Source organism: Streptomyces sp. GL_141 (genome assembly GCF_057834385.1).
In genome coordinates, this window is the sequence record NZ_CM174402.1 from 5,444,242 (window position 1) to 5,500,275 (window position 56,034).

Consider the following 56,034-nt stretch of genomic DNA (forward strand, 5'->3'; position numbering starts at 1 on the left):
CAGGTCGAAGAGCTCCACGGGATACCCCGGCCGGAACCGTTCGTAGGCTTCCGCCATCGCTCCGAAGCTCAGCGCGCGATCAGGCATACCGGAGATCCTGGCACGAGGGGGCGCTGCGCGGGGCCGGGAACGGCGGCGGGTGCGGGGCGCGTACGGGACCCGCCGGGGCCGGGTCCCCGGCGGGTCCCGTACGCGATCTGCCTGGCACCCGTACGCGATCCGGCCGGAACCCGTACGGGACCCTGTACGCGACCCGGTACGGGAGTCAGCCCCGGTCGGCGACCGCCCAGGACGCGGCGGCCACCACGCCCGCGGCGCCGATGACCGCCGGCCACGCGCCGACCTTCTTCGCCAGCGGGTGCGCACCGGCGAACCCGGCGAGGTACAGCGCACCGAGCCCGGCCGCGGCGGGGACGCCGCCGCGCCGGTGCCACTCCCGCCCGGCGACGACCCCCGCGGCGCCGAGCACGACACCACCGAGCGGCCGCTTCTTGGTCCACCGCGCGACGGCGTAACCCCCGACCAGACCGGCGGCCGCCACCACGGAACTAGGCACCTGTGCCATGCTGTCCAACTCCCTTACCTCATCGGTTCATCAGTTCGTATGCGCACGCCTACTCGCCCCCGAGGCTAACTCGACCCTTTGACCACGCGTCGGGCCCCCACCGCGCCCAACACCAGTACGGCCCCGCCGATCACCGGATCCGGCACCGTGTCCCGTACGCCGCGCGGCAGCATCGCCACCACGCCCAACACGAGCAGAAACGCGAGCCCGGCCCCGCCGGCGGCCCGAAGCAGTCTGTCCACGTGCTGCTCAACGCGGCCGCCCGGCCGCCCGACACGGACCGCGCCGAGGGGATTTGTCGCACACTCGCCGGATCCGCGCGATGTCTGCTGAGGGAACCTGATGGGCATAAATTCAATCTCCCACCCAAAGGGGCAAACCACCTCGCCCCCTCTCGCCCCTGCCACCCCACTCACATCACCCACATCAGGAGCCAGGACATCGTGATCTGCTACGGACAGGCCGTCCTCGACCTCGCGGACGAACTGGTCGACGCCTACGCCGACGTCTTCTCCGCCCCGCCGTGGAACGAAGACGAAGAAACCATTCGCCAGTTCGCGGCCCGCCTCCCGGCCGACGCCCGGCGCCGTGGCTTCCGTACGGCCTTCATCCAGTCCGCCACGGGCATCGACGGCTTCGCGACGGGCTGGATCACCCCGGCGGCCTTCCCGAAGAACCGGGCGTACGCCCAGGTCGCGGCGCAGCTCGGGTCGGCCCGGGTGAAGGAACTCCTCACCGGGGCTCTGGAGATAGACGAACTCGCGGTACGCCCCTACGCACGCGGCCGCGGCACCGCCCGGGACCTCCTCACCGAGATCACCACCGATGCCCCGGACCGGCGTGCCTGGCTGCTGACCAGCCGCCTGGCCAGGAACACCGTGGCCACGTACCGCCGCCTGGGCTGGCACGAGGTCGCACCGCTGCCCGGCACGGAGACGGGCGTCATCGTCTTCCTGTCCCCGGACCACCCGAACCGGTCGGCATAACGGGGCAGCCCCTCCCGTACCCCGCCCGCCCGGAGCGGCACTCCCATCCGGACGGCGACGGCCGAGAGCCGTCCCCTGCCTCCGCGGAGCGCTCGAACCCGTCCGAAGAAGAAACGCGCGCCGTTCCCTTACGTCTGCCCGCCCACCCCCCCGCCCGCCCCGGGGAGGCGCGGGCCTCGGCCGAGGTCCTCCGGCGGGACTGAGCCCGTCCGCCAAGACAGCGGCAGGCCCCGCCGCGCGCTGCGAAGCCGGCGCAGGTTACAAGGCGAGGACGCCCAGCGGCAGCCACAAAACATCACCCATCGGGGCATCCGATCCACCAGGGCGGGGCATACCGCGCCCATGAACCCCACCCCACGCACCACCCGCCCCACCCACACGACAACCGCCACACACCCGGCACACCCGACGCGCGCGGGTCGGACCACCCGTCCCGGTCAGACCACCCGTCCCGGACGGGCCGCCGGGGCCGCACCCACCACCCGAGCCGTGCCTGCCGTCCAGGCCACGCCTGACGCTCGAACCACACCCGCCACCCAGACCACACCCACCACCCGTCCCGGTCAGGCCACCGGTACCGCACCAGCCACTCAAGCCCCGCTCACCCGACCCGTCCCGCAGTCCACCCGGACCCGCACCACAACCCCCACCCCGGCCCCCGCCTCCACCCCGGCCCCCGCCTCCACCGCGGCCCCCGCCTCCACCCCGGCCCCCGCCTCCACCGCCCGACGCCAGCTCAATCTCGCCACGCGCCACCAACTCACCACCACTGCCGGCGTCCCACCCGGCACGATCACCTCCCGCACCCGCCCCGGCGGGCCCTGGCAGCGGCTGCTGCCCCGGGTCTACCTCCTCCAGACCGGCCCCCCGGACCAGCGCCAACGCGCCCTGGCCGCCGTCCTCTACGCCGCCGAGCCCGGCTCCGACCCGCTCTCCGGCGATACCGCCGCCCTCACCGGCGGCGCGGCCCTCGCCCTGCTCGGGATCCGCGAAGCCCCGTACACGCCGGCCGACGTCCTGATCCGCGCCCCGCGCAAGCTCGCCGGGTTCCCGGACGTACGCCCGTACCCAACCGCCCGCTGGCCCCGCACCATCACCGTCTCGGGTATCCCGAGCACCCGCCCGGTGCGCGCGGCCGCCGACTTCGCGGCCCGGACCGACGAGCCGGCGGACCGGATCCGCTCGGTCCTCGCCCAGGTAGTCCAGTCCGGCTGGTGCCACCCGCAGGACCTGCACGCCGAACTCCGCGCCGCCCGCCTCCTGACCCGCCCCGCGATCCGCGCGGCGGCCGCGGAACTCCTCGCCGGAGTCCGCTCGGTCGCCGAGGCCCAGGCCCGCGACACCCTCTCGGCCACGGACCTCCCGACCCCCCTGTGGAACGCCCGCCTGCAGACCCCGGACGGCACGTTCCTGGCGAGCCCGGACGCCTACTGGCCCGACGAGGGCGTGGCCCTGGAGATCGACTCGGCGGAGTACCACTACAACCGCGACTCCTGGCACGCCACCCTCCACCGCCGCCTCCGCCTGGAGTCCCACGGCATTCTGGTGGTCAGCGCCACCCCCTCGATGATGCGAGACACCCCGAGGGAGGTGATCGCAGCCCTCCGCACCCTCCTCACCCTGACCACCACCCGCCCCACCCCACCCACAGCCCTGGCCCGCGGCCATGTCCAACTGGAGCTCCCGGTGCCATGACAATGACGTGGTGGAAGCCCTTGAGAGCACTCCAGGCGACCGTGCTCGTATGAGCCGGCAGAAGAGCAAGGACACCGGGATCGAAATGGCCCTGAGGCGTGCCTTGCACGCGACGGGCTTGCGTTACCGAGTCCATCGTCGACCGGCGAAGGGAATACGACGCGAAGCCGACATCGTCTTCGGTCCCGCACGGGTCGCCGTCTTCGTCGACGGCTGCTTCTGGCACGGATGTCCCGAGCACGTCACGTGGCCCCGCCGAAATGCCGAGTTCTGGCGATCAAAGATCGAGGGCAACCGGGCGCGCGACCGCGACACCGACGCGCGCCTCACCGAGTCCGGCTGGCTCTCGCTCCGAGTGTGGGAACACGAGAGCCCGGACGAAGCCGCCGTACGCATCGCCGAGGCGGTCGCGGAACGGCGGCCCGTCCCAGGCCCCGCGCGGCGAGTTGATCAGTTGAGTTGATCAGCCCGCTCCGTGGCACTCCCCGTAAGGCCTGCCCGACGTGCACCAGCAGGGGGTGGTGGGGGTGGGGGGCCAGGGGGTGGCTTTGCCTCGGGCGGCCAGGGTGGTGGCGTATTCCGCCAGGAGGGACGGGGAGGACGGGGAGGTCTTCTCCGAGGCGGCGAAGGCTTCGTAGGACGGGACGCTGGCCGTGACGATGCCGAGGTTCGTCGTGCCCGAGGCGGCCAGGGTGCGGAGCGAGGCTTCGACCTGGGCCAGGTGGGCGTCGTGGGAGGGGTACTCCGCCGAGAGGGTGGGGTACGAGGTGAGGAGCTCCGCCAGTTCGCGGGCCGGCCAGTGGAGGATGGCCACCGGGAAGGGGCGGGAGAGCGCGGCGCGGCGGTCGCCCAGTTCGGCGCGCAGGCGGGCGATCTCGGCGCGGAGTTCGGCGGGGTCGTCGGAGCCGAGGGCCCAGATGCGCTTGGGGTCGTGGAGCTCGTCCAGCGGGATCGGGCCGATGTGGCGGGTGTCCGCGACCATGTCCCAGTCGTCGTGGGGGAGTCCGAGGAGGCGGCGTACGCGGTGACGGCCCGTGAGGAGCGCGGTCGTGGCCGGGGTGAGGGGGGCGTTGTCCGGGGCCAGAAGGGTGGCCGCCTCCGTGAAGCACTCGTGGGAGGCCTCGAGTTCGTCGTGGGCTTCGAGGGCCTCGGCGATGACCTCCCAGGGGGCCGGGTCCGAGGGGGCTGCCGCACGGATGCCCTGGATGAGGGCGCGGGCCTCGGGCTCGTGGCCGTACTCCCAGAGGTTGGCCGCCTGGAGGGCCTTGATGAGGGAGGGGTCCTCGACCGTCTCGCCGGCGAGGAGTTGGTCGTACAGGGCGCTCGCCCGTTCGCGTTCGTCGGCCAGTTCGAGGTGGGCCGCGGCCTGGAGGAGCAACGGCTCCTGGTCCTCGGGGTAGCGGGTCGCCGTGCGGATGAGGCGCTCGGCTTCGGCGATGTGCTCGGCAGGCGTGTCGGGGCGCATGGTTTGCAGCGTACTGCCGCTGGTCAGTTGAGGGGGGAGGACTTAGGGTGCCGCCCGTGCGAGATCGCGTGCGGGTCGTGGTGCAGGGGAAGGGCCGGCGGTCGCGCCGGGCCGGTATCGCGGGCGCGTTGTGGGTGGCGGGTGAACTGGCCGTCACCGTGGGCGTGGTGGTGATGTTGCTGGTGGTGCACCAGGTGTGGTGGACCAACCGGCAGGCGCTGGCCGCCGCTCACGAGGTGGTGAGAGAGCTGGAGGAGGGCGGGTGGGCCCCCGTGCCGGAGGGCGAGGGGGAGGGCGAGGGTGACGGGGAGGCGGATCCCGCCGCCTCCGTGGAGCCGTCCGACGACGAGCCGGACGGTGAGGCGTCCTCGGGCGGTGTGTCCGCCGGAAGCTCCGGGCCGCGCACCGCCAAGCCGCCGCCGCGGGAGTCCGCGTACGGCGTCCTGCGCATTCCGCGCCTCGGCGTCGCCGTGCCCGTCGCGCAGGGCGTGGACAAGCGGTCCGTGCTCGACAAGGGGTACGCCGGGCACTACGCCGGGACCGCGCAGCCCGGGGCCGAGGGGAACTTCGCGCTCGCCGGACACCGCAACACGCACGGGGAGCCCTTCCGTTACATCAACCGGCTCAGGGCCGGGGACGAGCTGATCGTGGACGTGCGGGGCAAGCGGTACGTGTACCTGGTCGGGCAGACGCTGGCGGAGACGACCGAGCGCGACACCGGGGTGATCGCGCCCGTTCCGCGCAGCACCGTCACGCCGGGGGCCGGGTACAGCGAACCCGGCGCGTACATCACGCTGACCACCTGCACGCCCGAGTACAGCTCCAAGTACCGGCTCGTGGTGTGGGGGACCCTCAAGCGCTGACGGGTGGAGGGGCCGTAGGACCGTAGTGTGGGGCGGTGCGTCGGAAAAGGGTGAAACGTCCGCAGTTGGTGTGGCTCGCCGTGCCGTTCGTGTTGTTCATCGGAGCGCTGCCGCTCGCGAACCGGGTGGAGCCGGCGCCGGGCGGCGTACCGTTCCTGCTCCTCTGGTTCATCGGGGCGACCCTGCTGACCCCGCTCGCGGTCTGGCTGACCTGGCGCGGTGATCACCGGTGAGCCACGCGGCCGTCGCAACCACCGTCTTCGGCGTGTTCATGGTGGCCACCGTCGCGCTCGGACTGCTCGCGGTGCGCGGGCGCGGCGGGGGCGGCGGCGGGCTCGCCGAATGGTCGGTGGGCGGGCGCTCGCTCGGCACCGTGTTCATCTGGGTGCTGATGGCGGGCGAGGGTTACACGAGCTTCAGTTACCTCGGCGCGGCCGGCTGGGGCTACAACTACGGCGCCCCCGTGATGTACGTGGTCGCGTACATGTCCTGCGGCTACGCGGTCGGTTACGTCGTCGGGCCCCTGCTGTGGGACTACGCGCGCCGCCACGGCCTCGTCGGCATCACCGACATGGTGAGCCACCGGTACGGGCGCCCCTGGCTCGGCGCCGCGGTCGCGGTGCTCGCGACCGTCTTCCTGCTCCCCTACGTCCAGCTCCAGATCACCGGAATGGGCGTGGTGGTCTCGACGGTCACCTACGGGGCGGTGTCCCTGGAATGGGCCTACTTCATCGCCTTCGCCGTCACCACCGGCTTCGTCGTGGTGAGTGGGCTGCGCGGCAGCGCGTGGGTGTCCGTACTGAAGGACGTGCTGGTCATCGGCACTCTCGGGTTCCTCGCCGGCTACGTGCCCCTGCATTACTTCGGCGGCTACGGGGAGCTCTTCGACCGGCTCACCGCCGAACGCCCGCAGTGGCTGACGCTCCCCGGCGCCGGGAGCGGCGCGGGCGGCCGGGGCGAGCTCGGGATGGGGTGGTTCGCCTCCACCACCGTGCTGAACGCGCTGACCGTCGTCATCTTCCCGACCACGGTGGCGGGGTACCTGGGCGCGCGGAGCGCCGACGCGCTGCGCCGCAACGCCATCCTGCTGCCCGCGTACAACGTGCTGCTCTTCGTGCCGATGCTGCTGGGCATGGCGGCGCTGTTCGTCGTACCGGGGCTGACGGGGACAGAGTCCAACCTCGCGCTGTTCAAGCTGGTCGTGGACTCCCTGCCGGCGTGGGCGGTCGGGGTGATCGGGGTGGCGGCGGCGCTGTCGTCGATCGTGCCGATGGCGGTGTTCATGCTGGTCATCGGCACGATGTGGGGGCGCAGCGTGCTCTCGCTCGTGCCGCGCTGGAGCTCGGGCGAGCGACAGAAGCTCGCCTCGCAGGTGGTCGTGGTGGCGGCCGGGACGATCGCGCTGGTGATGACGTACACGGCGCCGAACACGCTGGTCAGGCTCTCGCTCGTGTCCTACGAGGGCATGGCGCAACTGGTGCCCATGCTGCTGCTGGGTCTGGTGTGGCGCAGGCTCACGACGGCGGCCGCGGTGTGCGGGCTGGCCGCGGGGGTCGCGGTGGTCTGCGGGCTGGTCTTCACGGGCAACGACCCGGTGTGGGGCGTGAACGCGGGCATGGTCGCCCTCGCGGTGAACCTGGCGGTCGCGCTGACGGTTGCCTGGCTCGGCCCCCGGGAGGGGGCGGGGAGCGGGGCGGGGGACCCCCGGCCGGACGAGGAGGTGCTGGCGCGTGATCCGCTGCCCGGGACCGGGGATCAAAACGATGTCCCGTCCGTTGTCAGTGCGCGCGGTTAGTATCGATCGCGAGTACGAGTACGAGTACGGGCACCAGTGCGCGTGCCAGTCCGGTGCGGGTGTGAGTCGCGGATCTCCTACGGGAGTTCGCGGGCGGGAGCGGGAGGGGGCGGTTCGCATGGCAGAGCACAGCGGGCTTCGCCCCGTGCGGTTCCCGGCGCCGTCCGCGCGACTCGTGGCACTGCTGGCCTCGCTCCTGCTGCTCGGCGGCTTCCTCGGGCTGTTCGCCGGGGAGGGCGGGCTCGGCGCGGTCGTGGTGGCCCTCGCGGCGACCTTCGCCGTGGGCGCCTCGGCCCTGGCCGCCCGGCTGGTCCGGCCGGTGCCGCCACACCGCATACGCACCGCGATCCGTGATCGCGAGCAGCGCACGGCGTTCCTGCCGCAGCGCGATCCCGACGCCTCGGGCCGGTCGCGGCCCAGGGCACCGGGCCGTCTCCTTCCGACGGCCGCGTAGGGGCGCGCAGCTCCTTCCTCCTGATCACTTCTGATCGCCACACCTTGCCGCCCCTCGCGGGTCGTCACGCCGAAACGCATCTCTTTCGACGTTCGACGAATCCCTCCGGAGGGCCCACGTGTCCGTTCTCATCGATCTTGTTGCTGTGCTGGGCCGGCTCCTGGAGCCGGTGCTGGCCGACTCCGCGACCGCTGCCGCGATCGTGCTGTTCACCGTGCTCGTGCGGCTCGCGCTGCACCCGCTGAGCCGGGCCGCCTTCCGCGGGGCGACCCCGGTGGCGGGCATCCTGCCGGTGCTGCTCCAGCTGCCGGTGTTCTTCCTGATGTACCGGGCGTTCTCCTCGGCGGAGATCGGCGGGGCCGCGAACGAGCTGCTCGGCCACCGGCTGTTCGCCGCGCCGCTCGGGGACCGGTGGGGCGAGGCCCTCGGGGAGGGCGGCCTCTTCGGCGCCTCGGGGCTGGTGTTCCTCGGGCTGTTCGCGGTCGTCGCGGTGGTGGCCGCGTGGAGCGCGGTGCGCGGACGCAAGGCGGCGGCGGTCATGGCCGCCACCGCCGCGGCGGCGGCTGCCGGGATGAAGGGCGGCGCCGCGAAGGGCGCCAAGGCGAAGGCCGCCCCCGCGAAGGGCTCCGGAGCCAAGGCCGGCCAGGTCTCGCGAGCCGGTGGAGCCCGTGCGGCCGGTGCCGTTGCCGGTGTGACCCCCGAGCAGCAGGAGCTCATGCGCAAGGTGGGCGGCGTACTGCCCCTGCTGTCCTTCGGAACGCTGATCACGGCCGCCCTCGTACCGCTGGCGGCCGGGTTGTACCTGGTCACGACCACCGCCTGGTCGGTCGCCGAGCGCGCCTGGCTCCAGTACCGGAAGGACCGGGCGGAGCGTGCGGAGCAGGCGGTCAGCGGAGCAGAGCGTTCCGCCATGTGAACAGGGTCTTGCGGATGGGGCCGGCATCTTGGAGGATCGACCAATCCTCCGATGGCCGCAACCCATCGTCCGGCCCGGGGCATGCCCATGGGTCGACCACCCTCGACCACGGGAGAATGCCCATGAAGCTGCTGCGTGTAGGACCCGTCGGGTCGGAGCGCCCCGCGCTGCTCGACCAGGACGGGACCCTGCGGGACCTGTCCGGCCTGATCACGGATGTGGACGGCGCACTGCTCGCCGACGACTCCGTGCTGTCCCGAGTGCGGGACGCGGCCGGATCCGGTGAGCTCCCGGTGCTGGACGCCGAGGGTCTGCGGATCGGGTCCGCCGTCGGCCGCATAGGCAAGGTCGTGGGCATCGGCCTGAACTACCACGGGCACGCGGCCGAGGTGGGCGCCGAGGCGCCGGCCGAGCCGATCGTGTTCCTCAAGGCCCCGGACACCGTGGTCGGTCCCGACGACACCGTGCTGATCCCGCGCACCAGCGTCAAGACCGACTGGGAGGCCGAGCTCGGCGTCGTCATCGGTGCCACCGCCCGCTACCTGGCCTCCCCCGAGGAGGGCCTCGCGCACGTCGGCGGGTACGTGCTGGTCAACGACGTGACCGAGCGCGCGTTCCAGAACGAGCGCGGCGGCACTTGGGACAAGGGCAAGAACTGCGAGACCTTCACCCCGCTCGGCCCCTGGCTGGTCACCGCGGACGAGATCCCGGACCCGCAGGCGCTGGACGTCAAGCTGTGGGTCAACGGTGAGCTCAAGCAGGACGGCAACACGTCCGACCAGATCTTCCCGGTCGGCGAGGTCGTGCGGTACGTGAGCCAGTTCATGACCCTGTACCCGGGCGACGTCATCGTCACCGGCACCCCGGCCGGTGTGGCCGCGGGCCAGCCGGAGCCGAAGCCGTTCCTGCGGGCGGGCGACGTGGTGGAGCTGGAGATCGACGGACTCGGCCGCCAGCGCCAGGAGTTCAAGAACGCGTAGTCGCGCAGGAAGGGGCGGTGCCGTCGTCGACGGCGCCGCCCCTTTTCCCGTTCTCGGGTGCCCCGTTCGCCCGTCGGCGCGCGGACGGCATCCGGCTCACTGGGTCACACGTCCACGGTCCGCCCGTCCGCCGACGACCTGCGGGCCGCCTCCAGGACGTCCAGGCAGTGCGCCGCCTCCAGGGCCGTGACGGGGGCCGGGCCGCCGTCGCGCAGGGCCGCCGCCACGGCCGCGTAGTACGCCGGGTAGTCGCCCGGCGCCGTGCGGACCGGCGTGCCCCCGCCGGTCAGCGGTGATTCCCCGGAGCCCAGCCGGCCCCACAGGTGCTCGGGCTCCTCGCCCCAGGTCCGCTCGGGGTCGCCGGGGCGCAGGCCCTCGCGCAGGGCCCCCTCCTGCGGGTCCAGGCCGTACTTGACGTAGCCGGCGCGGGAGCCCAGGACGCGGAAGCGCGGGCCCAGCTGGGCCGTGGTCGCGCTGACGTAGAGGTGGGAGCGGACCCCGCTCGCGTGGGTGAGGGCGATGAAGGTGTCGTCGTCCGCCTCGGCGCCCGGGCGGCGCACGTCGGTCTCCGCGTAGACCCGTACGACGGGGCCGAACAGCACCAGCGCCTGGTCCACCACGTGGCTGCCGAGGTCGTACAGCAGCCCGCCGATCTCCTCGGGGGCGCCGGACTCCCGCCAGCCGCCCTTGAGCTGCGGGCGCCAGCGCTCGAAGCGGGACTCGAAGCGCTGCACCTCACCCAGCTCTCCGTCGGCGATGAGGCTGCTCAGGGTGAGGAAGTCGTTGTCCCAGCGGCGGTTCTGGAAGACAGACAGGAAGGTCCCGGTCCGCTCGGCGAGCGCGGCCAGCTCGCGGGCCTCGGCGGCGGTGGCGGCGAGCGGCTTGTCCACGACCACCGGGATGCCGGCCGTGAGGGCGGCCGTGGCGAGCGGGACGTGCGTCTTGTTCGGGGAGGCGATGACGATCAGGTCGGGGGCGGGGCTCTGGGCGAGCAGCTCGGCGGCGGTGGCGGCGATCCGGACGTCCGGGTAGGCCTCGCGGGCCTGGGCGGCGCGGCCCGGGTCGGAGGTGACGACGGTGTCCAGGACCAGGCCCTCGGTCGCGGAGACGAGCGGGGCGTGGAAGACCGAACCGGCCAGGCCGTAGCCGACGATTCCGACGCGGAGGGGGGCGGGGGAGGGGGAGGAGGCGGGGGCGGTGACGTTCATGGTGACCACTTTGACAACAGTGTTGCTTAAGTGCAAGGAGGGTGGACAATGGGCAGGTGGACAGCAGGGGTGGCAGGGGCGACACGAGTGGCGGCGGCGTGAATCTTCCGGTGCTGCGCGGACACAACGACGCGCTCGTACTGGATCTCCTGCGCGGAGCCGGCCCCGCCGGCCTCGGCCGCGGTGACCTCGCCGCGCGTACGGGGCTCACCCCGCAGGCGGTCAGCAAGATCGCGGCGCGGCTCCGGGGCGAGGGGCTGGTGGCCGACGCCGGACGCGAGGCGTCCACGGGCGGCAAGCCGCGCACGCTGCTGCGGCTGGTTCCGGAGGCCCGGCACGCGGTCGGGCTGCACCTGGACCGTGACGAGCTCACGGCGGTACGGGTCGACCTGGCGGGCCGCGTCGTCGCCGACGGCCGTGTCCCGCTGGACTTCGGGGCCGGTCCGGAGGCGGTGGTCGAGGAGGCCGTGCGGGCGCTGGCGCGGGTGCGCGGCGACCGGCCGCTCCTCGGCGTCGGCGTGGCCGCGCCGGGGCCGCTGGACTGGCGGACCGGGGTACTGGGGCGGGTGACGGGGTTCCCGGAATGGGAGGGGTTCCCCTTGCGGGAGGTGCTGGAGGGGCGGTTCGGCGTTCCGGTGCGGGTGGACAAGGACACCAACGCGGGGGTCGCGGCGGGGGCCGGCTTCGGAGGGGCCGCATCCGGGGAGGCCGTGGCGTACGTACACGTCGGCACCGGACTGGGTGCGGGGCTCCGGCTGGCCGGCGGCGGAGAGGTCTACCGGGGGCGGCGCTCGGCGGCGGGGGAGTTCGGGCACCAGGTGCTGCGGCTGGACGGGCCGGCCTGTCGCTGCGGGGGGCGCGGGTGCGCGGAGGTGCTGTGCCTGGACGCGGTGGCGGGGGGCCGGCTGGAGGAAGCGGCGCGGATCGTGGGGGAGGCGGCGGCGAACCTGGTCGCGCTGCTGGATGTGGACCGGGTGCTGCTCGGGGGGCGGGTGGTGGCGGCCGCGCCGGGGGTGTTCCTGGCGGGCGTGCGGAAGGTCGTGGGGGCGCGGGCGTTCGTGGGGGGCGCGGTGGGGGTCGAACTCGCCGAGGGGGGTGTGGCGCAGGGGGCGGCGGAGCTGGTGCTCGGCCCGTTGTTCGGGCGTGGGGAGTAAGGGGCTTGCGGCCCGACCCCTCCTCGGCGGTGTCCGCCGAATGGGGGTAAATGGGGAGAAGTTGGGCGTGGTGCTGGACATGGGGTCGGGCGCGCGTGGGAAGGTGCGGACAAGGCCGGGGTGATTGTCGGCTTGTCCGGCAATCGTTTAATGAACCGTCCGGTTGGTTCTGAGTTCTGGGTCCTCGGTCCTCGGTTCTTCGTTCTCGGTTCTCGGTTCTTGGTTTTTCGTTGTTTCGGCGTCGGCGAGTAGGGGTTCTCCATGCGACTGCGCAAAGCCCTTGCCCTTGCAGCCGTCTTCGTAGCCACGACCGCCCCCACCGCGTCCGCCGACATCGGCAACGGCGGCGGAGCCCGCCCCGCGCCAGCGCTGCCCTCGCGGGTGGAAGCCACCTGCGGTGACGGGAACAGCACGCAGTTCCCCATCGGCGCCCGGATCCGCGGCGGACCGGCCGTGTACCGGACCGGCGGCGAGGCGCAGACCTGGTACCTCGACCTCACCAACACCACCACCACCGAGTGCACGGCCATCCACCCCGTCGTGGTCTTCACCGACCAGGCCCATGCCCTGCGCCCCGCCCATTTCCGGATGGAGTTCGACGCCCCCGGCGCAGCCGCCCCCGGTCACGCCCTCCCCGTCAGCCTGGAGCGCACCGACCGCGACGAGATCGTCGCCGTCTTCGACGGCGGCGACGCCTTCTCCGGCTTCGCCGTCGGCCCCGGCGGCTCCGTGACCGTCGCCGTCCGGCTCGCCTTCGCCTCCGGCGCCCCGCGCGGCGAGGCCGTCGCCGACGCCGCGCTGGTCCAGCGCAAGGGCGACGACGGCGACTGGATCGGCGAGGCGGGCGGCTACCGGTTCGAGATCCAGGGCCCCGACACGGAGAGCGGCGAGGCCGGAGCGCTGGCCGACACCGGCCGCGCCCCGGTGGCCTGGGCGTACGGCGCGGGCGCCGCGGCCGCCCTGGCCGGCGGCGGCGGACTCCTCCTCGGAGCCCGCCGGCTGCGCAAGGGGCCGGGCCGCACGCAGTCCGCGTAGGGGCGGGCCGCACGCAGTCCGCGTCGGGCCGGTCCACGTAGAGTCCGAGGGTGGAAGAACCGACCGCGTACGCGCACCACCACCAGCCCGGCCTGCCCGTCCGCTCCGGCATCCCCGAGCACGGCCGCATCCCCAAGTACTACGCCGTCAAGGCTCGCATCGCCGGGCTGCTCGACGAGCTCGGGGAGGGGGGACTCCTCCCCACCGAGCGCGATCTCGCCGAGCAGTACGAGGTCTCCCGCGAGACCGTCCGCCAGGCCCTGCGCGAGCTGCTGCTGGAGGGCCGGCTGCGCCGCTCCGGCCGCGGCACCGTCGCCGCCGGGCCGAAGCTCGAACAGCCCCTGTCGCTGGCGAGTTACACCGAGGGGGTGCGCCGTCAGGGGCGGACGCCCGGCCGTCACCTCATCGGCCTGGAACGCTTCCCCTGCCCGGCCTCCGTGGCCCCCGGCATCGGTGCGGAGCCCGGGGAGCCGGTCTGGCACCTGGAGCGGGTGCTGCTCGCCGACGAGGAGCGGGTCGGACTGGAGAGCACGTACGTCCGGGTGGCCCGCGCCCCCCGCCTCGACATCGATTTCCAGCCGGACTCCTCCTTCTACGGGTACCTCCACGACAGCCTCGGCATCGCCTTCGGCGACGCCGACGAGAAGCTGGAAACGGTCCTCGCCACCCCCCGCGAAGCCCTGTTGATCGGCACCCCGCCCGCGCTGCCGATGCTGCTCATCCACCGTTTCTCCCGGGACCGGGACGGCAGGCCGCTGGAGCGGGTGCGTTCTCTCTACCGTGGTGACCGGTTCAGCTTCACGACGCACCTGCGGCCCGAATAGTCCCGCCCGAAGCCCCCCGTAGGACCAGAAAGAGGACGAATTCGCATCACGGAATGGTAACGGGTCTAGTCCAAGCGTTGGAGGCTGTTCACCGGAGCGTCGCCCGGGGGATCCTCCCGGGTCACGGGCCGCCGTCACCTTGGAGCACGTGAGAGTCATAGTCGTCGGAGGCGGCGTGGTAGGCACCATGCACGCCTGGCAAGCAGTGGAACGCGGCCACGAGGTCGTCCAGATCGAGCGAGAAGCGGAGGCCCGCGGCGCGTCCTTGCGCAATTTCGGCCAGATCTGGGTCAGTGGCCGGGCCGGGGGCGAGGAGCTCGACACCGCCCTGCGGGCCCGCGAGCTCTGGGAGGCGATCGGTGAGCGGGTGCCCGGCCTGGGCTTCCGCGCCATCGGCTCCCTGACCCCGGTGCGCAATTCCCGCGAGCACGCCGTCGCCGAGGCCGCCGTGGCCCGCGCCGACGCCGCCGCCCGCGGCTACAAGCTGGTCACCGCCGAGGAGGCCAGGGCGATCAACCCCGCCCTGCGCGGCGCGTTCGAGGCCGCCCTGTGGTGCGAGCGGGACGCGGCCGTGGAACCGCGCACCGCCCAGCTCCACCTGCGCGAAGCCCTCAAGGCGTCCGGCCGCTACACCTTCCTCCCCGGACGGGAGGTGCGCGAGGTCGTCGGGAACGGAGCCGTCCGCGACGACCACGGCGACGTCCACCGGGGCGACGCCGTGATCCTGGCCACCGGAGCCTGGCTGTCCGGCCTGGTCCGCGAACTGGTCCCCGACCTGCCCGTGCGCCGGGTCCGGCTGCAGATGATGCAGACCGCCCCGCTCGGCGAGACCCTGACGACCTCGGTCGCCGACGCCGACAGCTTCCGCTACTACCCCGCCTACAAGAGCGAAGCCCTCGACGAGCTCAACGCCGAGCAGGCCCAGGCGCCGATCGCCGCCGCGCACAAGATGCAGCTCCTGATGGTGCAGCGGCAGGACGGCGGACTGACCATCGGCGACACCCACGAGTACGAGCACCCCTTCGCGTTCGACACCCTCGAAGACCCCTACGCGCACCTCACCGAGGTCGTCGAGTCCTTCCTGGGCCGCCCGCTGCCGCAGATCAGGCACCGCTGGGCGGGCGTGTACGCGCAGTGCACCGACACCACCCGCGTCGTCCACCGCCAGCAGGTGGCCGACGGCGTCTGGCTGGTGACCGGGCCCGGCGGCCGTGGCATGACCTGCTCGCCCGCCATAGCCGAAACCACCGCGAACGAACTGGGCTGGTAAGCACCATGACCGACACCAACACCCCCCACACCCCCCTGCGCACCCGCCGCCTGGTCGTCCTCGACATGGCCGGCACCACCGTCGCCGACGGCGGCCTCGTCGAGCGCGCCTTCGAGCGGGCCGCCGAGCGCCTCGGCGTCGAGCCGGGCAGCGCCGACCACGCAGCGAAGCTCCAGTACGTCCGCGACACCATGGGCGAGTCGAAGATCTCCGTCTTCCGCCACCTCTTCGGCGCCGAGGACCTCGCCCAGCGGGCCAACTCCGCCTTCGAGCAGGCCTACGGGGAACTCGTCGACGGCGGCCTCATCGCCCCGATCCCCGGCGCCCGCGAGGCCGTCGAGAAGCTCCGCGCCGACGGCCGCACCGTGGTCCTCACCACCGGCTTCGCCCGCGTCACCCAGGACGCCATCCTCGGCGCCCTCGGCTGGCAGGACCTGGCCGACCTCACCCTGTGCCCCGCCGACGCGGGCGGCCGCGGCCGGCCCTACCCGGACATGGTGCTGGCCGCCTTCCTGCGCACCGGCGCCGTGGCCGACGTACGCGACACCGTGGTCGCCGGCGACACGGCGTACGACATGCTCAGCGGTGTCCGCGCCGGCGCCGGGATCGTGGCGGGCGTCCTCACCGGCGCCCACGACCGCGCCGCCCTGACCGGGCACGGCGCCACCCACGTCCTGGCCTCCGTCGCCGACCTGCCCGCACTGCTGGAGCACGCCGACCAGGAGCGGGAGCCCGGCGCGTGAGCGGCATCCGCTTCGACTCCGTCTCGGTCGCCTACGGCGGCAACACCGTCCTGGACTCCCTCGACCTGACCGTCGAGCCCGGCGAGGTCATGGCGCTGCTCGGCCCCTCCGGCTCCGGCAAGACCACGGCCCTGCGCGCGGTCGCCGGCTTCGTCCGGCCCGCCTCGGGCCGGATCCTGATCGGCGGCCGGGACGTCACCGCGCTCCCGCCGCACAAGCGCGGCATCGGCATGGTCGTCCAGCAGTACGCGCTCTTCCCGCACATGCGGGTCGCCGACAACGTCGCCTTCGGCCTGCGCGCGCAGAAGGCGCCCAAGGCGGAGATCCCCGGCCGCGTCGCCGAGGCCCTGGAGATGACCGGGATGGCGGCCTACGCCCAGCGCTACCCCCGCGAGCTCTCCGGCGGACAGCAGCAGCGCGTGGCCATCGCCCGCGCCCTCGCCATCCGCCCCGGGGTCCTCCTCCTGGACGAGCCGCTGTCCGCGCTCGACGCGCAGTTGCGCTCCGGGATGCTCGCCGAACTGGCCCGGCTGCACCGCGAACTCCCCGACGTGTCCATCCTCTACGTCACCCACGACCAGGTCGAAGCGCTGACCCTGGCCGACCGGATCGCCGTCATGGACCAGGCCCGCCTCCAGGACTGCGGCACCCCGCAGGAGCTGTACCGGGCCCCGCGCACCGAGTTCACCGCCTCCTTCGTCGGCAACGCCAACCTGCTGCCCGTCACCGTCGCCGACGGCGGCGCGCTCTTCGCCGGGCACCCCCTCACCCTCGACCCCGGCCGTGCGGCCGCCGGCGCGAGCGCCACCCTGTGCGTACGCCCGCACCTGCTCGGCCTCGGCGCCGGCCCCAACGCGCTGAGCGGGACCATCACCGAGGTGCAGTGGCGCGGCTCGACCCACCGGCTCTACGTGGACATCGAGGGCCACCGGGTCAAGGCGGACCTGCCCGAACTGCGCGAAACCCCGGCGCTGGGCGACCACGTCACCCTGCACTTCGAGCCGCGCGACGCGGTGCTCCTGTCCGCGGGGGTCTCCGATGGCTGAGGCCACGGACCGGCGACACACCGCCGCACCCGGGCCGGCAGCCGACCCCGAAGCCGCGGTCATACCCCACCAGCCGGTACGAAGCCCTGCCCCCGGCACGCCCGAAAGCCCGGCCGGAGCCCCCGGCGGCTTCGCGGCGAAGGCCGCAGGTGCGCCCCGTAGCGTGCCCGGCTGGCTGTGGACCGTGCCTCCCGTCGCCGTGCTCGCGCTGGTCTTCCTCTACCCCCTCGCGCTCGTCGTCCAGCAGTCGCTGTCCCCCGAGAACGGGGGCGGCGCCTTCGACGCCTACGCCTCCGTCTTCGCCTCGCACTCCTTCCGCGAGGCCCTCGGCACCACGGTCTGGCTGGCCGTCGGCGCCACCGCGGGCTGCCTGGTCCTCGGCTTCGCGCTCGCGCTGGTCATCGCCTTCGTCCCGTTCCCCGGGGCCCGCGCCGTCGCCAAGTTCATCGACGTCTTCCTCTCCTTCCCCTCCTTCCTCATCACCCTCGCGCTCCTCTTCGTCTACGGCACCGTCGGCATGGCCAACGGCCTGTGGACCGAAGGATTCGGCGCCACCGAGGGCCCCTTCCACTTCCTGACCACCCCCTGGGGCGTCCTCCTCGCGGAGATCACCTACTTCACGCCCTTCGTGATGCGCCCGCTGCTCGCCGCCTTCTCCCAACTGGACACCGCCCAGCTGGAGGTGGCCTCCTCGCTCGGCGCGAAGCCCGGCCGCATCATCCGCCGGGTGATCCTCCCCGAGTCCCTCCCGGCGCTCGCCGCCGGCGGCAGCCTCGTCCTGGTCATGTGCCTCAACGAGTTCGGGATCGTCCTGTTCACCGGAGCCAAGGACGTCACCACGCTCCCGATGCTCATCTACGGCAAGGCGATCCTCGAATCCGACTACGCGGCCGCCTGCGTCGTCGCCGTCGTCAACATCGTGATCTCCGTCGGCCTGTTCGGCCTCTACCGGGTGGTGAGCAAGCGTGCTGGTGCATAGCAAGAGCGGCCGCTGGGCCGCCTGGAGCCTCTTCGGCCTCCTCTTCCTGCCCCTCTTCGCCCTGCCGCTGCTCGTCGTGGTGGCCGCGTCCTTCTCGACGCACTGGTCCGGGGCCTTCCCCTCCGGCCCCACCACCGAGAACTACGCCGCCGCCGTCCGCGGCGAATCCCTCCAGGCGCTGACCACCTCGCTGCTCACCGCCCTGGCCGCCAGCCTGATCGCGCTCACCGTCGGCACCTGGGCGGCGCTCGCCGCCGCCGGGCTGCGCACCCGCGCAAAGAGCTCCCTGGACGCGCTGTTCATGCTGCCCGTCGCCGTGCCGTCCGTGGTCGTCGGCCTCGCCGTGCTCGTCGCCTTCAGCAAGCCGCCCCTGCTCCTCAACGGCACCAGCTCGATCGTGATCCTGGCGCACACCATTCTTGTCACGGCGTTCGCCTACCAGTCGGTTTCGGCTGCCATCGTGCGTCTCGACCCCGCGTACGAACAGGCGGCGGCCTCCCTGGGCGCCCGCCCCGCGTACGTGCTGTGGCGGGTCAAGCTCCCCCTCCTGCTGCCGTCGCTCACCGCGGCCGCCGGGCTCTGCTTCGCCCTGTCCATGGGCGAGCTGAGCGCCACGATGATGCTCTACCCGCCGGACTGGATGCCCCTCCCGGTCCGCATCTTCACCGCCACCGACCGCGGTTCGCTCTTCAGCGGCTCCGCCGTCGCCGTGGTCCTCATGGCCACCACCCTGCTGGTCCTGCTGGCCGTCTCCCGCGTCCGCACCAGGGCCACGTACCGCTGATCCACCCGCCACACCCCGCTGACTCCCCTGCTGACTCCCTTTCCCCGTGAGGAAGTTCCATGCCCAGCAACAAGTACCTCCGCCTCACCGCCGCCGTCACCGGCAGCCTCGCCCTCACCGCCGGCCTCACCGCCTGCGGCGGATCCTCCGCCGCCACCGACTCCAAGGGCGGCGGCGAGAAGGTCGTCACCGTCTACAGCGCCGACGGCCTCAAGAGCGACAAGGGCGACGGCTGGTACGACAAGGTCTTCGCCGACTTCACGAAGAAGACCGGCATCGAGGTCAAGTACGTCGAGGGCGGTTCGGGGGAGATGGTGCAGCGCGCCGTCCGCGAGAAGACCAACACGCAGGCCGACGTCCTGATCACGCTGCCCCCGTTCATCCAGCAGGCCGACGGCAAGGGCCTCCTCCAGGCCTACACGCCGCAGGGCGCCGACAAGGTCAACGGAGCGAACAAGTCCTCCGAGGGCAAGTGGACCTCGGTCGTCAACAACTACTTCGGCTTCATCTACAACAAGAAGGAGCTGCCGGCCGCCCCCAAGACCTGGGAAGAGCTGCTGGACGCCAAGTACAAGGGCAAGCTCCAGTACTCCACCCCGGGCGTCGCGGGCGACGGCACCGCCGTGCTCATCAAGGCGATGCACGACTTCGGCGGCAAGGAGCCGGCGAACGAGTACCTGAAGAAGCTCCAGGCCAACAACGTCGGCCCGTCCTCCTCCACCAGCAAGCTCGCGCCGAAGACCGACAAGGGCGAGCTGCTCGTCGCCAACGGCGACGTCCAGATGAACTTCGCGCAGTCCAAGTCCATGCCGAACATCGGCATCTGGTTCCCCGCCAAGGACGGCGGCAAGCCCACCACCTTCTCCCTCCCGTACGCGGCCGGCCTCGTCGACAAGGCCCCGCACACCGAGAACGGCAAGAAGCTCCTCGACTACCTGCTCAGCGAGGACGCCCAGAAGCTGGTCAGCGGCGTCGGCGGCGGCTTCCCGGCCCGCACCGACGTCAAGCCCACCGATGCCAACGCCGTCGAGCTCACCAAGCTCATGACCGGAGTCGAGATCTTCGAGCCGGACTGGGCCGACATCGACAAGAACCTCACCGGCTACGTCGACGCGTGGAAGTCGGCCACCGGAAGCTGACTGGTCGCCTCCCGGTCACCCACGACCGGGATAGTGACGTCCAGATAACGGGTCTGGACCGAGCCTCGTCTTCGGTCCGGACCCGCCGTACGCTCGCTCGCGTTGCCGCACGACCGTACGCCCGCACGCCCCGTACGTCCCCTGCGCCTTCCCCACGATTACTCCCGGAGGAGTACGTGCCCACTGTCCTGTCCGGACGGACCCTCGCCGTGGCGGCCACCGCCACCGCCCTGCTCGCCACCGGCATCGGCGCCCACGCCGCGACCGCCGACGAAGCCGCTGCCGCCGCCGCCGTGAACAAGGTGCTCGTCATCGGCCTCGACGGCGCGGTCCTGGACCGCGTCAAGGCCGCCAACGCCCCGCACCTGAACGGCCTGATGGCCCAGGGCCTGACCGCCCGCAGCACCCTGTACGCGAACCCGATGGGCGCCACCTCCTCGGGCCCCGGCTGGTCCACGATCGCCACCGGCGTCTGGCCCGACAAGCACGGGGTGAAGGACAACTCCTTCACCGGCAAGAACTACACGGCCTACCCGGACTTCCTGACCCGCATCGAGAACGCCAACCCGGCGCTCAACACGTACGCGGCCGCCGACTGGGAGCCCATCACCTCCACCGACCAGAACGGCCCGATCTTCTCGGCCAAGGTCGACAAGCGCCTCTCCCTCAAGGGCGACCGCGACGGCTACCGCAACGAGGACCCGAAGATCGCCGCCGCGGCCGCCGCCGAGCTGCGGGACCAGAACCCGGACGCCGCCTTCGTCTACCTCGGCGAGATCGACGCGGCCGGCCACTCCTACGGCGCCGCCAGCCAGCAGTACCTGGACACCGTCGCCCGCGTCGACGTCCTCGTCGGCCAGCTCCTGAACGCCGTCCAGAACCGTCCGACCTACGCCCAGGAGAACTGGAAGGTCCTGGTCACCACCGACCACGGCCACACCAACTCCGGCGGCCACGGCGGCTCCACCATCCAGGAGCGCGGCACCTTCGTCCTCGCCAAGGGTGCCGGGATTCCCGCCGGTTCGGTACGCGACGACGTCAAGCTCGTCGACGTGGCGGCGACCGCGCTCGCCCAGGTCGGGGTCACCCCCGGCTCCGCGATCGACGGCATCCCGCTGGGCGCCCCCGACGACGGCGACGCCTTCGACACCCTGCGCCCCAACCTCCAGGCGCGCGTGGACGAGACGGGCATCCCGGCCGGCACCAAGGGATTCACGCACACCCCGCCGGCCGGCTGGTCGGTCGACAACTCCAAGATGGGCACGGGCGGTGTCACCGAGTGGGCCGGATGGGCCTTCGCGACCGACGAGTTCTGGAGCCAGGCCCAGCGCGACCAGTGGCGCGAGCTGAACGTCCGCTCCCGTGACGTGTTCGCCGTCGCCGACTCCGACGAGTGGGACGACAAGAGCCACACCGGCTCCTACGACTCCACCCTCATCACCCCCAAGTGGGCGGTCACCGGCGGCAGCACGAAGAACCTGACCTTCCAGACCCACTACCGCCAGGAGTCCGGCCAGACCGCCCAGGTCCTGGTCTCCTACAACGGCGGTACCCCGTCGGTGGTCAAGAGCTACACCGCCGACGCGGTCGCCCGCTCCGAGTCGATCGCGCTCCAGGTCCCGGCCGGCGCCACCGACGTCCAGGTCCGCTTCCGCTACGCCGGCAGCAACAACTGGTACTGGACCGTGGACAACGTCAAGCTCGGCTGAGGCCGCTTTCGGCGGGTACGGGACTTTTGGCGGGGGCCCTCGACGGGCCTTCGCGGCCGCCCGTTCCGCCGTACGGTCCGGGCCGTGGACGCCCACGGCGTCCGCGGTCCGGCCCGGATAAGGTGGTAGAGACCAGAGGTCACAGACGTCACAGACGTCAGACGCCACCGAGAGCGGAGAACAGTCCAGTGGCAGAGCGCAAGCCGATCGAATCCTGGCTCACCGACATGGACGGGGTCCTCGTCCACGAGGGCATCCCGATCCCCGGCGCCGACGCCTTCATCAACCGGCTGCGCGAGTCCGGCAAGCCTTTCCTCGTGCTGACGAACAACTCCATCTACACCCCGCGCGACCTCCAGGCCCGCCTGAGCCGGATGGGCCTGTCGGTCCCGGTGGAGAACATCTGGACCTCGGCCCTGGCCACCGCGAAGTTCCTGGACGACCAGCGTCCGGGCGGCACCGCGTACGTCATCGGCGAGGCCGGTCTCACCACCGCCCTCCACGACATCGGCTACATCCTGACCGACCACGAGCCGGACTACGTGGTCCTGGGCGAGACCCGGACGTACAGCTTCGAGGCCATGACCAAGGCGGTCCGCCTGATCAACGCGGGCGCCCGGTTCATCTGCACCAACCCGGACGAGACCGGCCCCTCCGCCGAGGGCCCGCTGCCCGCCACGGGCGCGGTCGCCGCACTGATCACCAAGGCGACCGGCAAGAAGCCGTACTTCGCCGGCAAGCCCAACCCGCTGATGATGCGCACCGGCCTGAACGCCATCGGCGCGCACTCCCACAGCAGCGCGATGATCGGCGACCGGATGGACACCGACATCCTGGCCGGGCTGGAAGCGGGCATGCAGACCTTCCTCGTGCTGACCGGTCTGACGTCGGTCGAGGACACCGAGAAGTTCCCGTACCGGCCGACCCACACGTTCGCCTCCATCGCCGATCTGGTCGATCTGGTTTAGGTCGTACGGCTGACACGTACGGGCCAAGAGGGCGCCGCTCCGGATGCGGAGCGGCGCGCCGCGCGTGAATCTCCTTGTTGAGGAGGTTCACCATGCGCAGTGATTCGATCGCTCTCCGTGTCACCGGGGTGGCCGTCGCCCTGACGGCCCTGTCCGCCGTGACCGCACCCTTCGCCTTCGCGGGGGAGGACGACTGGAACCGGGACCGCGGCAGCGTCTCGGCCGACCCCAATCCGGCCGAGCCGGGGGCGCAGGTCAAACTGCGCGTCCGCGGCTGTGAGGACGACTGGGCCGTCGCCTCGTCCGTCGTCTTCGTCTCCGAGGTCCGCCTGTCCACCGGGCGCGACGACCGACGCACCCTGTGGGGCGACGCGATGATCCGCTCCTGGGCCGAGCCGGGCCGCCACGACATCAAGATCAAGTGCGGCGGCCGCGGCGGCGAACGCGAATGGGGCACGATCGAGATCGAGCGCCGCCGCGAGCACCGCCCCAACCCCCATCACACCCCCGTCTGGCCGGTCCACGCGGGCGGCGGCGGCATGTCCGAGGAGATCGCCGCGAAGTCGAAGGCGGCGTCCGCGGCGGAGGCCGCCCAGGCCGGGGCCGCCGACTCCGCGCAGCTCGCCGCGGCGGCCAAGAAGAGCCCCGACGGCGACGGCCCGGGCCTGCCGCACACGGTGATCGGCGCCGTGCTCGCCGCCGCCGCCACCCTCGCGGTCGCCGGCCGTGCGCTGACCCTGCGCCGCCGCCGCAGCGGCGAGTGACCGGGGCGATCGGGTGAGTGCGGAGCAGCGGAGCTCCGGCGGCTCCCGGCTGCTGACCTTCGCGGCCTGGTCGGTGCTGGTCCTCGGCCTGTGGCTATGGGGCCGTGAGATCACCGGAGTGGCGATACCCCTGCCCGGCCGGGCAGGCGGACCGGCCGCCCCGGGCATGCCCGCGGCGCACACCCCGCTGGGGCCGGCCGCGCCCGCGCGGGTCGACGTACCGTCCCTCGGCGTCCAGGCCCCGGTGATCGTCCGGGACCTCGACGCGAAGGGGGCGATCGAACCGCCCCCGTACGAGAATCCGGGCACGGTCGGCTGGTGGCGCGGCGGCGCCCAGCCCGGCACGGCCGGGACCGCGCTGCTGGTCGGGCACGTGGACACACGGTCGAAGCCGGCGGTGTTCTACGGCCTGAGCTCGGCGAAGACCGGCGACAAGATCCGCGTGGTGCGGGCCGACGGCTCGGTGGCGGAGTTCACGATCGAGGACGTACGGGTCCACGAGCGCGCGGGCTTCGATCCCGCCAAGGTGTACGGCCCCAAGGTCCGCGGCCGGGCCGAACTGCGGCTGGTGACCTGCGGCGGCACCTACGACAAGGCGGCCAAGGAGTACTCGGCGAACGTGGTGGTGTCGGCGTACCTGACGGGCGTCGGAGTCCGCCCGGGAACGGCGGTCTGACCCGCACGCTCCGGAAGCACGAAGAAGCCCCTCGCAGCTTTCACTGCGAGGGGCTTCTTTGCGTCTGTGCGCCGCCAGGGACTCGAACCCCGGACCCGCTGATTAAGAGTCAGCTGCTCTAACCAACTGAGCTAGCGGCGCTTGGTGACAGGGAAAACTCTACCCCACCGCCGCGGGTGCTCGTGACAAGCCGCGCGCGTTCTGTCCGATTAACCCATGTTTGGGGGGTTTGTCGTGCACGATATGTCTGAGCCAGGCCGGATCTGACGCCCCGCCAGATGCGGTCCCGGCCGGCCGGCGACGAGCAGGGGAGTGGACGGAACCGCATGACGATGCAGCCTCCGACGCATGTGTACGAAGCGATGCCGATGGGCGAGGCGACGCCGATGGGTGAGGCGATGCCGCCCATGCCGCTGCCCTCCTTCGAGGAGTACGAACCCACCGGCGACTGCCCGTGCCAAGGCTGCGCCCAGCGCCGCCGCACCCTCGCGCGCGCCCGGGCCATACCGCTGCGCGACGGCGGACACCCCGCCGCGCGCGGAGCCCGCCGCGCGCTGGTGCTGGCCACCGCCGCGGGCGTGGTCCTCGGCGGAGGCGGCGCGTCCGTGGCCACGGCGGCCACGCCGGGCCCCGGCGGCCGGGTGGCCCTGGACGACCCGGGCACCCCGCAGGGCGGCCGGGCCCCGCTGCACGGGCCGAAGGGAACCGAAGGCCAGAAGGGCACGCCCGCGAAGCCGGCCGGGCTGCCCGGGGCGCCCTCGGCGGTGCGGCGGACCGACCGGGCGATGATCATCAACCGGGCGAAGCTGTGGCTGGACGCGCAGGTCCCGTACAGCATGGAGAAGTACTGGTCGGACGGGTACCGGCAGGACTGCTCCGGCTTCGTCTCGATGGCGTGGAACCTCGGCACGAACGAGTGGACCGGCAGCCTCGACAAGTTCGCGACCCGGATCACGAAGGAGGAGCTGCTCCCCGGAGACATGCTGCTCTTCCACAACCCGGCCGACCCCAACAAGGGCTCGCACGTCGTGCTCTTCGGCGGGTGGGTGGACGAGACGCGCACGCACTACGTCGCCTACGAGCAGACCAAGCCGACGACGCGGAAGCTGGCCACGCCCTACGGCTACTGGAACAACGCGCTGAAGTACATCCCGTACCGGTTCAACGGGGTCACCGGCGGAGTCGTTCCCGAGCCCCCGGCCACGGGCGAACCGCCCGCGCCGGGCGGCACGGGCGGCGTCTCGGCCGCCTTCCCCGGAGCCTCGAAGTTCGGTCCGGGCGCCGACAACGCCTACGTCGCCCAGCTCGGCCGGATGCTGTCCGACCGCGGCGGGCTGCGCTTCTACCCGAAGGGCGTCGGGACGAAGTGGAGCGACGCCGACCGGCAGGCGACCGAGGCCTTCCAGCGCGCCCAGGGCTGGACGGGCGCGGACGCCGACGGCCTCCCGGGCGCGCAGACCTGGCGGCTGCTCGCCCAGCACCAGGGCAAGGACATCCCGCCGACCACGGGCGGCGCACCGGGCCCGGCGGGCAAGCCCGCCTACCCCGGGGCGGCGTTCTTCCGGCCGGGCGCGTCCCACCCGTCCATCACCGCCCTTGGCCGCCAGTTGGTGAAGAAGGGCTTCGGCAAGCACTACCTGTCCGGACCGGGCCCCCGCTGGGGCGAGGCCGACCGCCGCAGCGTCGAGGCGTTCCAGCGCGCCCAGGGCTGGCGCGGCGCCCAGGCCGACGGCTACCCGGGCCCGGAAACCTGGCGCCGGCTGTTCGCATGACGGAGGCAACGATGTACCCCACGCGCACGACATCGACCACAGGCACCTTCGAGATCCCCCCACACCCAACCCCCCGAACAGCAACCCCGCAGCCCGAACCGGCCACCCCGACGGACCCGCCCCTGGGCGCGGCCGGTCCGGGCGGAGCCGCCTTGGGCGGTGCCGGTTCGAGCGGTGCCGGTTCGGGCGCAGCCCCGCTGGCCGGAGCCGCCCCGGGCGGTGCCGGTTCGGGCGGAGCCACCCCGGCGGGAGCCACCCTGACTGGTGCCGGTTCGGGCAGTGCCACCCCGGCCGGATCCACCCCGGGCGGGGCCACCCAGGCCGGAACCGGTCCGGGCGCTGCCACGTCGGCAGCGGTCGGCCCCCGGTGGGCCGCACCGGCCGAGCCCGACCAGGCGGTCGCGGCGCCGACCGCGTCCGATGCCGCCGACTGGGCCTCCGCCGGAGCCACCCCGGCCGCCGCCGCGCAGGCGGGAACTACGCCGGGCGGAGTCGCACCGGCAGCTGCCGCTCCCCGCTGGGTCGTGCGGGCCGAGCACGACCGAGCCGTACCGGTGCCGGCCACGTCCACACCGGCGGCTGCGCCGGTCAACGCCGGGTGGGCAGCGGCCGAGCCCGGCACCGAGCGGGGCTCGCACGCGGCCACCCCCGACCTGGCCGCGTCCGCGCCGGTCCGCTCAGAGCGGGTTCCCGCCGAGCAGGGCGCAGCCGCGCCGGTCGCGGCCAGGTGGGCAGCAGCCGAAGCCGGTACGCAGCGGGGCTCGCACCCGTCGGCCGCGCCTGACGGGGTCGGGTCCGCGCCGGTCGCGTCCGGGCGGGTCTCCGCCGGGGACGACGCCGAGCGGGGCGCACACTTGTCGGCCGCGCCTGACCGGGCCATGTCTGCCGCAGGGCGGGCAGGGGCTGGGTCCGGTACGGAGCGGGGCTCGCACCTGTCGGCCGCGCCTGACGGGGTCGGGTCCGCGCTGGTCGAGTCCGGGCTGGTCCCTGCGGGGGCCGACGCCGAGCGGGGCGCACACCTGTCGGCCGCGCCTGACCGGGCCATGTCTGCCGCAGGGCGGGCAGGGGCAGGGGCTGGGTCCGGTACGGAGCGGGGCGCACACCTGTCGGTCGCGCCTGACGGGGTCGGGTCCGTGCCGGTCGAGTCCGGGCTGGTCCCTGCGGGGGCCGACGCCGAGCGGGGCTCGCACCTGTTGGCCGCGCCTGACGGGGTCGGGGTCGGGCGGGTCTCCGCCGGGGCCGATGCCGAGCGGGACGCCTACCCGGCGGCCGCGTCCGGCCGGGCCGGGTCCGTGCAGTCCGCGTCCGCGCCGGTCGGTGGCGGGTGGGCCGGGTCCTCCGGTGCGGTGCCGGCCGCAGGCTCCGAGGTGTCCGGGTCCGTGCCCGCGGCAGCGGTGAGTGAGTGGGCTGCGTCGACCGGTTGGGCGCCGGCGCCGGAGCACTCCGGGCCCGTGCCGGCCGGGGGCGATCGGGAAGGCGACGGACTTGTCACCGTGGGCTTGGCGGCGCAGGCTTCGGGCGGTGCGCCGCAGGGGCCCGCCGGGCGGGTCGGGGAGGCCGCGCGGAGCGACGTACCCGCGGCGCGGGCCCAGGCCGAGCCGGGGGTGGACATCCCGCACCCCCAGGACGAGGCGGCCCACGCCGGTGCGGCCGCGCTCCGGCTGAGCAACCCCGACGCCGAAGCCGCCCGCCCGCACCCGCAGGACGAGGCCTGGCCCCCGGCCGCCGCGCCCGCCCCGGGCGTGTCCTTCGCCGCCGCGACCGCCAGGGCGGAACACGCCCCGCGGCACGCGGGTCCGCCCGCCGCCTGGGACCTCCCGGGACAGGGCGGCTCCTCCGCCGAGCACGGCCGTACCCCGCAGCACGCGGTCCCGGGCCCCGCCCCGGAGGCCGGGTGCGCGGATCAGTACCCCGACCCCGTACGGGACCTGCCCGAGCCGGGAGACGCCGGTCCGGCCGACCCGGCCGGCGGCCGGGAGCTGACCTGGTCGGTGCCCGCTCCGGGCACCGCCGGTGACTCCGCCCCCGTAGGCGGCAGTTCGGTCGCTACCGGGCCCGTCGGCAACGCCGGCCCCGGACGGGAGACCGCGCACGGCCAGGCCGCCAGCAACGGGGCCGCCACGGTCGGGACCGCCACCGACGGAGCCGCGTACGGCACGACCGCGCACGGCGAAGCCACCCACCACGAGCCCGCGCACGGCCAGCCCGCCACCACCGGGGCCGCCACGGTCGGGACTGCCACCAGCGGGGCCGCCTCCGGCGGAGCCGCGCACGGCCAGCCCGCCACCCCCGGGGCCGCTGCGGTCAGGACTGCCACCGGCGCGACCGCCGACGGTGAGTCCGCCTCCGGCGAAGCTGCGTACGGCCAGTCGGCCACCGGCGAAGCTGCGCACGGCGGGGCCATCCCCGGGGCTGCCGCGGTCGGGACTGCCACCGGCGCGACCGCCGACGGTGAGTCCGCCTCCGGCGAAGCTGCGCACGGCGAGTCCGCCTCCGGCGAAGCTGCGCACGGCGAGTCCGCCTCCGGCGGGGCCGAGCTCGGGGTGGAGTTTGCGGCCGGCCGTGGTGGCGTGCCCGGGCCTGGGCATGAGGACGGGGCCGACGTCGTCGGGGTCGTCGCGCGGGCCGTGGCGCGGATCGCCGAGGACGATACGCAGGACCTGCCCCGGGTCACCGCGGCACGCGGGGCCGCGGTGACCGCGGTGCCGGTGCACCTGCCGTTCCGCGGCGCAGCCCACCCGCAGACGCAGGCGCACGGGCAGACGCAGACACAGGCGGAGTCGCACTCGCACTCGCACTCGGGGTCGGAGCCGCAGTCGGGGTCGGCTCGGCAGGCGAAGGGCAGGGCCGCCGCCGCGGCCCGGTCCGCCCCCGGGCGCCGCGTGCCCCGGGGCGACGACCGGCTCCACGAGCACCGCGGCCCGGTGCTGCCGGGCTGGATCGCGGTGGCCGTCGGCGGGATCGCGCTCGCCGGCTGCGCCGTCGTGCTCTGGCGGGCCGGGGTCGTCCCGGACTCCCTCGCGCTGGCGTTCGGCGCGGAGCCCCGCCCCTACCGGGGACTGCAGGCACGGTTCTGGCCCCCGCTCGCCTTCCTCGGGGTGGTCGCCCTCCTCGCCCTCGGCGGTCTGGGCCGGGGCCGCGCCGGCCACGCCTGGGTGCTCACCCTCTTCGGCCGCTACCGCGGCACCGTCCGCCGTACCGGCCTGACCTGGATCAGCCCCCTGCTGCTGCGCCGCCGGGTCGACGTCCGGCTGCGCCACTGGCGCAGCGACCCGATGCCCGCCGTGGACTCCGGCGGCCTCGCCCTCCAGGTCGTCGTCCAGGTGGTCTGGCAGGTCAAGGACACCGCCCGGGCGACCCTGGCCGTGGAGGACCACGTCGACTACCTCGCCGAGCAGGTCGAATCGGCCATGGCCCGGGTCCTGTCCCAGCTTCCCGCGGACGCCTTCCACGAGGACGCCCCGACCCTGCGCGACGCCGAAGCCGTCGGCGACGCGCTGACCCGGATGCTGGCGTCCGAGACGGAGGCGGTCGGCGTGGAGGTGTTCTCGGCGCAGCCCACCCGGATCGAGTACGCCCCCGAGGTCGCGGACGCCATGCGCCGGCGCCGGGTCGCGGCGATCGACGCGAAGCACCGGGACACCGTCCTGACCTCGGTGGTCGACGCGGTGGACGACACCGTCCACCGCCTCACCTCGCGCGGGATCGTGGAGCTCGACGACTACGAGCGCAAGGCCCTCGTGAAGGACCTGACCGTCGCCTTCTACACGGGCCGCTCCGAGTAGCCCTCACGAGCGCGAGCGGGCCGACGCGGGCCGACGCGGGCCAACGCCCGCCAACACCCGCCAACGCGGGCCGACAGGAGAACGGGTGGAATCCGGGTGGTCCGGACCACCCGTTCTTCCGTTGGTCTGGACATGGCCAACTCCCGTCAATACTGTGGAACTTGGTCTAGACCTAAACCCAGAGCTCGTGAACGGGCCGTGCCGCCGAACCCGGTACGGCCCATCCCCACGCGTGCGCACGCTCTCTCCGGACACCCCCCCACGTTCAAGGAGCATCAGCATCATGCGTTCCTTCCGCATGCCCAGAACCAAGCGGGCCGCCGCCACGGCCACCGCCACCACCGTCGGCCTCGGAGTCGTGGCCGCCCTCGCGCTCGTCACGGCCCCCACGGCCAGCAGCCACGGGTACACCGACACCCCGATCAGCCGCCAGAAGCTCTGTGCCAACAAGACGGTCGCCAACTGCGGTGCCATCCAGTGGGAGCCGCAGAGCGTCGAGGGCTTCAAGGGGTTCCCGGCCGCCGGACCGGCCGACGGCAAGATATGTTCCGCCGGCCTCCCGCAGTTCGCGGAGCTCGACGACCAGCGCGGCGGCGCCTGGCCGGCCACCCCGGTGACCAGCGGGCAGAGCTACGGCTTCCGCTGGCAGTTCACCGCGAACCACTCGGCCACCGACTTCCGGTACTACGTCACCAAGAACGGCTGGGACTCCACCAAGCCGCTCACCCGCGCCGCCCTCGACCCGCAGCCCTTCCTCACGGTCGCCTACAACGGCGCCCGCCCCGCCATGACCACCGTCCACCAGGGCACCATGCCGAGCGGCAAGACCGGCCGGCACATGATCCTCGCCGTGTGGACCGTCAATGACACCCCGATGGCCTTCTACTCCTGCTCCGACGTCCAGTTCTGATCGCCACCGCCCGCCACGGCGTTCAATTCTGACGGAACGTCAGCTATTCTCCGGCGGCATGCGGCCAACGAGGACACCCGAAACCGTCGCGGAGCTCATCGCGAGCCAATGGGGCGACCACCGGCCCGGTCTGAAGTACGCCGACGGCGTGCTCAGCCACCACCGGACCGCCCGGGAGGCCGCGGCGCGCGCCGCGCTCCTCGTCGACCTGCTGCCGCCGGGGGCGGAGCCGCACATCGGGGTGCTGCTGGACAACACCCCCGAGTTCCCGTTCTGGCTCGGCGCGGCGGCCCTCGCCGGGGCCGCCGTCGCCGGGATCAACCCCACCCGGCGCGGCCCCGAGCTGGCCCGGGACATCCTGCACACCGACTGCCGGATCCTGGTGACCGAGCGGACCCACCTGCCGCTCCTGCGCGGCCTCGACCTGCCCGGCGTGCGCCTCCTGGTCACGGACACGGAGGAGTACGAGGCCCTGCTCGCCCCGTACACGGGCGCGAAGCCCGGCGACGCGACGCTCGGCCCCGGCCCGACGCCGTCCTCCCGGCTGCTCCTCTACTTCACCTCCGGCTCCACCGGCGCCCCCAAGGCCGCCATCTGCACCCAGGGTCGGCTGGCCGGCGCCGGTGCCTCGCTCGCACGTCACTTTTCGGTCACCCCGGACGACGTCCACTACATCTGCATGCCCCTCTTCCACGGCAACGCCGTCATCGCCGACTGGCTCCCCGCCCTCGTGGGCGGAGCCGCCGTGGCCCTGCGCCGCCGCTTCTCGGCCTCTGCGTTCCTGGACGACGTACGGGCCTACGAGGCGACGTACTTCACCTACGTAGGGCGCGCCGTGCAGTACCTCCTCGCCACCCCGCCCCGCCCCGACGACCGCGCGCACACCCTGCGCCTCGGCTTCGGCACCGAGGCGGGCGCCGTGGACGCGGCGCGCTTCGCCGAGCGCTTCGGGGTCCGCCTCGTCGAGGGTTACGGGGCCACCGAGGGCGGCGCCTCCGTCCAGCGCACCCCCGACACCCCGCCGGGCGCCCTGGGCCGGGCCGGCGCGGGCGACGACCTGGCCGTCATCGACCCGGAGACGGGTGGCGAGTGCCCGCCGGCCGTGCTCGACCCGCAGGGTCGCCTCCTCAACGGCACCGAGGCCATCGGAGAGCTGGTCAACAGGGGCAGGAGCCTCTTCGAGGGCTACTGGCGCAACCCCGACGCGGAGGCCGCCCGCACCCGCGACGGCTGGTACTGGACCGGGGACCTCTTCTTCCGCGACCCCGACGGCTTCCTCTACTTCGCCGGCCGCACCGACGACCGGCTGCGCGTCGACAGCGAGAACCTGGCCGCCGCGGTGATCGAGAACATCCTGGCCCGCTGGACCCGGGCGGCCGCGGTCGCCGTGTACGCCGTACCGGACGAGGTGGCGGGCGACCAGGTCATGGCCGCCGTGGCCCTGCGCGAGGGGGCCGTCTTCTCCCCGCAGGGCTTCGCCTCCTTCCTCGCCGCCCAGCCCGACCTCGGTACGAAGATGGCCCCGCGCTACATACGGGTCGTCGGCGCCATGCCGACCACGGCGACCAACAAGGTCCACCGGGTCTCCCTGCGCGGCGAGGCCTTCCGGACCGCCGATCCGGTCTGGTGGCGGCCGCGCGGCGAGGACGCGTACCGGAGGCTGGAGGCGGAAGACCTGGCAGGGCTCCTGGCCGCCTACGAGGCCCAGGGGCGTGCCGATCTGCTGGGCCGCTGACCGGGGCGCCGGCGGGGCCGCGGAGCGGCCGCGGGAGGGTGCTCAGGGGAGGTCTCGGGAAGCGGTTTTGAGCACTCCGGAGGAGCAGGTAGTATTTTCTCTGTCAGCAGGCGCCGCTAGCTCAGTTGGTTAGAGCAGCTGACTCTTAATCAGCGGGTCCGGGGTTCGAGTCCCTGGCGGCGCACCTGTCCTTCGGGCGGTTTCCGGTTTCACCGGGAACCGCCCGAAGTGTTTTCCGGGCCGCGCGGCCCCCGCCCCCCGCCCCCCGCCGCCCCCGCTCAGAGGGTCAGCGACAGCAGCAGCGGCGCGGCCTTGCGGTTCAGCACGTCGGCCGCGGCCCGCAGCCGGTGGGCGTGTTCCACGGGCAGGGACAGGGCGAGGCAGCCCACCGAGGCTCCCGCGGTGATCGGGACGGCCGCGCAGACCGTGCCGACGGCGTACTCCTGCAGGTCGAGCGTGGGCACCGTGGCCGGCTGGCTGTCCAGCTTCGAGAAGAGGATCCGCTCGTTCACGATGGTCTTCGACGTCAGTCGGGCGATCTTGTGCCGGGACAGGTGGTCGCGCCGCCCGTCCAGGTCGAGCTGGGTCAGCAGGCACTTGCCGACCGCGCTGGCGTGCGCCGCCGAGCGGAAGTCGACCCACTCGTGGACCTTGGGGGTGCGCGGGCTGTCCGCGAACTGCGTGATCCGGACCTCGCCGTCCACGTACCGGCTGATGTAGACCGCGGCACCGACGGAGTCCCGCAGCCGGTCCAGGGTGTCCTGGAGCTTGTCCTGCAGCGCCTGCTGGCGGTCCACGCCGGAGCCGAGCAGGACGAGGGAGTCTCCTATGGCGTAGGCGCCGTCGGACACCTGCAGTACGTACCCCTCCCGGCGCAGCATGAGGAGCATGGGGGCGAGGTGGACCGCGGGCAGGCCGGTCTCACGCGCGATCTGTATGTCGGTCACGCCGCCGGTATGGCGGGCGACCGTTTCGAGTACGCGCAGGGCGTACTGCACCGAGTGGAACGGCGCGGTCGGCTCGGGCTTCAGCGCCACGGTTTCCCCCTAGCAGGTTGTTACCGCTTGCTCTCACACGATAGCCATCAAGAGGCCCGTGTGGAGCGCCTGTTGGTGAGATTGATGGCTCAATCACACCGGTCTGCCTGGATCTACTCCACTGGCATATGCCAAGGTCATGGGTGGTGTCCGAGAGTGCCGGGAATGCCCGGACCGGCCGCGCGGTTCGGGTTCTTCGTACGGACGAGAACGGACGGGCGAGCGGAGCGGGAGAGACGATGAGTGAGCCCAGTGACATGGGGGCCGCGGGAGACGCTGGACGACGGGGGAGCGTCCGCCCGGGCGAGGGTTCGGGCAGCGGATCGGACAGCGGATCGGACAGCGGACCGGGCAGCGGTTCGAGCGAGGCGGGGATCCGCGGGACCGCCCTCGGCCGGGCGCCGGTGCCGCTCTCCGTGCTCGACCTCGTCACCGTCGGCGCGGGCAGCACCGCCCACGCCTCCCTGCGCACCAGCGTCGACATGGCCCGCCTCGCCGAGTCCCGCGGCTACCACCGCCACTGGGTCGCCGAACACCATTCCATGCCCGGGGTCGCCAGCTCCTCCCCGGCCGTGATCCTGGCCCACCTCGCCGCCCACACCTCCCGGATCCGGCTCGGCTCCGGCGGGGTCATGCTGCCCAACCACGCCCCGCTCGCCATCGCCGAGCAGTTCGGCACCCTGGAGGCCCTGGCCCCGGGCCGGATCGACCTCGGCCTCGGCCGGGCTCCCGGCACCGACGGGCAGACGGCCGCCGCGCTGCGCGGGCCCGGGCGACGGGACGAGGCCGTGGACGAGTTCCCCCGGCAGCTCGCGGAGCTGATCCGCTTCCTCGACGACGACTTCCCCGACGGGCACCCGTACGCCCGCGTGCACGCCGTGCCGGGCCCCGTACAGGGCCCCGCCGGGCGGCCGCCCATCTGGCTGCTCGGCTCCTCCGGCTTCAGCGCCCGCCTCGCCGGCGGACTCGGGCTGCCCTTCGCCTACGCCCACCACTTCTCCCCGGCCGGAACCCTGCCCGCCCTCGACCTCTACCGGCAGTCGTTCCGCCCCTCGGCCGTCCTGGACGCCCCGTACGCCGTCATCGGCGTCGCGGCCCTCGCCGCCGACACCGCCGCGGAGGCCCGCGCGCAGGTGCTGACCGGCGCGCTGTCGATGCTCCGGCTGCGCAGCGGGCGGCCCGGGCTGGTCCCGACGCCCGAGGAAGCGGCCGCGTACCCGTACACGCCGATGGAACGGGAGTTCGTGGACGACCGCCTCGCGAGCGTGCCCCACGGCACCCCCGACGAGGTCACCGCGGGCCTGGACGACCTGGCGAAGCTGACGGGCGCGGACGAGTTGATGCTGACCGCCAACGCCCACTCCGGGGAGGCCCGCCTCCGCTCGTACGCCCTCGTCGCGGACGCGTACGGCATGCCGGTCCTGGGCGCCTGACCCGGCCGCCCCTCCCGGGATCCCCCGTCACGGACCGGGGATCCCGGCCCGCCGCATGTGCAGTTCGGACCGGACCAGTTCGAGGAGGCGGCCGGTCCAGTTGCGGCCTCGGCCGGCGGTGTGTCCCCAGAAGGCCGAGTCCACGTCCTCGTAGACCAGGGTGGCATCGCCCGTCGCGAGCAGGATCTCGGCCAGCCCGGGGTGCCGGTCGTACTTGGCGCGCAGCAGGCCGGTCATGACGCCGGTCCGGACGTGCTCCCAGTCCTCACGGCGCGGCGCCGCAATCGCGAGGTCCCGTGCCGCGGCATAGGTGGCCGCGGCCGCGATCGAGGCGCGGACCTCCGGCCGAGCGGCCGACAGGGCCCAGTAGGCATGGGCGACCGAGGGGTAGTCGGCCTTGTCGACGGTGATCGGGGCGGGGTAGTCGTTGCGCAGCCCGAGCCGTCCGGGCTCGGCCACCGGCCCCTTCGGAACCCGGTGGTGGAGATGGACCGACGGAGCGTATGGAGCAACCGGCCCGTCTGCCGAGGCGCGCGCCTGCCACTTCGTCAGCTCGTCGGCCCGCTGCTCGAAGTACGCGAGGGCCCTGTCGTACGCCTCCTGCGTGACCGGCGGGTCGACGGGCAGGTAGGTCCGGCCGCCGGGCCCCGCCACCAGGACCCGCAGCGGCCAGTCCTTGCTGTCCATGTCGCTCAGCGCACTGCGGCGCCGCGAGACCGGGACGGCCAGGAACGCGGTGCGGGCCGCGGTCCGGTTCTCCTCCGTCCGATCGGCGAGGAACGCCTTGACGGCGGCCAGGCAGCGGCCCACCGAGTCGGGCCGTTCGTTCAGCCGGTCGATGGTGTCGCGGACTTCCTCGACCAGGAGGTCAGGGGTGAGCTGGTTCCGGGGCTCGCCGAACTTCCAGCGTGCCAGCCCGTGTGCGGACGCCTCGGCGCCCTCCGGGAGCGTGGTGGCCACCCAGCCGGTCCGGACCTTCTCCTCGAACTCCTCGAGGGTGACCAGGCCCCAGCAGTCGATGAGCCCGTCGGCGTAGATGAAGAGGTCGGTCAGGAAGTAGGTGCCGTTGTGGATGAAGGCGGGCCGCCACGTACCCGGTATGCGGACGCCGTCCGCGACGCGATGGGTGATCCGGTTGCCGATCATCCCGTGATTCTGCCGCCGACGCGGGCTCGCCCGGAAGGGTTTACGGATGCGCACCGGCCCGGACGCACTCGCACGAGGTGACATCCGGAGTTTGGCTGGTTTGTTGCTGAAACCTTGCCGGAGGGTGAATGAAGGCAGCCTTAAATCGCTCGTCACCATGGGTGGCGAGTGATTTTTGGTGGGGTCACACGTCGCTGACGTGGACTTCTGGGCCGCGACTGGTCTAGTCCTTCTTTGGTCCAAACCATTGACTCAGGCCTGTAGTGATCGCTATCACTATCCCCACCTGAAGTCTTGCCTTCCCCTCCCACTTCCCCGGAGGCAGTTCATGCACATCCGTAAATCCCTCATCGCGGCCGCCGCCACGGCCGCGCTGGCCGGCGGCACGCTGGCCGCCTTCGCGGGACTCACCACCGCCTCGGCCGCCGAGGCCGGGACCACCGCGACGGCCGGCAACGTCAAGATCGCTTACTACGACCAGTGGTCCGTGTACGGGAACGCCTTTTATCCCAAGCACCTCGATACCCGTGGCATAGCGAGCAAGTTGGACGTCATCAACTACTCGTTCGGCAACATCCACCCCACCAACCTCACCTGTTTCGAGGCGAACAAGGCGGCGGGCGACGACAACAACCCCAACGCCGGTGACGGTGCGGGCGACTCGTACGCCGACTACCAGAAGTCCTTCAGCGCGGCCGACAGCGTCAGCGGCGTCGCGGACAAGTGGGACCAGCCGATCGTCGGCGTGTTCAACCAGTTCAAGCAGCTCAAGGCGAAGTACCCGAACCTGAAGATCAACATCTCGCTCGGTGGCTGGACCTACTCGAAGTACTTCAGCGACGCGGCCAAGACCGACGCTTCCCGCAAGAAGCTCGTCTCCTCCTGCATCGACCAGTACATCAAGGGCAACCTGCCCGTCGAGGGCGGCTACGGCGGCGCGGGCAGCGCTGCGGGCATCTTCGACGGCATCGACATCGACTGGGAGTACCCGGGCTCGTCGGGCGGCCACCTCGGCAACCACTACGCCCCCGAGGACAAGCAGAACTTCACGCTCCTGCTCAAGGAGTTCCGCGAGCAGCTCGACGCCCACGGCGCGGCCAACGGCGGCAAGAAGTACCTGCTGACCTCCGCCCTCCCGGCCGGCCAGGACAAGATCAAGTACATCGAGACGGACAAGATCGGCGCGTACCTCGACTACGCGAACATCATGACGTACGACATGCACGGCGCCTGGGACTCGGACGGTCCGACGTACCACCAGTCCCCGCTGCTGCCCTCGTCGTCCGACCCGACCGACGCGATCGCCCCGGGCACCGAGAAGTACAGCATCAAGAACGCCATCGACTCCTGGATCGACGGCAACGCCGCCTACGGCATCACCGGCGGCTTCCCGGCCAACAAGCTGGTCCTGGGCTACGAGTTCTACTACCGCGGCTGGAAGGGCGTGCAGCCCGGCACCACCAACGGTCTCGCCCAGCCCGCCACCCTGGCCTCCGCCGCCCGTCCGACCAGCCAGCAGGCCGGCATCGCGCTCTACAAGGAGCTCGGCGGCATCGTCGACAACCCGGCGACCACCTTCTGGGACGACCAGGCCAAGGCCTCGTACTTCTACAAGGACGGCGAGTTCTTCACCGGCCTGAACCAGAAGTCCATCCAGGCCCGGGTCGACTACGGCAAGCAGCGCGGCCTGGCCGGCGCGATGATGTACTCCCTGCTCGGCCTGGACGCCAACGCGACCCTGCTGAACCAGATCTCGGACTCCCTGGGCGGCACCACGCAGCCTCCGGTCACCCCGACTGCCACGCCCACGGCGACCCCGACGGCCACGCCCACGGCGACGCCGACGACGACCCCGCCCACCGGCTGCGGTTCGACCCCGGCGTACGTCGCGGGAACGATCTACACCGGCGGCAACGAGGTCTCGCACAACGGCCGCAAGTACAAGGCCCAGTGGTGGACGCAGAACGAGGTGCCCGGCACCACCGGTGAATGGGGTGTCTGGAAGGACCTCGGCGCCTGCTGATCCCCCCACCCCGCGCCGAGCGCCGGCAGCCCCCGCACTCCCCTCCCAGGGTGCGGGGGCTGCTGTGTGACATGGTTGCGGGATTCCCCGTACCGGAGCGTGCGGTGGTCGCTACGCTCGGCGACGAGTTGGATCCGCACGCGTCCTCATGGGGGTGACCATTCCCTTGGTCAACGTCCGCGCTCTCGATCCCAGCGCCTCGCCGCTGGACTACTACGCGTACGAGCTGTGCCGCCTGAGAGAAGCCGCCGGGCTGAAGCAGGGCCAGTTGGGCGACATCATCTACTGCTCGGGCTCGCTGATCGGCATGATCGAGAACACGAAACGGGTCCCGACCCGCGACTTCTCGGAACGGCTCGACGCTGCGCTGGGTACCGACGGGCACTTCTCCCGCCTGGTGGGGCTGGTCCTACGGAGCCAGCTGCCCCACTGGTTTCAGGCCTACGCGGAGATGGAGGCCCGGGCCGAGTACATCTCCACCTTCCAGTGCCAGTTGGTGTACGGGCTCCTCCAGACGGAGTCGTACGCCCGCGCGCTGATCGGTGTGGACCGCCCCGACCAGATCGACGAACTGGTGGCGGCCCGCATGGAGAGGCAGCGCATCCTGGAGTGCGAGCAGCCACCTGCGCTGTGGGTGGTCCTCGGCGAGGCCGTGCTGCATCAAGAGGTCGGCGGCCGTGAGGTCATGCGGAACCAACTCACCCACCTGTTGGGCTTTGCGGACCGGCCCTGGGTGCAGATCCAGGTGCTGCCCTTCTCGGCCGGAGCGCACACGGGCATGCTCGGGTCGTTCAACCTCCTGCGCTTCGACAGGGACCCCGATCTGATTTACGAAGAGGGCTATGCGCAGGGGTACATGACGGCCAATCCACCAGTGATCAGGGAGCGTTCGGTCGGCTACGCTCGGCTGCAAGCCGAGGCCCTCTCACCGGAACGCTCGGCAGAGCTGATCACTCAGGTAATGGAGGAACGCTATGGGAAGCAACCAGAACCTGGCGGGCGCGCCGTGGCGTAAGTCGTCGTACAGCGGGACCACCGGCGGCGACTGCGTCGAGTGCGCCCCCCTCGGCTCGGTCGCTTGGCGCAAGGCTTCGTACAGCGGATCCACCGGCGGCGAGTGCGTAGAGATCGCCGCCCAGCCCTGCCGCGTAGCCGTCCGGGACTCCAAGCGCCCCGACGGCCCCGCCTTCACCGTGAGGGCCGAAGCGTTCGGAGCGTTCGTCCGGAGTCTCTGACTCAGACCTCGGGATGCGGCGCGGGCCCCTCCGGCTGGCCGGGGCCCGCCGCCTGGCGGCTGATGATGGCTGCGATCGCCTCCGGCGCCACCGCCCGGGAGTACAGCCAGCCCTGGCCGGTGTCGCAGCCGATGTGCCGCAGGCGGGCCGCCTGGTCGGCGGTCTCCACGCATTCGGCCGTGACCGTCAGGCCCAGCCGGTGCGCGAGCTGCACCAGGGCTTCGACGATGGTTTCGTCGGCCGGGTTCGGGTGGGAGCCCTCCTCGTAGCGGAAGCCGCGGACGAAGGAGCCGTCCAGTTTGAGGACGGAGACGGGCAGGCGGCTGAGGTAGGCCAGGTTCGAGTAGCCGGTGCCGAAGTCGTCGATGGCGATCCGCACCCCCATGTCGCTCAGTGCCTGGAGGGCCTGGAGCGGGCGGCCCGCCGAGCCCATGACGGCCGACTCCGTCAGTTCGAGCTGGAGGAGCTGGGGGGCCAGGCCGGTCTCCGCGAGGATCTCGGCGACGTCGCCGACGAGGTCGGAGTCCCAGACCTGGCGGACGGCCACGTTGACGGAGACGAAGACGGGGGAGTCGCTGGGCTGCTCGATCTGCCAGCGCCGGGCCTGGCGGCAGGCGGTCTGGAGCACCCAGCGGCCCAACTGGACGATGGATCCGTCCTCTTCGGCGATGCCGATGAACCGATTCGGCGTCAGCGTGCCGAACTGCGGGTGGTTCCAGCGCACCAGGGCCTCCACCCCGCGCACCGCCCCGCTCTCCAGGTCCACCAGCGGCTGGTACTCCACGTTGAACTCGCCGCGCTCCACGGCCGGTCGCAGCGTCGAGGACAGGGCCTGGCGGGTCATGCGGTGCGCGTTGCGCTCGGGGTCGAAGAGGGTCCAGCGGGCCTTGCCGTCGGCCTTGGCCCAGTAGAGGGTCGTGTCCGCGGCCTGCATCAGGCCGGTCGCCGAGGTCCCGGCGGCCGCCCGCTCGACGACTCCGATCGACGCGGAGACCGACAGCCGCTGACCGGCCAGGTCGAAGGGCTCCTGTACGGCCGCCAGGACGCTGCGCGCCAGGTCCGCGAGCTGCTCGGTGCCGGTGGACTCCTCGACCAGCAGGGCGAACTCGTCGCCGCCGAGCCGGGCCACCAGGTGGCCGCCGGTGCGCCCGTAGCCGGACTGGTCGGCGCACTGGGTGAGCCGCTGGGCGACGGCGGTCAGCAGCCGGTCGCCGACCCGGTGGCCGAGGGTGTCGTTGACGGCCTTGAAGCCGTCGAGGTCGAGGTAGCACAGCCCGATCCGGCCCGTGCCGCTCTGCCCGTAGGAGGAGGCCTCCAGGGCGGCGGAGAGCCGCTCGAAGAACAGTGCCCGGTTGGGCAGCCGGGTCACCGGGTCGTGCATCTGGAGGTGGCGCAGCCGGGCCTGGAGGTCCCGCCGGTCGCTGATGTCGGCGACGGAGAGCAGGACGTCACCGGTGCTGGTGCCGGGGACGGGGCCGAGGGTGATCTCGGTCCACAGGGAGTGCCCGTCGGGGTGCTTGAGGCGGCGGGTGCAGCGGAGCCGGGCCTGCCGGCCGCGCAGCACCTCCTGGTAGGCGTGCCAGGTCCGGGCCTCGGAGGCCAGGTCCACCAGGTCGGCGGCGGACTGCCCGGCGAGGAGGTGCGGCTCGGAGCCGAGGAGCGCGGCGAGGGCCTCGTTGGCTCCGGCGATGTGGCCGGTGCGGTCGACGACGGCCATGGGGAGGTGGGCCGCGTTGAAGGCGGCCCGGTAGTCGGCCTCGTACCCGGCCCCGTACCCGGCCTGGTGATCGGCGGACCGGTGGTCGGCGCGGTCCGGGGTTGCCGTCGTCGCCGGCGTTGCCGGGTGACGCTGCGTCATGGCCGGTCGGATGCTGTCGGCCGCCGAACCGGTTCCATCTGGGGTTCCGCTCACCGTTGGCTCCCGCAGTGCGTGTGAGTGTCCGTGCAGGAAAGTGTGCCGATCATAGAGGCTCACGGACGGCCCTATCCAGCGGCGACGCCGTGTGGGGCGCGGGAGTTCGGTGTGATGACGGATCGTCGGCCTGGCGGCGAATGATCGTTTCCGCGCGGCTGTGAGCATCCGGCGCCCACGCCTGACCCGACCTGATCGGTCGTGACTTTCCGTAGGCGCATGTGCGAAACCCGGCGTCACCGGCTTGCCCTAGTGCTCACTCGTGTGGGGCAGCGGAACAGGGCATTAATAAGACAATCGCCCCAAGGTGGATGAAGAGGTACTAATCCACCACCGGAGGTCGATGTGCCGCGACAGCAGACACCCGGGGGAGTGGACCGCTCCCGCATGCGAACCACGGCGGCGGCGCTCACTTCCCTGACGGCGCTCGCCGCCATGTCGCTCGTCGCGGGACCCGCGGTCGCCGCTCCAGGGGCCGGCCCCTGCGCGCTGACCCGTACCGCGGCCCACCACTCCCTGGGCCTGGACAGCTGGAACGGCGCCTACCCCAAGCCCGAGCGTGCCCTCAACGCGGTCATGGTCTTCCTCTCCTTCCCCGACCACCGCACCACCCTGACCACCGAGGAACTCGCCGCCGACTACTTCCCGGCGACCAGCGAGTTCTTCGAGCGGGCCTCCTACGGCCGCTTCCGGCTGGTCCCGCACCCGCAGAAGCAGTGGATCCGGATGCCGAAGCCGTCCGCCGCCTACGGGATACAGCGCGACTGGGCCCCGGCGGACCGGGCCGCCTACCTGCGCGACGCGGTGGCCGGAGCCGATCCGTCGGTGGACTTCAGCCGGTACGACGTCGTCTACTTCGTCGCCGACCCGGACGCGCCCGGCGTCGACTCCGACGCCACCAAGGTCGTCAACTTCGAGCAGCCGATCCGGGCCGACGGCTCCGACCTGCGCCGCATCGTCACGGTCTTCGAGAAGCACCCGCCGGACCGCAACGTGCTGGCCCACGAGACCGGGCACGTCTTCGACCTGCCGGACCTCTACCACCGCCCCTCGGACGGCAAGGGCGACTGGGACACGTACGTGGGGGACTGGGACGTCATGGGCAGCCAGTTCGGCATGGCCCCGGACCTCTTCGCCTGGCAGAAGTGGAAGCTCGGCTGGCTGGACGCCTCCCAGGTGGACTGCGTGGCGTCCGGCTCCTCCCTGCACACCCTCCAGCCGCTGTCCGAGGCCCCGCGTCCGGGCGGTACGGGCGGCACCCGGCTCGCGGTGATCCGTACGGGCCCCGGCAGCGCGATCGCCGTCGAGGCGCGGGGCTCCGCGGGCAACGACGGGGACACCTGCACCGAGGGGGTCCTCATCTACCGGGTCCGCAACGAGGCGGCCTCGGGCGGCGGGCCGATCGAGGTCGTGGACGCGCACCCGAACACCGAGGCCTGCTGGGACCGGTCGGTGTACCCGCCGCTGGCGGACGCCCCGCTGGAGGTGGGGGAGACCTTCACCATTCCGGAGGAGCGGATCACCGTGGAGGTGGCGGACCGCACGCAGTCGGGGGCGTACACGGTGAAGATCACGCGGTAGCGGTAGCGGGCGCAACGGCGGCGGCGGCCGGCCTCGACCGCCGCCGTCAGCCGCGGGTCCAGTGGAAGTCGACTTCCGGGTAGCGCGGGGAGGGGGCGTTCAGCAGGGGCGACGGCCGGCCCTTCAGGAACCGGTCGAGGCACAGGCGGGTGTAGGTCCGGATCAGCTCGGTCGAGCGGGCCGGATCCAGGGTCCCGAGCAGTTCGGCGTACAGGTCGGGCGGCCAGGCTTCCGCCAGGCCGCCCGGAACGGCGAAGTGCGGCAGATCGGTGTAGGTGAGGTGGCCGGTGTCGCGCGCCCGCAGCTGGCGGCCCCAGCCGCGCTGGTGCTCGCGCCAGCGCCGCCAGGTGTCGTGGTCCTCCAGCGCGGTGAGCAGCAGGTACGGGCGGTCCAGCCCGAGGTCGGCCACCGGCGAGCCGAACAGGGCGCCGTCCAGGTTGACCCCGACGGCGAAGCGGTCGTCGACCCGGAGGAGTTCGGCGGCGGCGGCTCCGCCCATCGAATGGCCCACGACGCCGATCCGGCGGGGGTCCGCGCAGGGCGAGCGCCGCCGACGGGTCAGGGCGGTGGCGACGAACCGCAGGTCACCGACGCGCGCGGCTATTTCGAGGCGCTCCTGGCGGTCCCAGTCGTCGGACTCCTCGGGCAGCACGCCGTGGACGGCCCGGCCGTCGGGGAACTCCACCACCGCGGCGTCGTAGGTGTGGTCGATGCCCGCGACCAGGTACCCGTACGAGGCGAGCTCCTCGGCCAGGGCGGTGCAATTGCTGCGGCCGCCCTTGCGCCCGTGCCCGAGCAGCACCAGCGGCAGCGCTCCCGGAACGGCCGGCGCGCCGGTCCGGGCGTGCGGGCGTACGGCATCCAGGGTGCCCGCCTTGAGGGGCAGGCCCGCCTCCAGGGCGGCGGCGACCCCGCTCGTGGTGTACGGGGCCCGGCGGAACCCGCTCGTGGTGAGCGCGGGGTACCAGAGCTGCACCATCAGCTCGCGCGGCCTGCGGTCCGGCGCGAGGGGGTCGTCACGGTCGTGGTCGACCAGGTGCAGGTCGATGGTGCCCACCGGCCGCCGGGAGGTGGGAGCGGGAAGGTCGATGACCCGCCCGGCGGCCCGCGCGGGCACGGAGGGCAGGGCGACCGCCCCCGCGCTCGCTCCGGCGAGAACCAGAAGAGACCGGCGCGTGACCATCAACCACCCCAAGGCAACTGCGTGCGGAAGGACTTGACGAACGCTCACCCTAGAAGGTCTGGACCAATCTGCCTAGGTGTGGGGCGTGGGGCGTGGCGTGTGTGGGGTGCGCGCGGCACGACGAAAAAGGCCCCCACTTGCGTGGGGGCCTTTCTCCGTCTGTGCGCCGCCAGGGACTCGAACCCCGGACCCGCTGATTAAGAGTCAGCTGCTCTAACCAACTGAGCTAGCGGCGCTTGGTGACGAGAGAGACATTAGCACCCCGGGCGGCGATCGGAAAAATCGATATCCGCAGCTCGGGTGGCACGGACGAACGCCCACAGCAGCGCCTCGGGTCCGGGGAGCCAGGGCAGCCGCGTATCGGGGGCCACGAGCCACCGCGAAGGCCCCCCGTCGGCGGCCAGCGGGGGCACGGTGACGGCGTCGCCGGGGCCGTGGCAGAGCGGGGCGGGTACGGGGGTGCTCCACTCCTCCCAGGCCAGCAGGGCCGGGAGCCGGTGGGCCGTGCCGGGCGCGGCGAAGAGCAGGGTCCGCCCGCGGTGCACGGCGGCGGGCCCGGAGCCGGGGCCCTCGGCCCAGAGCAGGTCGAGCATCCGGCGGCCGAGGACGAGGGGGACGTTGACGACGTCGAAGGCGGTCCCGCAGGGCAGCACGGCGGGCGCGGTGGGCCGGGCCTGCCAGGCGGCCAGCGTGCCTCCGGGCTGGGCGGAGGCCGAGGCCAGCCAGGCGGCGCCGGCCGGGGTGACGTGGGTCGCGGAGGCGGTCGTCGTCCGCAGGTCGAACGCGGGGCAGCTGGTCAGCGTCGTCATGCGTCCAGGTCTACCCGCGGTAGCGATCCGATCTCCGGGAGTTACGGGAAACCGGGACAGGCCGGGTGCGACTGGGGTATGTTGCGCCCCGCATATGCCAGAGGTCGCGGTGGGGGTCTCGGCGGACGTTTCGGCCGGGCCCGCCCTCAGGCACCCTCGGGGGCGGTGCCGCGCAGCAGGGACTCGCCGAACTCGATCATCTTGCGGGCGTAGTCCTCGGTCCACTCCGCCTGCTCCGCGATCGCCGCCTCCGACAGCCGGTCGAACCGCCGGGGATCGGCGAGCTGCGCCGCCGCCACCGCCTGGAACTCCACCGCCCGTTCCTGGGCGGCACGGAAGGCGAGGGTCAGCTCCGTCGCCCGGGCCAGCAGCTCCCGCGGGTCGTCGATCGATTCGAGGTCGAAGAAGTGCTCCGGGTCCGTGACGGTCTCCGACGGCTCGAAGAGCAACTGCGCGGGCCGCAGCCTCCGCTCGGTCCGCTCGGGCTCTGCCATGCGTGTCCTCCTGCTGGACGTGGGAAAGGCGTGGGAAAAGACGTGGGCAAGGCTTTCGGGCCGAGGAGCCTCCGGGGTCGGAAAGCTTCCGGGCCACCGTCCATTGTCCAGCTTCGCGCAAGGGCGCCCGAGGGTCCCCGCGCATCGGCTAGAACGTACGTATGACCCATGGTGTGCACGAGGAGCTGGACAAGCTCTGCGACGAGGGCATCGATCAGGTGATCGACTGGCGCCGTCATCTGCACCGCAATCCGGAGCTGCCGAACCGCGAGGCCGCCACCGCGCGGCTCGTGGCGCGGGAGCTCGCCGGGTTCGGACTGGACGAGGTGCGGACCGGCATCGCCGGGCACGGGGTGGTCGGGGTGCTGCGCGGCGGCCTGCCCGGGGACCGGGTGGCGGCGCTGCGGGCCGACATGGACGCGCTGCCCGTCCCCGACCGGTGCGGCGCGGACTTCGCCGCCACCGGGCAGGCCTCGCACGCCTGCGGCCACGACTGCCACACCGCGATGCTCCTCGGAGCCGCGCGCGCACTGGCCGACGTACGGGTGCGGGAACGGCTGCCCGGGACCGTGCTGTTCGTGTTCCAGCCCGCCGAGGAGGGCCCGCCGGTCGACGAGGAGGGCGGGGCGCGCCTGATGGTGGCCGAGGGGGCCTTCGCCGATCCGGTCCCCACGATGGCCTTCGGCATGCACGTCACCCCGCACCCCAAGGGCTGGGTGGGCTACAAGTCCGGCCCGATGTACGGGGCCTCCTGCCTGGTCCGCGTCACCGTCACCGGCAAGCAGGCGCACGCCTCCTCCCCCTGGTACGGCATCGACCCGATGCCCGCCGTCGGGGCGCTGCTGACCGGGATCGGCCAGCTCTACCGGCAGGTGCCGGCCTTCTCCCCGGTCACGGTCTCCATCGGCCACATCGAGGACGTCGGCCGGTACAACGTCATCGGTGAAACGGTCACCCTGTGGGGCACGATCCGCTGCGCCGAGGAGCGGGACATGCCCGAGGTCAAACGCCGGCTGACCGTGCTGGCCGAGCACACCGCCGAGGCCTACGGGGCCTCCGCGACCGTCGAGCTGCTCCAGGACGTGCCCGCCGTGAGCAACGACGCGGCCTGGGTCGAGGCCGCGCTGCCCACGATGCGCCGGGTCGCTGGCGCGGACCGGGTGGTGGAGGTCGGCGGCACGCTCGGCTACGACGACGTCTCCGAACTCATCACCCGCTTCGGCGGGCTGTACGTGATGCTCGGCGTCCAGGACACCGCCCTGGACCCGGCGAGCGGCGAACCGGTGCCCGTCCCCGGCGGCCGGGGCCTGGTGGGCAACCACCATCCCGGCTTCTACGCCGACGACGACACCCTGATCACGGGCGTACGGCTGCACGCGCACGCCGCGTACGACCACCTGACGGGAGCACTGGTCACGCGCTGACCGGCGTCCTCGCCAGGGCGGCGAGCTCGTCCAGCACGACCGCGAGCTCGCCCGCGAGGCCCTCCGGGGCCCGGAAACCGTCGGCCGTGACCAGCGCCGTGATGCCCGGGACGCCCACCGAGGCCTCGGTGGGCACCATGCCGACGGCCTCCAGCACCGGCCGGAGCATCCGCACCCGCCTCGGCGTCGAACGCAAGACCCGCCGAGCCGCCGAGCCGCTGATCCGCAGACCCGGGCTACGGCCGCCAGACCACCCGGTGTTCGGCCAGGTGGGCCAGGACCGAGTGGTTGGCCTCCCAGCCGTCCGGGAACTTCATCGTCACGCCCAACTGCACCGGTTCCGAGGACGGGTGGGCGTCCAGGAGCTCCGCTATCCCCGCCCGGGCCACCACCACGCAGGCGTGCCGGTGCCGGGAGGCCAGGACGCACAGCCGGCCCGTCTCCAGATGGAAGGCGGTCGCGTCCGGGCGGCCCGACAGGGGGTGCAGGACCACCGTGAGGTCGTACTCGCGCCCCTGGAGCCGGTTGGCCGTGTCCACGGTGACCCCCGTGACCCCGAGCGCGCACAGCGCCGCCCGGACCGCCGCCGCCTGGTCCCGGTGCGCGGTGCCCACCGCGATCCGGTCCGCCGTCAGCGGGGACGGGCCGCCCGCGTGCTCGTCCACCGTCACCGCACCCCGGTCCAGCGCCCGGCGCACCACCAGGGCCACCACCCGCACCGCCTCCGGGTCGGTGCGCGGAGTGTGCCGGGCCGGCAGTTCCAGCAGCCCCCACCCCGACTCGGCGGCCTCGTCCAGCACCCGGTCGGGGCCCGAGCCGTCGCCCGCGACCCCGTAGGACATCCGCCGCTCGCCCGGACCCGTACCGCTGCGGAACTGCGTGTACGGGTAGAAGGCGCGGGAGACCAGTGGCGCGGCCGAAGCCGGCAGCCGCCAGGACACCGGCAGCCGGTGCTGCGGCAGGTCCGGGTTGTGCGCCAACAGGGTGGACACCGCCGACGCCGAAGGATCGTAGGACAGGCCCGCCCACTGCTCGGCCCCGACCACGCTGAACGGGTCCAGCTGCCCCGGGTCGCCCACGAACAGCGCCCGGTCGAACAGCCCGGCCACGGCCAGCAGCGCGTCCGAACGCATCTGGTACGCCTCGTCCACGATGGCGTGCTCCCAGGGCTCCACGTCCTTGACCCAGGCCCACTTGGCCGCCGTCGAGATCGTCACCGGCAGCCCCGCGAGGTCCCCCGGCTTCGCCGAGAGGACCACCGAGTCCAGGTCGCGCAGCGCAGGATCGTAGGCGTCGCCCTCGCTGCTGTGCAGCCGGCCCACCTTCAGCTCGGGATCCTTCGCGTGCAGCCGCAGCACCAGGTCGTCGACCTGCGCATTGGTCTGCGCGACCACCATCAGCCGGCGCCCGGCCGCCGCCAGGTCCCGGGCCGCCCGCACCACCAGGGTGGACTTCCCGGCCCCCGGCGGGGAGTCGACGACCACGCCCCGGGCCCCGCCGTGCAGGGTGTCGCGCAGGATGGCGTCGGTGGCCCGGTCGGCGGCCGCGCCCGGATCGAAGGCGGTGCTCGCGGTGCTCACAGGAGGTCCTCGGCGGTCACGGGATCGGGCAGCGGCAGCGCGGGGGCGCCGCCGGTCAGGTGCGCGGGCGGACCGCCGTGGGTCCACGGGGTCTGCTCCGGGTCCGGCAGCTTCGGGCCGCCGCGCGCATCGTGCTCGAAGAGCGTCCAGCACACCCGGTCGCCCTTCTCCGGCACCGAGCCCGGCTCCGGGTCCTTGCCGCGGCCCATCTTGTCGAGGACGCGCAGCACGAGCCGGCCGTCCTCCTCCCGGCGCACGAACTGCGCGCTCTGCGGGCGCCCGTCCAGCGAGCGGTAGACCTTTGGACCGCCGGCGCCGCCGCCGCCGTCCTGCGCGAGCTGCGGCCGGTCCTCCGTGGCCACCCACACCAGCGGGCGCGGGCTCGGCCGCTTCGACTCCGTCCACTCCATGACCACTTCGGTGACCTCACCGGCGAAGGCCTCGCCCGAGAGCCGCCGGCCCGCCATCACCAGCAGGTCGTCCAGTGCCTCCTGGGCGTCGAGCCGCACCTGCTCGGTCTCCCGCGCCGCGAGCTTGCGCGCGGCCGTCACCGCGTCGTCGCGGCGCGGCTGCGGGCCCTCGCCCGCCCGGACCCGGTCCCGGTGGCCGGTGTACGACCAGCGGTCACCGGTCCAGCGGTCCTCGGCCCGCTCGCCCTCCGGCAGTTCGCGCATCAGGTCCACCGCCTGCCAGACGGCCCACCAGGTGCTCCGCATCTGGTCCACGACCAGCCGCCGGACCTCCCGCTCGGCGAACCGCGGACCGTCGGCGTCCCGGGGGCCGGTCATGCGCGCCGCGTCGAACTTCGCGATCGCCGGGGCCAGCAGCTTGTTGTCGAAGGCCGGATCGGTGGCCGGACCGGCCGGCGGGAGCAGCAACTGGCCGTGCTCGTCCCGGCCGAGTTCGGCCCGCAGCGCCTGCTCGGCGCCGGAGGTCCCCTCGTGCGGGTCGATCCACGCCAGCAGCGCCTGCAGGTGCTGGTCCTCCAGGTTGCTCTGGCCGGTCGCCCAGTGCCGGGACAGCAGGTCCGTCGCCGACAGCAGCATCGAGGAACCGGGCACCCGGGAGCGCTCGGCGAAGTGGGTGAACCAGCGGCCCAGCAGGGGGACCTGCGCGGGGACCGGATACGGGTTCTCGGGGTCCTCCTCGGCGGTCCGCCGGAACCGCATGGACCGCCCCAGCAGCCGTACGTACTCGATGCCCGCGCGGCTCGGCACGATCAGCTGCGGAGCGTCCAGGCACAGCTCGGCCTCCACCTTGACCCGCTTGCCCGTCTCCGGGTCGGTCTCGGTGCGCTCCACCGGCTCGACGGCGTCCGCGTAGCCGTCGATGTACGGCATCAGGTTCCGGGCGAGCTCGGCCAGGAACTCCCACCGCATGTCCCGGTCGCGCGGCTGCGGCACGACCAGGATCCCGGGGTGCTGCGGATCGGTGCCGAACATCGCGCCCAGCGGGGCCCCGGCCTCGCCCGCCGTCGTCAGCGGTACGAGGACCAGCGGCCGCTCGCCGAGGTGCCGGTGCCGTACGGTCGCCAGCGGCTGGGCCCGCCCGGCGCGGACGGCCTCCAGCCGGGCCAGGGTGTTCAGCAGGGACATTCGACGACCTTCGGGCGGATGCGGGCGGGGGCTTGCTCCAGCGCCTCGGCGCGCAACCGGGCGGCGTACCGCAGGGCGGCCGCGGTGGGGTCGTCGAAGGCGACGCCGGGGCCCGGGCCGGTGCCGTCGGTGCCGTCCGGGCCGGGTGTGCCGGGGGTGCCGGTGCCGTCCGGGGCGCCGCACCCCGCGGCCGCCGCGAGGGCGGCCTCGATCGTGGTCAGCCCGCCCAGTTCGCCCCGTACGGAGCGGCCGAGCGCGGTCACCTCGTCGGCCGCGCGCGCCCGGTCCCGGCAGTGGAAGGCCAGCTCGCAGGCGGCCAGGCACTCGGGGGCGTAGGAGGCGGACACGGCCGACACGGCCTCGGTCAGCTCCTCGGCGGAGCACGCAGGATCGAAGGTGAGGCCCTCGGGCAGGGCCCCGGCCAGCTCCTCGACCCGGGTGAGCCGCTCCAGCTGGCGCCGGGTCACCGAGCGCTCGCGGCGGACGTCGACCGGGGCCGCGGTGGGCAGGTTGGAGAAGTCCTTGGGACAGACCAGCAGCACGGTGTGCCCGACCTCGGCGCCGGCCACCTTCGCGGCGGTCGTCTCCAGGGCCAGGACGTAGACGGCGGCCTGCCGGGCGGCGGCCCCCACCTTCGCGGCGTCGGCGGCCCCGTCGATCATCGGGAACGACTTGATCTCCACCACGGTCCAGCGCCCGTCGGGGTGCACGACGACCGCGTCCGGCTCCAGGTAGGCGGGGGAACCGGCCACCTCCAGCGCGAGCATCGGGTGGTCGAGCAGGGTCCAGGCCCCGGCGGCGGTCGCCTCGCGCAGCGCGAGAGCGGTGCGGGCGGCGCGGCCCTGGGGGCCGGCGGCGGTGAGGTCGGGGGTGAGGGCGTCCGGTCCGGGCGGGCCGGCCGCGCCGCCGGATCCCGCGCCGAGGTGCTCGTACACCAGCCGCAGGAGCTCGGCTCCGCCGTCTCCCTTGACCTTGGCCTCGAAGGAGTTGCCGCGCACTATGGCGAACTGCGACTGCCCGAAGGCCGCCGGGGAGCCGAGGGCCGCCGCGAGGACGGTCTTGTCCACGCCGGCGCCGTCGAGCAGGGCACGTCTGCCGCAGCCGGGGTTGGCGGCGAGGGCCGCCAGCGCACGGGCGTCGAGCGGGCGCGGTGCGACGGCGGGGCCGCGCAGGTCAGCGAGCCGTTGCCGCAGCGTCTTCGGGGGATTCGGGGGACCCGGGGAATTCGTCGGCTGCGCGGCCTGTGCGGCCCGCGTGTCCTGCCATGCCGCCGGCTGCGCCGTCGGCGCGGGGGACCGCGGCGGGGTCTGCGGCGGCTGACCGCTGGACGGGTAGGAGCTCACCCGCGGAAGTCTCCCATCCGCCACTGACAATCGTGGACTTACCGCGGAAACCGGCTGTTCGGGTGGTGTGCGGGGCGGACCGGGCGGTCCCGGTGATCCCTGCGGGCAGGGCGCGGGCCGCGAGGTAGCCGGCCCCCATCACGGCGGCCCCGGCCACGGCGTCGAGGAAGTAGTGGTTGGCCGTGCCCATCACCACGAGGGTGGTGACGGCCGGGTACGCGGCGCCGAGCGCCCGGACCAGCGGCCGGCGCGCGCAGCTCCACAGCACGATCCCGCACCACAGCGCCCAGCCCACGTGCAGGCTGGGCATGGCCGCGAACTGGTTGGTGAAGGAGCCGAGCCCGCGCGGGGCACTGGCCTCCCCGCCCCACCAGCCGTAGGCGCTGTAGTGGGCCATCGTGTCGGTGAACCCGTACGAGGCGTCGAGCAGCCGGGGCGGACAGGTGGGCACCAGGGCGAAGCCGACGAGCCCGAGGAGGGTGGAGACCATCAGCCAGGTGCGGGCGAATCGATACTGCTGGGGGCGGGACCGGTAGAGCCAGACCAGGACCGCGGGGGTGACGAGGTAGTGCAGGGAGGCGTAGACGAAGTCGGCGGGTATGCCGAGCACCGCCTGCCCGGTGAAGAGCCGGTTGAGCGGCCGCTCCAGGTCGAGGGCCAGGAGCTCCTCCAGGCGCAGGATCGCGAGCCCGTGCTCCACCGCCAGCCCGACGTCGCCCCGGGCGAGGAGTCTGCCACCCGAGTACGCCGCGTAGACGAGCCCGAGGAGCAGCAGTTCGGCCCACCATCGCGGAGGCTGCCGCCTATTAGTCATACGGCGTATGACGTGCGTGAAGAGACAAGGGTTGCGTGGCGTTCACCTGATGGATGATGGAGCGGCGACGGAACCCCCGCAAAGCAGTGCGAATGGTCGGGCCGTCGATGCTCCACCCGTCTCACCCGCCCCGCCCATCTCACCCCTCGACCGGGAGAACTCATATGGCCCCCCGCATCCTCTTGGCCCGCCACGGCCAGACGGCGTGGTCCCAGCTCGGCAAGCACACCGGACGCACGGACGTGCCCCTGCTGGAGGAGGGGAAGCGCGGCGCCAAACTGCTCGGCGAGCGCCTCGCCCGCGACCCGTGGGCGAGCCTGCGCGGGCTGGAGGTGCGCACCAGCCCCCTGGTCCGGGCGAGCGAGAGCTGCGACCTGGCCGGCTTCGGCATCCAGGCGGAGCCGTGGGACGCGCTGATGGAGTGGGACTACGGCGACTACGAGGGCATGACCCCGGCCGAGATCCAGGCGATCCGGCCCGGCTGGCTGATCTGGCGCGACGGGGTCCCGGGCGGCGAGTCCGTCGCGGACGTCTCGGCCCGCGCCGACGAGGTCGTCACCTGGGCCCGCTCGGCCGAACGCGACGTCCTCGTCTTCGCGCACGGCCACATCCTGCGCACCCTGGCCGCGCGCTGGCTCGGCTTCGACGCCTCCTTCGGCGCCCGCATCCGGCTGGAGCCGACCTCCCTGTCGGTCCTGGGCTGGGCGTACGGGGCCCCCGCGCTGGAACGCTGGAACGACACGGGGCACCTGGAGTAAGCCAGGAGCGGGTCCGGGGCGGAGCCCCAGGGGCTCGTGCGCAGCGCGCCGCCCCCCTGGCCGCCCCGCCCCGGAGGGTCAGGCCGACGTGTGCCGGGCGAGGAACGAGCCCACGCGGGGCGAGCGCTGGTGCGGAACCAGGGTGCGGGCCGTCGCCGCCAGCATCGACTGGATCCGGGTCGACTGGACCTCCTCCAGCAGCTCCAGCACCCGGCCGCCCGCCCAGGCGGCCTCGTCGGGGGCGCCCGCGTGGGCCAGGTTGTCGGCCAGCTCCGCGGTGTAGAGGGCGACGTTGCGGGCGAAGTGCGGGTCCTGGAGGTCCGCCGCCCGGCGGGCGTGCCGGGCGGCCCGGGCGTGCTCGCCGAGCGCGGCCCAGCAGCGGGACTCCAGGGACTCCAGCTCGGCCTCGCCGAAGAAGGACATCCACTCGGGGTCCGCCCCCGCCTCACCGCGGGAGAAATCCGTGTGCGCCCGGGTCAGCGCCTCCTCGCAGGCCTTGCGGTCGGACAGTCCCGCCCAGCCGCCGGCCTCCCGCAGGGCGAGCAGCGAGAGCAGCCGCGGGGAACCGAGCGAACGGGCGGCGCGGCGGCCCGCCTGGGCCGCCCGTACCGATTCGCGGGGGCGCCCGCAGTCCCGGGCGAGGAACGCCATGTTGCTGAAGGCGTGCGCCTCCAGGCCGGCGTCCCCGGAGACCCGGGCCGTGGCCAGCGCCTCCGCGTAGTGCGAGCGGGCGTCGTCGAACCGGCCCGAGTCGTGCGCGAGCCAGCCCACCGAGATGGCCAGTTCTCCCGCGCCCGCGTGCAGCCGGTCCTCGGTGGACTGCCGGGTCGCCCCCGCGTCGAGCAACGCGTAGGCGGTGCGCAGGGGTTCGGCGGCCCGCCGGTACAGGGCATCGGCGCCGTGCCGGTCGTCCAGCAGCCGGATCTGGCGCACGGCGTCCTCGACGGCGGCCGCCTCGGACTCGCCGGCGCGGGAGGGGATCCGGCGGGTGTCGCCGAGCAGGGTGAGGCTGAGGGTCGCGGCCGCCACGGTCGCGGAGCCCCCCGCCATGAACGCGCGACGCAGCACGTCGCTCTCCTTGGAACGCGAAGGGGCAGGGGAGCCGGTGGGGTGGGGGCGTTTGGCGAAGGCGGAGAAGGGTGCGGCCTGTTCGCGCTGCGCCAGCCGGCCCCGTACCGTTTCGCGCGGGGAGAAGCCCAGGTCGGCCAGGGTGCGGCCGGGGAACATGTGGAGGAAGACGCGCTCGTAGGCGTAGTTGGGGCAGCGGATCTCGCCGGACTCGACCCGGCCGATGTAACGGGCGTCGCAGGAAACCGTTTCTCCGATTTCCTTCGCCGCCCTGCGCACCATCGCGGCGAACTCGGCCGGGGAGTGCTGACCGCGCAGCCGCCGGAAGGGGGTGTTGGGTGAGTGGGGGGACGCCGCCATGGACGTGGCCTCTCTGGGCAAGTGATTGCGCTGCCGGTGCCTGTGCGGTGAAGCGGTGGTGCCTGTGTGACGCGCTGCCCGGCGGGCACGAACGTACCGCCAGCGATGGACGGTTGACTCGGTGTTTGGCTACAAAACGGATATCTCACCCGCGATCCGCCATGAACTGCCATCCTTTGCAGCGTCTTGCCGCCGCACCTGTTGACGTTCCCGTGCGTTGAACCCATGCGGAGTGGGAGGAAGCCCGCCGGCTTCCGGGACCGCTCCCGCGATGCTCGTACGCGGATCGAGGAGGGGTTCCCTTGGTGGAGGGCGGCATGGAGAGTACGGATGTGAACACCGCGCCCGAGCCCGGAGCGGCCCTCCTCATGGGCGCCCCGGACCTGGTCACCGTGCCCACCCGGCAGGGGCTGGAAGCCGTCGACATCATCCAGCGGGCCGCCGGCCAGGCCAGTCGCGCGTGCGGCGTCGGCCCGGTCCTGCACGACGGCTCCGGCAGCACCCTCGGCTTCCTCGTCCCGCCCGGCACCGCCGACGCCTGGGACCTCCCGGGCAGCGCCTGTACGCACACCAACGGGCGCGGCATGCGCTTCGGCGACACCTCGCCCACCGCGGGCGACACCGGCTGGCTGCTGCCGCCGGACGCCGTCGGGCCGGTCACCGACCCGGAGGTGCTGCGGGCGGCGCTCGGCGAGGCGGCCCGGCTGATCGAGGCCGCCGACAACTGCCGCTAGGGCCTGCCGAGCGCCTATCGAGCGCCCATCAAGCGCCCATCGGGCCCTGACCAGCCATAATGAGGGCGTGGCGAGCAAGGGCAAGGGCAGTGACAAGCGGCGCGGGCGCGAGACCTCCGAGGCGCCGGCCGGGCCGGTGGACGGCGGGCACGCCGCGCTGGAGCCCGACCGGGAGCGGTCGCGCGCCTGGACCCTGCTGATCGACGGAGCCCCGCAGTCCCACGTGGACCTGGACGACCCCGGTCACCTCGACTTCTCCTACCAGCGCCGGATCGGCCACCTGATCGATCTCTTCGCCCCCGCACGCCAGCCGCTGAACGTGCTCCACCTCGGCGGCGGCGCCTTCACCCTCGCGCGCTACACGGCCGCCTCCCGCCCCCGCTCGACGCAGCAGATCGTCGAGATCGACGCCGGGCTGGTGGCCTTCGTACGGGAACACCTGCCGCTGGACCCGCAGGCCCGGGTCCGGGTCCGCGCGGTCGACGCCCGGGCCGGGCTGGCGAAGATCCCGGACGGCTGGGCCGACCTGGTGATCGCCGACGTGTTCAGCGGGGCCCGCACCCCGGCGCACCTGACGAGCGCCGAGTTCCTGGACGACGTACGCCGGGCCCTGGCGCCGGGCGGCTGGTACGTGGCGAACCTCGCGGACGGTCCGCCGCTCTCCCATCTGCGGGGCCAGATCGCCACGGCCGCGTCCCGGTTCGCGGAACTGGCGCTGGCCGCCGACCCCGTGGTGTGGCGGGGGAAACGCTTCGGCAACGCCGTGCTGGTGGCCGCCGACCGGGAGCTGCCGGTCGCGGAGTTCACCCGCCGGGTGGCGAGCGACCCGCACCCCGGCCGGGTCGAACACGGCCGCGCCCTCATCGACTTCGCGGGCGGCGCCGTCCCGGTCTCGGACGCCTCGGCGGTGGCCTCGCCGCAGCCCCCGCCGTCGGTCTTCCGCTGACCCGCGGCTACTCCCGGGCAGCCGCCGCCAGCTCCCGCAGGCGCCGCTTGTCCGGCTTGCCGCGGTCCGTCAGCGGGAGCGCCGGCAGCCAGAACACCGCCGCCGGCCGCTGCCCCGGCGCCAGCTCCGCCGCCACCAGCGCGCACGCCCCGTCCGCCGCCTCGTCCGTCGGGGCGTGCCCCGGGGCCGCGACGAGGAAGGCGCACACCGCCTCCCCGGTCAGCGGGTCCGTCCGCCCGACGACGGCCGCCCGGGCCACGGCGGGGTGCCGGGTCAGGGCCGTCTCGATCGGGCCGCAGTAGATGTTCGCCCCGTGCACCATGACCACGTCCTTGACCC

General features: G+C 73.2%; 51 protein-coding genes, 3 tRNA genes and 2 pseudogenes (2 of these 56 cut by a window edge). 36 read left to right on the top strand and 20 right to left on the bottom strand.

All coding sequences use genetic code 11. The features are described from left to right. From AC3IX6_RS24160 to AC3IX6_RS24170, 3 genes are all read right to left on the bottom strand, one after another. Positions 1 to 87, bottom strand: the start of a protein-coding gene (locus AC3IX6_RS24160; protein WP_489364521.1) for a class I SAM-dependent methyltransferase. It extends 687 nt beyond the left edge of the window; only the first 87 of its 774 coding nucleotides appear in the window; the start codon lies at positions 85 to 87; its stop codon lies off the left edge, out of view. Between the two features lie 178 nt (positions 88 to 265). Continuing rightward, a complete protein-coding gene (locus AC3IX6_RS24165) occupies positions 266 to 565 on the bottom strand; it encodes a hypothetical protein (RefSeq protein WP_489364523.1) in 300 nt (99 codons plus the stop codon). Positions 566 to 630: 65 nt separating this feature from the next. Further along, positions 631 to 807 (bottom strand): hypothetical protein, encoded by a 177-nt coding sequence (locus AC3IX6_RS24170; protein ID WP_489364525.1) that lies wholly within the window; start codon positions 805 to 807, stop codon positions 631 to 633. A 201-nt stretch (positions 808 to 1,008) separates the two neighbouring features. Here AC3IX6_RS24170 and AC3IX6_RS24175 point away from each other — a divergent pair, with 201 nt between their 5' ends. From AC3IX6_RS24175 to AC3IX6_RS24185, 3 genes are all read left to right on the top strand, one after another. Next, complete coding sequence (locus AC3IX6_RS24175; protein ID WP_489364527.1) at positions 1,009 to 1,551, top strand: GNAT family N-acetyltransferase; 543 nt, start codon at positions 1,009 to 1,011, stop codon at positions 1,549 to 1,551. A gap of 489 nt (positions 1,552 to 2,040) precedes the next feature. Beyond that, positions 2,041 to 3,246 carry a hypothetical protein gene (locus tag AC3IX6_RS24180; protein ID WP_489364529.1) on the top strand — a complete coding sequence of 402 codons (1,206 nt, stop codon included), beginning with the start codon at positions 2,041 to 2,043 and terminating at the stop codon, positions 3,244 to 3,246. A gap of 49 nt (positions 3,247 to 3,295) precedes the next feature. After that, positions 3,296 to 3,709: a very short patch repair endonuclease gene (locus AC3IX6_RS24185; protein WP_489364531.1), complete on the top strand. Its 414-nt coding sequence runs from the start codon at positions 3,296 to 3,298 to the stop codon at positions 3,707 to 3,709. On the opposite strand, the gene AC3IX6_RS24190 is transcribed toward AC3IX6_RS24185, so the two are convergent. After that, positions 3,710 to 4,711: a DUF8829 domain-containing protein gene (locus AC3IX6_RS24190; protein WP_489364533.1), complete on the bottom strand. Its 1,002-nt coding sequence runs from the start codon at positions 4,709 to 4,711 to the stop codon at positions 3,710 to 3,712. It abuts the gene before it with no gap. Between the two features lie 56 nt (positions 4,712 to 4,767). Here AC3IX6_RS24190 and AC3IX6_RS24195 point away from each other — a divergent pair, with 56 nt between their 5' ends. The 6 genes from AC3IX6_RS24195 to AC3IX6_RS24220 all read left to right on the top strand — a co-directional run bounded on the left by AC3IX6_RS24195 (position 4,768) and on the right by AC3IX6_RS24220 (position 9,719). Then, a complete protein-coding gene (locus tag AC3IX6_RS24195; protein WP_489364535.1) occupies positions 4,768 to 5,574 on the top strand; it encodes a class E sortase in 807 nt (268 codons plus the stop codon). Positions 5,575 to 5,624: 50 nt separating this feature from the next. Further along, positions 5,625 to 5,807 (top strand): DUF3311 domain-containing protein, encoded by a 183-nt coding sequence (locus AC3IX6_RS24200; RefSeq protein ID WP_489364537.1) that lies wholly within the window; start codon positions 5,625 to 5,627, stop codon positions 5,805 to 5,807. A 38-nt stretch (positions 5,808 to 5,845) separates the two neighbouring features. Continuing rightward, positions 5,846 to 7,369, top strand: a complete 1,524-nt coding sequence (locus AC3IX6_RS24205) for a sodium:solute symporter family protein (protein ID WP_489371545.1) — start codon at positions 5,846 to 5,848, stop codon at positions 7,367 to 7,369. 118 nt (positions 7,370 to 7,487) lie between these two features. Next, positions 7,488 to 7,823, top strand: a complete 336-nt coding sequence (locus AC3IX6_RS24210; RefSeq protein WP_489364539.1) for a DUF6412 domain-containing protein — start codon at positions 7,488 to 7,490, stop codon at positions 7,821 to 7,823. Positions 7,824 to 7,941: 118 nt separating this feature from the next. Continuing rightward, complete coding sequence (locus tag AC3IX6_RS24215; protein WP_489364541.1) at positions 7,942 to 8,739, top strand: hypothetical protein; 798 nt, start codon at positions 7,942 to 7,944, stop codon at positions 8,737 to 8,739. Positions 8,740 to 8,861: 122 nt separating this feature from the next. After that, complete coding sequence (locus AC3IX6_RS24220; protein ID WP_489364543.1) at positions 8,862 to 9,719, top strand: fumarylacetoacetate hydrolase family protein; 858 nt, start codon at positions 8,862 to 8,864, stop codon at positions 9,717 to 9,719. 104 nt (positions 9,720 to 9,823) lie between these two features. On the opposite strand, the gene AC3IX6_RS24225 is transcribed toward AC3IX6_RS24220, so the two are convergent. Beyond that, positions 9,824 to 10,927: a Gfo/Idh/MocA family oxidoreductase gene (locus tag AC3IX6_RS24225; protein WP_489364545.1), complete on the bottom strand. Its 1,104-nt coding sequence runs from the start codon at positions 10,925 to 10,927 to the stop codon at positions 9,824 to 9,826. 56 nt (positions 10,928 to 10,983) lie between these two features. On the opposite strand from AC3IX6_RS24225, the gene AC3IX6_RS24230 reads away from it, so the two are divergent. The 13 genes from AC3IX6_RS24230 to AC3IX6_RS24290 all read left to right on the top strand — a co-directional run bounded on the left by AC3IX6_RS24230 (position 10,984) and on the right by AC3IX6_RS24290 (position 24,018). After that, positions 10,984 to 12,081: an ROK family transcriptional regulator gene (locus AC3IX6_RS24230; protein ID WP_489364547.1), complete on the top strand. Its 1,098-nt coding sequence runs from the start codon at positions 10,984 to 10,986 to the stop codon at positions 12,079 to 12,081. A 261-nt stretch (positions 12,082 to 12,342) separates the two neighbouring features. Further along, positions 12,343 to 13,116, top strand: a complete 774-nt coding sequence (locus AC3IX6_RS24235) for a hypothetical protein (protein WP_489364549.1) — start codon at positions 12,343 to 12,345, stop codon at positions 13,114 to 13,116. Positions 13,117 to 13,166: 50 nt separating this feature from the next. After that, positions 13,167 to 13,940 carry a GntR family transcriptional regulator gene (locus AC3IX6_RS24240; protein ID WP_489364551.1) on the top strand — a complete coding sequence of 258 codons (774 nt, stop codon included), beginning with the start codon at positions 13,167 to 13,169 and terminating at the stop codon, positions 13,938 to 13,940. Positions 13,941 to 14,088: 148 nt separating this feature from the next. Beyond that, entirely contained in the window at positions 14,089 to 15,210 is a 1,122-nt protein-coding gene (locus tag AC3IX6_RS24245) for a TIGR03364 family FAD-dependent oxidoreductase (RefSeq protein WP_489364553.1), read from the top strand. Between the two features lie 5 nt (positions 15,211 to 15,215). Further along, positions 15,216 to 15,953 (top strand): phosphonatase-like hydrolase, encoded by a 738-nt coding sequence (locus tag AC3IX6_RS24250; protein ID WP_489364554.1) that lies wholly within the window; start codon positions 15,216 to 15,218, stop codon positions 15,951 to 15,953. After that, positions 15,950 to 16,999 (top strand): ABC transporter ATP-binding protein, encoded by a 1,050-nt coding sequence (locus AC3IX6_RS24255; RefSeq protein WP_489364556.1) that lies wholly within the window; start codon positions 15,950 to 15,952, stop codon positions 16,997 to 16,999. Before AC3IX6_RS24250 ends, AC3IX6_RS24255 begins: the two co-directional genes overlap by 4 nt. Next, positions 16,992 to 17,978 carry a 2-aminoethylphosphonate ABC transporter permease subunit gene (locus tag AC3IX6_RS24260; protein WP_489364558.1) on the top strand — a complete coding sequence of 329 codons (987 nt, stop codon included), beginning with the start codon at positions 16,992 to 16,994 and terminating at the stop codon, positions 17,976 to 17,978. The genes AC3IX6_RS24255 and AC3IX6_RS24260 overlap by 8 nt, the downstream gene beginning before the upstream one ends. Continuing rightward, positions 17,965 to 18,762: an ABC transporter permease gene (locus AC3IX6_RS24265; RefSeq protein ID WP_489364560.1), complete on the top strand. Its 798-nt coding sequence runs from the start codon at positions 17,965 to 17,967 to the stop codon at positions 18,760 to 18,762. The genes AC3IX6_RS24260 and AC3IX6_RS24265 overlap by 14 nt, the downstream gene beginning before the upstream one ends. A 59-nt stretch (positions 18,763 to 18,821) precedes the next feature. After that, a complete protein-coding gene (locus AC3IX6_RS24270; RefSeq protein WP_489364562.1) occupies positions 18,822 to 19,901 on the top strand; it encodes a 2-aminoethylphosphonate ABC transporter substrate-binding protein in 1,080 nt (359 codons plus the stop codon). A gap of 176 nt (positions 19,902 to 20,077) precedes the next feature. Further along, on the top strand, positions 20,078 to 21,610 hold the full coding sequence (locus AC3IX6_RS24275; protein WP_489364564.1) for an alkaline phosphatase family protein: 1,533 nt from the start codon (positions 20,078 to 20,080) through the stop codon (positions 21,608 to 21,610). A gap of 188 nt (positions 21,611 to 21,798) precedes the next feature. After that, positions 21,799 to 22,578 (top strand): HAD-IIA family hydrolase, encoded by a 780-nt coding sequence (locus AC3IX6_RS24280; RefSeq protein ID WP_489364565.1) that lies wholly within the window; start codon positions 21,799 to 21,801, stop codon positions 22,576 to 22,578. A 92-nt stretch (positions 22,579 to 22,670) separates the two neighbouring features. Then, entirely contained in the window at positions 22,671 to 23,342 is a 672-nt protein-coding gene (locus AC3IX6_RS24285) for a hypothetical protein (RefSeq protein WP_489364567.1), read from the top strand. 13 nt (positions 23,343 to 23,355) lie between these two features. Continuing rightward, the gene (locus AC3IX6_RS24290) at positions 23,356 to 24,018 is read left to right on the top strand and encodes a class F sortase (RefSeq protein WP_489364569.1); all 663 of its coding nucleotides are present in this window, start codon (positions 23,356 to 23,358) and stop codon (positions 24,016 to 24,018) included. A gap of 67 nt (positions 24,019 to 24,085) precedes the next feature. Here the strand turns inward: AC3IX6_RS24290 and AC3IX6_RS24295 are convergent. Then, positions 24,086 to 24,159: transfer RNA gene (locus AC3IX6_RS24295), tRNA-Lys, on the bottom strand. 266 nt (positions 24,160 to 24,425) lie between these two features. On the opposite strand from AC3IX6_RS24295, the gene AC3IX6_RS24300 reads away from it, so the two are divergent. The 5 genes from AC3IX6_RS24300 to AC3IX6_RS24320 all read left to right on the top strand — a co-directional run bounded on the left by AC3IX6_RS24300 (position 24,426) and on the right by AC3IX6_RS24320 (position 32,404). Continuing rightward, positions 24,426 to 25,790: a peptidoglycan-binding protein gene (locus AC3IX6_RS24300; RefSeq protein ID WP_489371546.1), complete on the top strand. Its 1,365-nt coding sequence runs from the start codon at positions 24,426 to 24,428 to the stop codon at positions 25,788 to 25,790. 152 nt (positions 25,791 to 25,942) lie between these two features. Then, the gene (locus AC3IX6_RS24305) at positions 25,943 to 29,575 is read left to right on the top strand and encodes an SPFH domain-containing protein (RefSeq protein ID WP_489364571.1); all 3,633 of its coding nucleotides are present in this window, start codon (positions 25,943 to 25,945) and stop codon (positions 29,573 to 29,575) included. Between the two features lie 298 nt (positions 29,576 to 29,873). Continuing rightward, positions 29,874 to 30,485 (top strand): lytic polysaccharide monooxygenase auxiliary activity family 9 protein, encoded by a 612-nt coding sequence (locus AC3IX6_RS24310; protein WP_489364573.1) that lies wholly within the window; start codon positions 29,874 to 29,876, stop codon positions 30,483 to 30,485. A gap of 58 nt (positions 30,486 to 30,543) precedes the next feature. Next, the gene (locus AC3IX6_RS24315) at positions 30,544 to 32,220 is read left to right on the top strand and encodes an AMP-binding protein (protein WP_489364574.1); all 1,677 of its coding nucleotides are present in this window, start codon (positions 30,544 to 30,546) and stop codon (positions 32,218 to 32,220) included. Between the two features lie 110 nt (positions 32,221 to 32,330). Then, positions 32,331 to 32,404 (top strand) — tRNA-Lys (locus tag AC3IX6_RS24320). Positions 32,405 to 32,498: 94 nt separating this feature from the next. On the opposite strand, the gene AC3IX6_RS24325 is transcribed toward AC3IX6_RS24320, so the two are convergent. Next, complete coding sequence (locus AC3IX6_RS24325) at positions 32,499 to 33,257, bottom strand: IclR family transcriptional regulator (RefSeq protein ID WP_407839038.1); 759 nt, start codon at positions 33,255 to 33,257, stop codon at positions 32,499 to 32,501. 239 nt (positions 33,258 to 33,496) lie between these two features. Between AC3IX6_RS24325 and AC3IX6_RS24330 the strand changes: the two genes are divergently transcribed. Next, positions 33,497 to 34,690, top strand: a complete 1,194-nt coding sequence (locus AC3IX6_RS24330) for an LLM class flavin-dependent oxidoreductase (RefSeq protein WP_489364576.1) — start codon at positions 33,497 to 33,499, stop codon at positions 34,688 to 34,690. A gap of 27 nt (positions 34,691 to 34,717) precedes the next feature. On the opposite strand, the gene AC3IX6_RS24335 is transcribed toward AC3IX6_RS24330, so the two are convergent. Continuing rightward, on the bottom strand, positions 34,718 to 35,836 hold the full coding sequence (locus AC3IX6_RS24335) for an NADAR family protein (protein ID WP_489364578.1): 1,119 nt from the start codon (positions 35,834 to 35,836) through the stop codon (positions 34,718 to 34,720). Positions 35,837 to 36,164: 328 nt separating this feature from the next. On the opposite strand from AC3IX6_RS24335, the gene AC3IX6_RS24340 reads away from it, so the two are divergent. From AC3IX6_RS24340 to AC3IX6_RS24350, 3 genes are all read left to right on the top strand, one after another. Further along, a complete protein-coding gene (locus AC3IX6_RS24340) occupies positions 36,165 to 37,859 on the top strand; it encodes a glycosyl hydrolase family 18 protein (RefSeq protein WP_489364580.1) in 1,695 nt (564 codons plus the stop codon). A gap of 166 nt (positions 37,860 to 38,025) precedes the next feature. Further along, positions 38,026 to 38,874, top strand: a complete 849-nt coding sequence (locus tag AC3IX6_RS24345) for a helix-turn-helix domain-containing protein (protein ID WP_489371547.1) — start codon at positions 38,026 to 38,028, stop codon at positions 38,872 to 38,874. Next, entirely contained in the window at positions 38,834 to 39,094 is a 261-nt protein-coding gene (locus tag AC3IX6_RS24350) for a DUF397 domain-containing protein (protein ID WP_489364582.1), read from the top strand. The genes AC3IX6_RS24345 and AC3IX6_RS24350 overlap by 41 nt, the downstream gene beginning before the upstream one ends. 1 nt (position 39,095) lies before the next feature. Here the strand turns inward: AC3IX6_RS24350 and AC3IX6_RS24355 are convergent, their stop codons facing one another. Further along, entirely contained in the window at positions 39,096 to 40,952 is a 1,857-nt protein-coding gene (locus AC3IX6_RS24355; protein WP_489364584.1) for a putative bifunctional diguanylate cyclase/phosphodiesterase, read from the bottom strand. Between the two features lie 441 nt (positions 40,953 to 41,393). Here AC3IX6_RS24355 and AC3IX6_RS24360 point away from each other — a divergent pair, with 441 nt between their 5' ends. Further along, positions 41,394 to 42,587, top strand: a complete 1,194-nt coding sequence (locus AC3IX6_RS24360; RefSeq protein WP_489364586.1) for a M6 family metalloprotease domain-containing protein — start codon at positions 41,394 to 41,396, stop codon at positions 42,585 to 42,587. A 46-nt stretch (positions 42,588 to 42,633) separates the two neighbouring features. Here AC3IX6_RS24360 and AC3IX6_RS24365 read toward each other — a convergent pair whose 3' ends face one another. From AC3IX6_RS24365 to AC3IX6_RS24380, 4 genes and pseudogenes are all read right to left on the bottom strand, one after another. Then, positions 42,634 to 43,770, bottom strand: a complete 1,137-nt coding sequence (locus AC3IX6_RS24365) for an alpha/beta hydrolase family protein (RefSeq protein WP_489364588.1) — start codon at positions 43,768 to 43,770, stop codon at positions 42,634 to 42,636. A gap of 162 nt (positions 43,771 to 43,932) precedes the next feature. Continuing rightward, positions 43,933 to 44,006 (bottom strand) — tRNA-Lys (locus AC3IX6_RS24370). After that, positions 43,997 to 44,579, bottom strand: a pseudogene (locus AC3IX6_RS24375) (bifunctional DNA primase/polymerase). The gene AC3IX6_RS24370 and the pseudogene AC3IX6_RS24375 overlap by 10 nt, the downstream one beginning before the upstream one ends. 146 nt (positions 44,580 to 44,725) lie before the next feature. Next, entirely contained in the window at positions 44,726 to 45,073 is a 348-nt protein-coding gene (locus tag AC3IX6_RS24380) for a hypothetical protein (protein ID WP_489364590.1), read from the bottom strand. 161 nt (positions 45,074 to 45,234) lie between these two features. Here AC3IX6_RS24380 and AC3IX6_RS24385 point away from each other — a divergent pair, with 161 nt between their 5' ends. Further along, positions 45,235 to 46,497, top strand: coding sequence for a M20 metallopeptidase family protein (locus AC3IX6_RS24385; RefSeq protein ID WP_489364592.1), 1,263 nt, complete (start codon positions 45,235 to 45,237; stop codon positions 46,495 to 46,497). On the opposite strand, the gene AC3IX6_RS24390 is transcribed toward AC3IX6_RS24385, so the two are convergent. The 5 genes and pseudogenes from AC3IX6_RS24390 to AC3IX6_RS24410 all read right to left on the bottom strand — a co-directional run. Continuing rightward, a complete protein-coding gene (locus AC3IX6_RS24390) occupies positions 46,487 to 46,666 on the bottom strand; it encodes a hypothetical protein (protein ID WP_489364594.1) in 180 nt (59 codons plus the stop codon). The two genes, AC3IX6_RS24385 and AC3IX6_RS24390, sit on opposite strands and share 11 nt — an antisense overlap. A gap of 67 nt (positions 46,667 to 46,733) precedes the next feature. Next, complete coding sequence (locus AC3IX6_RS24395) at positions 46,734 to 48,077, bottom strand: AAA domain-containing protein (protein ID WP_489364596.1); 1,344 nt, start codon at positions 48,075 to 48,077, stop codon at positions 46,734 to 46,736. Further along, entirely contained in the window at positions 48,074 to 49,672 is a 1,599-nt protein-coding gene (locus AC3IX6_RS24400) for a hypothetical protein (RefSeq protein WP_489364598.1), read from the bottom strand. The genes AC3IX6_RS24395 and AC3IX6_RS24400 overlap by 4 nt, the downstream gene beginning before the upstream one ends. Continuing rightward, on the bottom strand, positions 49,660 to 51,015 hold the full coding sequence (locus AC3IX6_RS24405; protein ID WP_489364600.1) for a hypothetical protein: 1,356 nt from the start codon (positions 51,013 to 51,015) through the stop codon (positions 49,660 to 49,662). Before AC3IX6_RS24405 ends, AC3IX6_RS24400 begins: the two co-directional genes overlap by 13 nt. Before the next feature lie 181 nt (positions 51,016 to 51,196). Beyond that, a pseudogene (locus AC3IX6_RS24410) lies at positions 51,197 to 51,829 on the bottom strand (phosphatase PAP2 family protein); the annotation flags it as partial. A gap of 164 nt (positions 51,830 to 51,993) precedes the next feature. Between AC3IX6_RS24410 and AC3IX6_RS24415 the strand changes: the two are divergent. After that, the gene (locus AC3IX6_RS24415) at positions 51,994 to 52,587 is read left to right on the top strand and encodes a histidine phosphatase family protein (RefSeq protein ID WP_266877800.1); all 594 of its coding nucleotides are present in this window, start codon (positions 51,994 to 51,996) and stop codon (positions 52,585 to 52,587) included. 78 nt (positions 52,588 to 52,665) lie between these two features. Here AC3IX6_RS24415 and AC3IX6_RS24420 read toward each other — a convergent pair whose 3' ends face one another. After that, complete coding sequence (locus AC3IX6_RS24420; RefSeq protein WP_489364602.1) at positions 52,666 to 54,015, bottom strand: NsdA family TPR-like regulatory protein; 1,350 nt, start codon at positions 54,013 to 54,015, stop codon at positions 52,666 to 52,668. A 317-nt stretch (positions 54,016 to 54,332) separates the two neighbouring features. Between AC3IX6_RS24420 and AC3IX6_RS24425 the strand changes: the two genes are divergently transcribed. After that, a complete protein-coding gene (locus AC3IX6_RS24425; RefSeq protein ID WP_489364604.1) occupies positions 54,333 to 54,749 on the top strand; it encodes a hypothetical protein in 417 nt (138 codons plus the stop codon). 67 nt (positions 54,750 to 54,816) lie between these two features. After that, the gene (locus AC3IX6_RS24430) at positions 54,817 to 55,695 is read left to right on the top strand and encodes a spermidine synthase (RefSeq protein ID WP_489364606.1); all 879 of its coding nucleotides are present in this window, start codon (positions 54,817 to 54,819) and stop codon (positions 55,693 to 55,695) included. 7 nt (positions 55,696 to 55,702) lie between these two features. On the opposite strand, the gene AC3IX6_RS24435 is transcribed toward AC3IX6_RS24430, so the two are convergent. Continuing rightward, on the bottom strand, positions 55,703 to 56,034 hold the 3' portion of the coding sequence (locus tag AC3IX6_RS24435; RefSeq protein ID WP_489364608.1) for a class I adenylate-forming enzyme family protein. Its footprint extends 1,171 nt past the window's final position; only the last 332 of its 1,503 coding nucleotides appear in the window; its start codon lies beyond the right edge, outside the window; the stop codon is at positions 55,703 to 55,705.

What these genes read in the sequence shown, in the direction of transcription:
- AC3IX6_RS24165 (WP_489364523.1), bottom strand. Translation starts at nt 565, where the DNA reads ATGGCACAGGTGCCTAGTTCCGTGGTGGCGGCCGCCGGTCTGGTCGGG.
- AC3IX6_RS24185 (WP_489364531.1), top strand. Translation starts at nt 3,296, where the DNA reads ATGAGCCGGCAGAAGAGCAAGGACACCGGGATCGAAATGGCCCTGAGG.
- AC3IX6_RS24190 (WP_489364533.1), bottom strand. Translation starts at nt 4,711, where the DNA reads ATGCGCCCCGACACGCCTGCCGAGCACATCGCCGAAGCCGAGCGCCTC.
- AC3IX6_RS24205 (WP_489371545.1), top strand. Translation starts at nt 5,846, where the DNA reads ATGGTGGCCACCGTCGCGCTCGGACTGCTCGCGGTGCGCGGGCGCGGC.
- AC3IX6_RS24210 (WP_489364539.1), top strand. Translation starts at nt 7,488, where the DNA reads ATGGCAGAGCACAGCGGGCTTCGCCCCGTGCGGTTCCCGGCGCCGTCC.
- AC3IX6_RS24220 (WP_489364543.1), top strand. Translation starts at nt 8,862, where the DNA reads ATGAAGCTGCTGCGTGTAGGACCCGTCGGGTCGGAGCGCCCCGCGCTG.
- AC3IX6_RS24225 (WP_489364545.1), bottom strand. Translation starts at nt 10,927, where the DNA reads ATGAACGTCACCGCCCCCGCCTCCTCCCCCTCCCCCGCCCCCCTCCGC.
- AC3IX6_RS24235 (WP_489364549.1), top strand. Translation starts at nt 12,343, where the DNA reads ATGCGACTGCGCAAAGCCCTTGCCCTTGCAGCCGTCTTCGTAGCCACG.
- AC3IX6_RS24250 (WP_489364554.1), top strand. Translation starts at nt 15,216, where the DNA reads ATGACCGACACCAACACCCCCCACACCCCCCTGCGCACCCGCCGCCTG.
- AC3IX6_RS24260 (WP_489364558.1), top strand. Translation starts at nt 16,992, where the DNA reads ATGGCTGAGGCCACGGACCGGCGACACACCGCCGCACCCGGGCCGGCA.
- AC3IX6_RS24270 (WP_489364562.1), top strand. Translation starts at nt 18,822, where the DNA reads ATGCCCAGCAACAAGTACCTCCGCCTCACCGCCGCCGTCACCGGCAGC.
- AC3IX6_RS24285 (WP_489364567.1), top strand. Translation starts at nt 22,671, where the DNA reads ATGCGCAGTGATTCGATCGCTCTCCGTGTCACCGGGGTGGCCGTCGCC.
- AC3IX6_RS24300 (WP_489371546.1), top strand. Translation starts at nt 24,426, where the DNA reads ATGCCGCTGCCCTCCTTCGAGGAGTACGAACCCACCGGCGACTGCCCG.
- AC3IX6_RS24310 (WP_489364573.1), top strand. Translation starts at nt 29,874, where the DNA reads ATGCCCAGAACCAAGCGGGCCGCCGCCACGGCCACCGCCACCACCGTC.
- AC3IX6_RS24315 (WP_489364574.1), top strand. Translation starts at nt 30,544, where the DNA reads ATGCGGCCAACGAGGACACCCGAAACCGTCGCGGAGCTCATCGCGAGC.
- AC3IX6_RS24330 (WP_489364576.1), top strand. Translation starts at nt 33,497, where the DNA reads ATGAGTGAGCCCAGTGACATGGGGGCCGCGGGAGACGCTGGACGACGG.
- AC3IX6_RS24335 (WP_489364578.1), bottom strand. Translation starts at nt 35,836, where the DNA reads ATGATCGGCAACCGGATCACCCATCGCGTCGCGGACGGCGTCCGCATA.
- AC3IX6_RS24340 (WP_489364580.1), top strand. Translation starts at nt 36,165, where the DNA reads ATGCACATCCGTAAATCCCTCATCGCGGCCGCCGCCACGGCCGCGCTG.
- AC3IX6_RS24350 (WP_489364582.1), top strand. Translation starts at nt 38,834, where the DNA reads ATGGGAAGCAACCAGAACCTGGCGGGCGCGCCGTGGCGTAAGTCGTCG.
- AC3IX6_RS24355 (WP_489364584.1), bottom strand. Translation starts at nt 40,952, where the DNA reads ATGACGCAGCGTCACCCGGCAACGCCGGCGACGACGGCAACCCCGGAC.
- AC3IX6_RS24360 (WP_489364586.1), top strand. Translation starts at nt 41,394, where the DNA reads ATGCGAACCACGGCGGCGGCGCTCACTTCCCTGACGGCGCTCGCCGCC.
- AC3IX6_RS24365 (WP_489364588.1), bottom strand. Translation starts at nt 43,770, where the DNA reads ATGGTCACGCGCCGGTCTCTTCTGGTTCTCGCCGGAGCGAGCGCGGGG.
- AC3IX6_RS24380 (WP_489364590.1), bottom strand. Translation starts at nt 45,073, where the DNA reads ATGGCAGAGCCCGAGCGGACCGAGCGGAGGCTGCGGCCCGCGCAGTTG.
- AC3IX6_RS24385 (WP_489364592.1), top strand. Translation starts at nt 45,235, where the DNA reads ATGACCCATGGTGTGCACGAGGAGCTGGACAAGCTCTGCGACGAGGGC.
- AC3IX6_RS24390 (WP_489364594.1), bottom strand. Translation starts at nt 46,666, where the DNA reads ATGCTCCGGCCGGTGCTGGAGGCCGTCGGCATGGTGCCCACCGAGGCC.
- AC3IX6_RS24400 (WP_489364598.1), bottom strand. Translation starts at nt 49,672, where the DNA reads ATGTCCCTGCTGAACACCCTGGCCCGGCTGGAGGCCGTCCGCGCCGGG.
- AC3IX6_RS24415 (WP_266877800.1), top strand. Translation starts at nt 51,994, where the DNA reads ATGGCCCCCCGCATCCTCTTGGCCCGCCACGGCCAGACGGCGTGGTCC.
- AC3IX6_RS24420 (WP_489364602.1), bottom strand. Translation starts at nt 54,015, where the DNA reads ATGGCGGCGTCCCCCCACTCACCCAACACCCCCTTCCGGCGGCTGCGC.
- AC3IX6_RS24425 (WP_489364604.1), top strand. Translation starts at nt 54,333, where the DNA reads ATGGAGAGTACGGATGTGAACACCGCGCCCGAGCCCGGAGCGGCCCTC.